This is a genomic window from Leucobacter faecis (assembly GCF_054456635.2).
The window spans coordinates 1-56,124 of sequence record NZ_JBTJEP020000019.1; the positions used below are offsets into that span (position 1 = coordinate 1).

The 56,124-nt window shown below is 63.4% G+C and carries 54 protein-coding genes, 1 rRNA gene and 3 pseudogenes (1 of these 58 only partly in view); 39 read left to right on the forward strand and 19 right to left on the reverse strand.

Features of this window, described 5'->3' with window-relative positions; translation table 11 throughout:
- The first annotated feature begins 212 nt into the window (after positions 1 to 212).
- Positions 213 to 329 (forward strand): 5S ribosomal RNA (gene rrf, locus ACXR2T_RS12965).
- Between the two features lie 195 nt (positions 330 to 524).
- Here the strand turns inward: rrf and ACXR2T_RS12970 are convergent.
- The gene (locus ACXR2T_RS12970; RefSeq protein WP_458839680.1) at positions 525 to 1,010 is read right to left on the reverse strand and encodes a DUF3515 family protein; all 486 of its coding nucleotides are present in this window, start codon (positions 1,008 to 1,010) and stop codon (positions 525 to 527) included.
- Positions 1,011 to 1,105: 95 nt separating this feature from the next.
- On the opposite strand from ACXR2T_RS12970, the gene thiL reads away from it, so the two are divergent.
- On the forward strand, positions 1,106 to 2,104 hold the full coding sequence (thiL, locus tag ACXR2T_RS12975) for a thiamine-phosphate kinase (RefSeq protein ID WP_458839682.1): 999 nt from the start codon (positions 1,106 to 1,108) through the stop codon (positions 2,102 to 2,104).
- Here thiL and ACXR2T_RS12980 read toward each other — a convergent pair.
- The gene (locus ACXR2T_RS12980) at positions 2,088 to 3,662 is read right to left on the reverse strand and encodes a PucR family transcriptional regulator (protein WP_458839678.1); all 1,575 of its coding nucleotides are present in this window, start codon (positions 3,660 to 3,662) and stop codon (positions 2,088 to 2,090) included. The genes thiL and ACXR2T_RS12980 overlap by 17 nt on opposite strands.
- A gap of 173 nt (positions 3,663 to 3,835) precedes the next feature.
- Here ACXR2T_RS12980 and gabT point away from each other — a divergent pair, with 173 nt between their 5' ends.
- The 3 genes from gabT (at position 3,836) to ACXR2T_RS12995 (ending at position 9,861) form a co-directional block, all read left to right on the forward strand.
- Positions 3,836 to 5,176 carry a 4-aminobutyrate--2-oxoglutarate transaminase gene (gene gabT, locus ACXR2T_RS12985; RefSeq protein ID WP_458816231.1) on the forward strand — a complete coding sequence of 447 codons (1,341 nt, stop codon included), beginning with the start codon at positions 3,836 to 3,838 and terminating at the stop codon, positions 5,174 to 5,176.
- 78 nt (positions 5,177 to 5,254) lie between these two features.
- On the forward strand, positions 5,255 to 6,724 hold the full coding sequence (locus ACXR2T_RS12990) for an NAD-dependent succinate-semialdehyde dehydrogenase (protein WP_458816233.1): 1,470 nt from the start codon (positions 5,255 to 5,257) through the stop codon (positions 6,722 to 6,724).
- Between the two features lie 185 nt (positions 6,725 to 6,909).
- Positions 6,910 to 9,861, forward strand: a complete 2,952-nt coding sequence (locus ACXR2T_RS12995; protein WP_458839676.1) for a variant leucine-rich repeat-containing protein — start codon at positions 6,910 to 6,912, stop codon at positions 9,859 to 9,861.
- Here ACXR2T_RS12995 and ACXR2T_RS13000 read toward each other — a convergent pair.
- Positions 9,854 to 10,447, reverse strand: a complete 594-nt coding sequence (locus tag ACXR2T_RS13000) for an RsmD family RNA methyltransferase (RefSeq protein ID WP_458839675.1) — start codon at positions 10,445 to 10,447, stop codon at positions 9,854 to 9,856. The genes ACXR2T_RS12995 and ACXR2T_RS13000 overlap by 8 nt on opposite strands.
- Positions 10,448 to 10,478: 31 nt before the next feature.
- Here ACXR2T_RS13000 and ACXR2T_RS13005 point away from each other — a divergent pair, with 31 nt between their 5' ends.
- The 10 genes from ACXR2T_RS13005 (at position 10,479) to mutM (ending at position 20,002) form a co-directional block, all read left to right on the forward strand.
- Entirely contained in the window at positions 10,479 to 12,653 is a 2,175-nt protein-coding gene (locus ACXR2T_RS13005) for an ATP-dependent DNA helicase RecG (RefSeq protein WP_458839673.1), read from the forward strand.
- Between the two features lie 139 nt (positions 12,654 to 12,792).
- Complete coding sequence (locus tag ACXR2T_RS13010; RefSeq protein WP_458839672.1) at positions 12,793 to 13,713, forward strand: ABC transporter ATP-binding protein; 921 nt, start codon at positions 12,793 to 12,795, stop codon at positions 13,711 to 13,713.
- A 10-nt stretch (positions 13,714 to 13,723) separates the two neighbouring features.
- Positions 13,724 to 14,659 (forward strand): DUF2705 family protein, encoded by a 936-nt coding sequence (locus tag ACXR2T_RS13015; RefSeq protein WP_458839670.1) that lies wholly within the window; start codon positions 13,724 to 13,726, stop codon positions 14,657 to 14,659.
- Positions 14,660 to 14,740: 81 nt separating this feature from the next.
- Positions 14,741 to 16,213, forward strand: a complete 1,473-nt coding sequence (locus ACXR2T_RS13020) for a sensor histidine kinase (RefSeq protein ID WP_458839669.1) — start codon at positions 14,741 to 14,743, stop codon at positions 16,211 to 16,213.
- Positions 16,210 to 16,902, forward strand: coding sequence for a response regulator (locus tag ACXR2T_RS13025; RefSeq protein ID WP_458839667.1), 693 nt, complete (start codon positions 16,210 to 16,212; stop codon positions 16,900 to 16,902). Before ACXR2T_RS13020 ends, ACXR2T_RS13025 begins: the two co-directional genes overlap by 4 nt.
- Before the next feature lie 63 nt (positions 16,903 to 16,965).
- Positions 16,966 to 17,460: a pantetheine-phosphate adenylyltransferase gene (gene coaD, locus ACXR2T_RS13030; protein WP_458816251.1), complete on the forward strand. Its 495-nt coding sequence runs from the start codon at positions 16,966 to 16,968 to the stop codon at positions 17,458 to 17,460.
- Entirely contained in the window at positions 17,460 to 18,029 is a 570-nt protein-coding gene (locus ACXR2T_RS13035; RefSeq protein ID WP_458839665.1) for a YceD family protein, read from the forward strand. Before coaD ends, ACXR2T_RS13035 begins: the two co-directional genes overlap by 1 nt.
- Before the next feature lie 13 nt (positions 18,030 to 18,042).
- On the forward strand, positions 18,043 to 18,246 hold the full coding sequence (gene rpmF, locus ACXR2T_RS13040; protein ID WP_017793916.1) for a 50S ribosomal protein L32: 204 nt from the start codon (positions 18,043 to 18,045) through the stop codon (positions 18,244 to 18,246).
- 10 nt (positions 18,247 to 18,256) lie between these two features.
- Positions 18,257 to 18,997, forward strand: coding sequence for a ribonuclease III (rnc, locus tag ACXR2T_RS13045; protein ID WP_458839664.1), 741 nt, complete (start codon positions 18,257 to 18,259; stop codon positions 18,995 to 18,997).
- Positions 18,998 to 19,006: 9 nt separating this feature from the next.
- Entirely contained in the window at positions 19,007 to 20,002 is a 996-nt protein-coding gene (gene mutM, locus ACXR2T_RS13050) for a bifunctional DNA-formamidopyrimidine glycosylase/DNA-(apurinic or apyrimidinic site) lyase (RefSeq protein WP_458839662.1), read from the forward strand.
- A 103-nt stretch (positions 20,003 to 20,105) separates the two neighbouring features.
- On the opposite strand, the gene ACXR2T_RS13055 is transcribed toward mutM, so the two are convergent.
- The 6 genes from ACXR2T_RS13055 to ACXR2T_RS13080 all read right to left on the reverse strand — a co-directional run bounded on the left by ACXR2T_RS13055 (position 20,106) and on the right by ACXR2T_RS13080 (position 30,277).
- Positions 20,106 to 21,194, reverse strand: a complete 1,089-nt coding sequence (locus ACXR2T_RS13055; protein WP_458839660.1) for an endonuclease NucS domain-containing protein — start codon at positions 21,192 to 21,194, stop codon at positions 20,106 to 20,108.
- Complete coding sequence (locus tag ACXR2T_RS13060) at positions 21,184 to 22,380, reverse strand: GIY-YIG nuclease family protein (protein ID WP_458839658.1); 1,197 nt, start codon at positions 22,378 to 22,380, stop codon at positions 21,184 to 21,186. The genes ACXR2T_RS13055 and ACXR2T_RS13060 overlap by 11 nt, the downstream gene beginning before the upstream one ends.
- Positions 22,377 to 24,362: a DEAD/DEAH box helicase gene (locus tag ACXR2T_RS13065; protein ID WP_458839656.1), complete on the reverse strand. Its 1,986-nt coding sequence runs from the start codon at positions 24,360 to 24,362 to the stop codon at positions 22,377 to 22,379. Before ACXR2T_RS13065 ends, ACXR2T_RS13060 begins: the two co-directional genes overlap by 4 nt.
- Entirely contained in the window at positions 24,359 to 27,079 is a 2,721-nt protein-coding gene (locus tag ACXR2T_RS13070; protein ID WP_458839654.1) for a DNA methyltransferase, read from the reverse strand. The genes ACXR2T_RS13065 and ACXR2T_RS13070 overlap by 4 nt, the downstream gene beginning before the upstream one ends.
- 794 nt (positions 27,080 to 27,873) lie before the next feature.
- Positions 27,874 to 28,899: a hypothetical protein gene (locus ACXR2T_RS13075; RefSeq protein ID WP_458839652.1), complete on the reverse strand. Its 1,026-nt coding sequence runs from the start codon at positions 28,897 to 28,899 to the stop codon at positions 27,874 to 27,876.
- 415 nt (positions 28,900 to 29,314) lie between these two features.
- Complete coding sequence (locus ACXR2T_RS13080; RefSeq protein ID WP_458839650.1) at positions 29,315 to 30,277, reverse strand: 5'-nucleotidase; 963 nt, start codon at positions 30,275 to 30,277, stop codon at positions 29,315 to 29,317.
- A gap of 250 nt (positions 30,278 to 30,527) precedes the next feature.
- Between ACXR2T_RS13080 and ACXR2T_RS13085 the strand changes: the two are divergent.
- The 14 genes and pseudogenes from ACXR2T_RS13085 to ACXR2T_RS13150 all read left to right on the forward strand — a co-directional run.
- Positions 30,528 to 30,662, forward strand: a pseudogene (locus tag ACXR2T_RS13085) (zinc finger domain-containing protein); the annotation flags it as partial.
- 75 nt (positions 30,663 to 30,737) lie between these two features.
- Positions 30,738 to 30,986, forward strand: a complete 249-nt coding sequence (locus ACXR2T_RS13090; RefSeq protein WP_458839649.1) for a type II toxin-antitoxin system Phd/YefM family antitoxin — start codon at positions 30,738 to 30,740, stop codon at positions 30,984 to 30,986.
- Complete coding sequence (locus tag ACXR2T_RS13095) at positions 30,983 to 31,237, forward strand: type II toxin-antitoxin system RelE family toxin (RefSeq protein WP_458839647.1); 255 nt, start codon at positions 30,983 to 30,985, stop codon at positions 31,235 to 31,237. The genes ACXR2T_RS13090 and ACXR2T_RS13095 overlap by 4 nt, the downstream gene beginning before the upstream one ends.
- A 695-nt stretch (positions 31,238 to 31,932) precedes the next feature.
- The gene (locus ACXR2T_RS13100) at positions 31,933 to 32,172 is read left to right on the forward strand and encodes a type II toxin-antitoxin system ParD family antitoxin (RefSeq protein WP_458839645.1); all 240 of its coding nucleotides are present in this window, start codon (positions 31,933 to 31,935) and stop codon (positions 32,170 to 32,172) included.
- Positions 32,173 to 32,664: 492 nt separating this feature from the next.
- Positions 32,665 to 33,432 (forward strand): phosphotransferase, encoded by a 768-nt coding sequence (locus tag ACXR2T_RS13105; protein ID WP_458839643.1) that lies wholly within the window; start codon positions 32,665 to 32,667, stop codon positions 33,430 to 33,432.
- A gap of 131 nt (positions 33,433 to 33,563) precedes the next feature.
- Positions 33,564 to 33,698, forward strand: a pseudogene (locus ACXR2T_RS13110) (zinc finger domain-containing protein); the annotation flags it as partial.
- Positions 33,699 to 33,770: 72 nt separating this feature from the next.
- Positions 33,771 to 34,019, forward strand: a complete 249-nt coding sequence (locus tag ACXR2T_RS13115) for a type II toxin-antitoxin system prevent-host-death family antitoxin (RefSeq protein ID WP_458839642.1) — start codon at positions 33,771 to 33,773, stop codon at positions 34,017 to 34,019.
- Between the two features lie 15 nt (positions 34,020 to 34,034).
- Positions 34,035 to 34,292, forward strand: coding sequence for a type II toxin-antitoxin system RelE family toxin (locus ACXR2T_RS13120; RefSeq protein WP_458839640.1), 258 nt, complete (start codon positions 34,035 to 34,037; stop codon positions 34,290 to 34,292).
- A gap of 210 nt (positions 34,293 to 34,502) precedes the next feature.
- Positions 34,503 to 34,880 carry a hypothetical protein gene (locus ACXR2T_RS13125; protein WP_458839638.1) on the forward strand — a complete coding sequence of 126 codons (378 nt, stop codon included), beginning with the start codon at positions 34,503 to 34,505 and terminating at the stop codon, positions 34,878 to 34,880.
- 116 nt (positions 34,881 to 34,996) lie between these two features.
- Positions 34,997 to 35,569, forward strand: a complete 573-nt coding sequence (locus tag ACXR2T_RS13130) for a hypothetical protein (protein WP_458839636.1) — start codon at positions 34,997 to 34,999, stop codon at positions 35,567 to 35,569.
- 149 nt (positions 35,570 to 35,718) lie between these two features.
- Positions 35,719 to 36,006 (forward strand): helix-turn-helix domain-containing protein, encoded by a 288-nt coding sequence (locus ACXR2T_RS13135; RefSeq protein ID WP_458839635.1) that lies wholly within the window; start codon positions 35,719 to 35,721, stop codon positions 36,004 to 36,006.
- Positions 36,003 to 37,244 (forward strand): type II toxin-antitoxin system HipA family toxin, encoded by a 1,242-nt coding sequence (locus tag ACXR2T_RS13140; RefSeq protein ID WP_458839633.1) that lies wholly within the window; start codon positions 36,003 to 36,005, stop codon positions 37,242 to 37,244. Before ACXR2T_RS13135 ends, ACXR2T_RS13140 begins: the two co-directional genes overlap by 4 nt.
- A gap of 67 nt (positions 37,245 to 37,311) precedes the next feature.
- Positions 37,312 to 37,878, forward strand: coding sequence for a DUF6434 domain-containing protein (locus ACXR2T_RS13145; RefSeq protein WP_458839632.1), 567 nt, complete (start codon positions 37,312 to 37,314; stop codon positions 37,876 to 37,878).
- Between the two features lie 120 nt (positions 37,879 to 37,998).
- Positions 37,999 to 38,442, forward strand: coding sequence for a hypothetical protein (locus ACXR2T_RS13150; RefSeq protein ID WP_458839630.1), 444 nt, complete (start codon positions 37,999 to 38,001; stop codon positions 38,440 to 38,442).
- Here the strand turns inward: ACXR2T_RS13150 and ACXR2T_RS13155 are convergent.
- Together ACXR2T_RS13155 and ACXR2T_RS13160 are read right to left on the reverse strand one after the other, a co-directional pair.
- The gene (locus tag ACXR2T_RS13155; RefSeq protein WP_458816282.1) at positions 38,439 to 38,561 is read right to left on the reverse strand and encodes a hypothetical protein; all 123 of its coding nucleotides are present in this window, start codon (positions 38,559 to 38,561) and stop codon (positions 38,439 to 38,441) included. The genes ACXR2T_RS13150 and ACXR2T_RS13155 overlap by 4 nt on opposite strands.
- A 142-nt stretch (positions 38,562 to 38,703) precedes the next feature.
- Entirely contained in the window at positions 38,704 to 39,213 is a 510-nt protein-coding gene (locus ACXR2T_RS13160; protein ID WP_458816284.1) for a hypothetical protein, read from the reverse strand.
- Positions 39,214 to 39,462: 249 nt separating this feature from the next.
- Here ACXR2T_RS13160 and ACXR2T_RS13165 point away from each other — a divergent pair, with 249 nt between their 5' ends.
- The 3 genes from ACXR2T_RS13165 to ACXR2T_RS13175 all read left to right on the forward strand — a co-directional run bounded on the left by ACXR2T_RS13165 (position 39,463) and on the right by ACXR2T_RS13175 (position 42,496).
- Positions 39,463 to 41,094, forward strand: coding sequence for an isocitrate lyase (locus ACXR2T_RS13165; RefSeq protein WP_458816286.1), 1,632 nt, complete (start codon positions 39,463 to 39,465; stop codon positions 41,092 to 41,094).
- A gap of 47 nt (positions 41,095 to 41,141) precedes the next feature.
- Positions 41,142 to 41,885: a M15 family metallopeptidase gene (locus ACXR2T_RS13170; protein WP_458816288.1), complete on the forward strand. Its 744-nt coding sequence runs from the start codon at positions 41,142 to 41,144 to the stop codon at positions 41,883 to 41,885.
- Positions 41,886 to 41,953: 68 nt separating this feature from the next.
- The gene (locus ACXR2T_RS13175) at positions 41,954 to 42,496 is read left to right on the forward strand and encodes an aspartate/tyrosine/aromatic aminotransferase (protein ID WP_458816290.1); all 543 of its coding nucleotides are present in this window, start codon (positions 41,954 to 41,956) and stop codon (positions 42,494 to 42,496) included.
- Between the two features lie 7 nt (positions 42,497 to 42,503).
- Here the strand turns inward: ACXR2T_RS13175 and ACXR2T_RS13180 are convergent, their stop codons facing one another.
- From ACXR2T_RS13180 to ACXR2T_RS13200, 5 genes are all read right to left on the reverse strand, one after another.
- A complete protein-coding gene (locus ACXR2T_RS13180; RefSeq protein WP_458816292.1) occupies positions 42,504 to 42,959 on the reverse strand; it encodes a VOC family protein in 456 nt (151 codons plus the stop codon).
- A 76-nt stretch (positions 42,960 to 43,035) separates the two neighbouring features.
- Complete coding sequence (locus ACXR2T_RS13185) at positions 43,036 to 43,755, reverse strand: DNA methyltransferase (protein WP_458816294.1); 720 nt, start codon at positions 43,753 to 43,755, stop codon at positions 43,036 to 43,038.
- Between the two features lie 19 nt (positions 43,756 to 43,774).
- Positions 43,775 to 44,563, reverse strand: a complete 789-nt coding sequence (locus ACXR2T_RS13190; RefSeq protein ID WP_458839628.1) for a formylglycine-generating enzyme family protein — start codon at positions 44,561 to 44,563, stop codon at positions 43,775 to 43,777.
- 3 nt (positions 44,564 to 44,566) lie between these two features.
- Positions 44,567 to 44,980: a DUF1801 domain-containing protein gene (locus tag ACXR2T_RS13195; RefSeq protein WP_458839626.1), complete on the reverse strand. Its 414-nt coding sequence runs from the start codon at positions 44,978 to 44,980 to the stop codon at positions 44,567 to 44,569.
- A gap of 43 nt (positions 44,981 to 45,023) precedes the next feature.
- Positions 45,024 to 45,641 (reverse strand): DUF1648 domain-containing protein, encoded by a 618-nt coding sequence (locus tag ACXR2T_RS13200; protein ID WP_458816300.1) that lies wholly within the window; start codon positions 45,639 to 45,641, stop codon positions 45,024 to 45,026.
- Positions 45,642 to 45,701: 60 nt separating this feature from the next.
- On the opposite strand from ACXR2T_RS13200, the gene ACXR2T_RS13205 reads away from it, so the two are divergent.
- From ACXR2T_RS13205 to smc, 3 genes are read left to right on the forward strand one after another with little or no spacing between them, the layout of a single operon-like run.
- Positions 45,702 to 46,109 carry a DUF4260 family protein gene (locus ACXR2T_RS13205; protein ID WP_458839624.1) on the forward strand — a complete coding sequence of 136 codons (408 nt, stop codon included), beginning with the start codon at positions 45,702 to 45,704 and terminating at the stop codon, positions 46,107 to 46,109.
- Between the two features lie 47 nt (positions 46,110 to 46,156).
- Positions 46,157 to 47,905 carry a long-chain-fatty-acid--CoA ligase gene (locus ACXR2T_RS13210; RefSeq protein ID WP_458839623.1) on the forward strand — a complete coding sequence of 583 codons (1,749 nt, stop codon included), beginning with the start codon at positions 46,157 to 46,159 and terminating at the stop codon, positions 47,903 to 47,905.
- Positions 47,906 to 47,913: 8 nt separating this feature from the next.
- Entirely contained in the window at positions 47,914 to 51,669 is a 3,756-nt protein-coding gene (gene smc, locus ACXR2T_RS13215; protein WP_458839622.1) for a chromosome segregation protein SMC, read from the forward strand.
- Here the strand turns inward: smc and ACXR2T_RS13220 are convergent.
- Together ACXR2T_RS13220 and ACXR2T_RS13225 are read right to left on the reverse strand one after the other, a co-directional pair.
- Complete coding sequence (locus tag ACXR2T_RS13220) at positions 51,645 to 52,193, reverse strand: TetR/AcrR family transcriptional regulator (RefSeq protein WP_458839620.1); 549 nt, start codon at positions 52,191 to 52,193, stop codon at positions 51,645 to 51,647. The genes smc and ACXR2T_RS13220 overlap by 25 nt on opposite strands.
- On the reverse strand, positions 52,190 to 52,582 hold the full coding sequence (locus ACXR2T_RS13225) for a DUF4260 family protein (protein WP_458816310.1): 393 nt from the start codon (positions 52,580 to 52,582) through the stop codon (positions 52,190 to 52,192). The genes ACXR2T_RS13220 and ACXR2T_RS13225 overlap by 4 nt, the downstream gene beginning before the upstream one ends.
- A gap of 176 nt (positions 52,583 to 52,758) precedes the next feature.
- On the opposite strand from ACXR2T_RS13225, the gene ACXR2T_RS13230 reads away from it, so the two are divergent.
- The 4 genes and pseudogenes from ACXR2T_RS13230 to ACXR2T_RS13245 all read left to right on the forward strand — a co-directional run bounded on the left by ACXR2T_RS13230 (position 52,759) and on the right by ACXR2T_RS13245 (position 55,801).
- Complete coding sequence (locus tag ACXR2T_RS13230; RefSeq protein ID WP_458816312.1) at positions 52,759 to 54,036, forward strand: ABC transporter substrate-binding protein; 1,278 nt, start codon at positions 52,759 to 52,761, stop codon at positions 54,034 to 54,036.
- A 147-nt stretch (positions 54,037 to 54,183) separates the two neighbouring features.
- Positions 54,184 to 54,528, forward strand: coding sequence for a helix-turn-helix transcriptional regulator (locus tag ACXR2T_RS13235; RefSeq protein WP_458839618.1), 345 nt, complete (start codon positions 54,184 to 54,186; stop codon positions 54,526 to 54,528).
- 52 nt (positions 54,529 to 54,580) lie between these two features.
- Positions 54,581 to 54,865: pseudogene (locus tag ACXR2T_RS13240) on the forward strand (HipA N-terminal domain-containing protein); the annotation flags it as partial.
- 57 nt (positions 54,866 to 54,922) lie between these two features.
- On the forward strand, positions 54,923 to 55,801 hold the full coding sequence (locus ACXR2T_RS13245) for a type II toxin-antitoxin system HipA family toxin (protein WP_458816348.1): 879 nt from the start codon (positions 54,923 to 54,925) through the stop codon (positions 55,799 to 55,801).
- A gap of 57 nt (positions 55,802 to 55,858) precedes the next feature.
- Here ACXR2T_RS13245 and ACXR2T_RS13250 read toward each other — a convergent pair whose 3' ends face one another.
- A protein-coding gene (locus ACXR2T_RS13250; protein WP_458816316.1) for an ABC transporter ATP-binding protein crosses the window boundary here: on the reverse strand, positions 55,859 to 56,124 show its end. The gene runs 559 nt beyond the window's last position; 266 of the gene's 825 nt are visible here — the last part of the coding sequence; its start codon lies off the right edge, out of view; its stop codon occupies positions 55,859 to 55,861.

Here is a 56,124-nt window from a genome sequence, read left to right on the forward strand (position 1 = left end):
TTGATAGGCCAGATGTGGAAGCATAGTAATGTGTGGAGCTGACTGGTACTAATAAGCCGATGATTTGACTTCACCCCTCCACTTTGGTGGGTGGGGATGCATAAGCATGAATGTGTGTGTAACGATGTTCGCGTCTACTTTGTGGTTCCCAACGGACGGCCACACCCAGTAACCCTCTGGTGGGGGTGGGGTGGTTGTTATGTTGATATTGTTACGGTGGTTATAGCGTCAGGGAAACGCCCGGTCACATTCCGAACCCGGAAGCTAAGACTGACTGCGCCGATGGTACTGCACTCGGGAGGGTGTGGGAGAGTAGGTCACCGCCGGACATCTTTTAGTGGGGGTTGGTTCACAATTGTGTGAGCCAGCCCCCTTTTTTATGCCCAAAAGGGCCCGCACGCTATCCTGCGCGTCGACCCACGCGTCATCCTGCGCGACGAAGGAGTCGCAGGATCCAAAGCCTACAAATGCGCCCGGGTATCACACGAAGTGACACCCGGGCCGGTATGCTTCCTAGCGCGCTGCTACTCGAGGTCGAGTGTGTCAGACACCGCGGTGCACTTACGGGTCTGCGGAAGCTGGCGTGCGACCGCGCTCAGGTCGAGCACGGCGTCGGTGCCGCTGACGGTTTCAGAGTCAACGTACACGGCGAGACCGGGGGTGCGCCCGTACGCTTCAAAACGGTAGACAGGGGCGGCCGAGTCGTTGATCACCCAGTCGACTCCGTTGACGCTCACGCACTGGTCGGTGGTGGGGCCGGTGGGCTCCTCGCCGCACACGAGTTGCACGGGGCCACCGTCGCCCCAAGCGCCCGTCGACTGTGCGTTTGTTTCGCGCTTATCGAGGCCGGCGACCTTATCTGGGAGTCGGACGATGACGTTGGCGCACGCGGGAGTGTTGGCGTCGGCGGCGGGTTCCATCGGAACAACGCTCGCGCACGAGGACAACAGCGTGGTCGCTGCGGCAGCCGCTACGGCGGCGCAGATGATCCTTGAGGCTGATCGTTTCACGACTCAAGCCTACCGATGCTGCGGCTGACCCTGCTGGGAGGGTGCGATAGGTTGTGAGAGTGAACGATACGGGAGCCCACGACACCGTAGGGCAAATGGGGGAGCAGCGCGTACTCGCACGAGTGTTGGCAAAGCTCGAGTCAGCTCGGCAGGCCACACTCGGCCCCGGTGATGACTGCGCAGTGCTGGCGAACGGCCACGACAGTGAGTCGGTCATTACCACCGACACGATGATCGAGGGCCCCGACTTTCGGCTGGCCTGGCACTCGGGCTACGAACTCGGGTGGAAGCTTGCCGCTACGAACCTCTCAGACGTTGCTGCCATGGGAGCTGAGCCTACCGCCTTGACTCTCGCGCTCGCGGTGCCGCAGACCACCCCCGTCACCCTGCTCGAAGAGATTGCCGAGGGGGCAAACGCTGCTTGTCGCGCCCTTGCCCCGGGGTGTGGCGTGGTGGGCGGTGACCTGGGTACGGCTCCCGTCATCATGGCGGCGGTGACGGCTCTCGGCCGGGTGCCCGAGGGCGCTGCGGTAACGCGATCCGGTGCTCGAGTAGGGGACACGGTGGCCTACGCCGGCGAGCTTGGGCTTGCAGGTCTGGGGCTGTCGCTGCTGTTCGCCGAAGCCACAGACGCCGATGGTGCTGCCTGCGACCGCGCGCTGCCGCGGCTTTGGGAGGAGCACGCCGAGGTATTGGCAGCTCAGCTCGCGCCTACACCGCCGATTCCGTTGGGACGCGCGGCCAGGCTGGCTGGGGCGAGCGCGATGATGGACGTCTCAGACGGGCTGTCGCTCGACGCGGCTCGGCTCGCGCGGGCGAGCCGCGTCACGCTGCATCTCGACTCCACAGCGCTGCAAGCAAGTTTCGGTGATCAGTACGGTGTCGTCGTGCCGCTCACTGCGATGCTCAACGGCGGCGAAGACCACGGTTTGCTTGCTACGTTCCCGCCGGGGCGAGCGCTGCCGTGCGGGTTTCACGCGATCGGGCTCGTCGAGGCGGCACGGCACGATCCGGAGCTGCTTGTCGACGGGGCGCCGTACGCGGCGAGCGGCTGGGATCCGTTCGCGCCGATCGCGATCAATCGCCGGGGCTGAGCCGCAGCGCCGCCCACAGCTCGGCGCGCGCGTCGGGGGAGTCGAGGTCGCGCTGCAGCAGGTTCGCGGCGGTCGCGATGCGCGCTTTGAGCGTGTGACGGTGCACGCCCAGCTCGGTCGCGGCCGCGCTGAACTGGCCGTGGTGCGCGAGCCACACGGTGAGGCCGCGCTCAATCTGGTCGTGGTGCCTCGCATCGTGATCGCGCACCGGCGCGAGCAGGCTCAGGGCGCGTTCGCGGGCTTCGGGATCGCGGCCCAGCAGGTGCAGTACGCCGTCGTGCACGGCGGGCCGATAGTCGACCGGCCCGGCCGCGTCGTGCGATAGCGCGTGCTCAAACGCCCGTTCGGCCTGCTCGCGCAGCTTCGCGGCATCGGTGAGTAAGGCGCGCTGCGAGATCCCCGCAGGCACACCGTGGGAACTAAACACGCGGCGCAGGGGGGCGAGGTGCCGCGCCTCGGTGATGATCACGGGCTCGGGTGAGGTGCCCGCGCGCACGAAGCCGCGGCTGCCTGCGTCGAGCGATCGCAGGTCTTGATCAAACGCCGGATCGGTGGCGGGCGGCGCGCCGTACCTCACGACCGCAATGGGGTTCTCGGGCAGGCGCATGGGGGTGTGGCTCGTGAGCTGCCTGGCAAGTTCGAGATCGCCCGCAAAGATGACCTGCGCGACCGCCTCGCGAATGGCGGCCTGGGCCTCATCTGCACCGCTGCGCAGCTCGAGCTGCACGGTCGCGAGCGCGCCGATGAGCGAGAACAGGGTGCGCTCGGCGCTATCGGGGGTGCCGCGATCTTGGACGATGAGCACCCCGAGCACACGCCCGCGCCGACCGAGCGTCTCGAGCCGCATGCCATCGCCGCCGCGGTCGCCAATGCGGCCCGCGCTCACCCCGCGGTCGAGTAGCCGGGTGGCTTCGGTACGAATGCGGGCGCTCAGCTCGTCGCTATGCTCTGTGCCCGGCGCGAACTCGATGATCTTGCCGAAGCGGTCGGTGATCGACACCCAGCGCCCGAGCCGCGCGGCGGCCTCGCGCACTGCAGAGGCGAGCCCGTGCCGGTGCAGGGAGGCCGCTACGACCGCGCGCTGTGACTCGAGCGCCCACAGGTCGCGCTCACGGCTGAGCGCATCGAGTAGCCGTGCTGCGGTCTGCACGATCGCGATGAACGCGGTGTCGTAGGGCACGCGAAATAATGGAAATCCGAGGGTGTCGCAGGCGTCGACGATAGAAGACGGCACGCGGTCCCAGTGCAGCCCAACCGCGACGCCGAGCGCTGTGGTGCCCGAGTCGGCGAGGCGCTGCACGTACGCGGTAGCCTCGGCGGGTTCGATCACCGAGTCGAACCTCGCGCCGGTGGTGAGCAGTACGGTGTGGGCCGGTAGAAACGGTGTGGGATCTTCGAGCTCACTCACGTGCACCCACTGCACAGGCAGGGCCTGCGTGTGCTCGGTGACCCCTGCGATGAGCACGAGCCCCAGGTGGTACTGATGCAGCAGTTCGCCGAGCTCAATTGCGGGGTGCCCGGGCGTGCCTACGGTGGTGGTCGTTGTCGGTTCTTGCACCCTGAATGCCCACCCTTTCGCCTTGTGCCAACCTGTCGAAAGATTAGCGATTCGTTCACCATTCTGGCACCTTTCGAAGGATCTCGCAGAAGCTAGTCTGAATGCAATCGGTACGGCTCGCGCAAATGGGGTGCGAGTCACGTAACCTGTGACACTTAAAGGAGACACACGACATGGTCGACATCATTGGCGGACCCTCGCTTCCCCAGGAGCGCAAGCTCGTCACCAGCATCCCCGGCCCGAAGTCGCAGGAGCTCCTCGCGCGCAAGAACGCTGCCGTGGCGGCAGGCGTGGGCGTAGCTCTGCCCGTGTCGATCGTGGCAGCCGGTGGCGGCGTCATGCTCGACGCAGATGGCAACTCGCTGATCGACCTGGGCTCGGGCATCGCGGTGACCGGTGTCGGCAACTCGGCTCCCGCCGTTGTTGAGGCTGTCACGAACCAGGTGCAGCAGTTCACGCACACCTGCTTCACGGTAACCCCCTACGAGGGCTACATTGCCGTCGCTGAGAAGCTGAACGAGCTGACCCCCGGTGACCACGAGAAGCGCTCGGCGCTGTTCAACTCGGGCGCAGAAGCAGTGGAGAACGCGATCAAGATCGCTCGCCACTACACCAAGCGTGACGCTGTTGTCGTGTTCGACCACGCCTACCACGGCCGCACCAACCTCACCATGGGCATGACCGCCAAGAACATGCCCTACAAGGATGGCTTTGGTCCCTTCGCTCCCGAGGTGTACCGCGTTCCCACGTCGTACCCGTACCGCGACGGCCTGACCGGCGCAGAGGCTGCAGCGAACACGATCTCGCAGATCGAAAAGCAGCTGGGTGGCAACAACGTTGCGGCCATCATCATCGAGCCCATCCAGGGCGAGGGTGGCTTCATCGCTCCCGCCGAGGGCTTCCTCCCCGCCATTCAGGAGTGGTCGACCGCTAACGGTGTCGTCTTCATCCTCGACGAGGTGCAGACCGGCTTCGCCCGCACGGGTGACCTCTTCGCTGCTAACCACGAGGGCGTTGTGCCCGACATGGTGACGACCGCTAAGGGCATCGCGGGTGGCCTCCCGCTGTCGGCCGTGACCGGCCGCGCCGAGATCATGGATTCGGCTCACGCAGGTGGCCTCGGTGGCACATACACGGGCAGCCCCATCTCTTGCGCCGCGGCTCTCGCCACAATCGAGACCTACGAGAAGGAAAACCTCGCGCAGCGTGCGCGCGAGATCGGTGCGATTATCACCGAGTTCTTCACCGAGCTGCAGAAGACCGACGACCGCATCGGTGACATTCGTGGCCGCGGTGCCATGATGGCTGTCGAGTTTGTCGAGTCGGGCTCGAAGGCACCCAACGCCGCCCTGACCAGCGCAATTGCGAAGCACGCTGCCGCTGAGGCCGTCATCCTGCTGACCTGCGGTACCTACGGCAACGTCGTGCGCTTCCTCCCGCCGCTGTCGATCTCTGACGAGCTGCTGCGCGAGGCGCTCTCGATCGTCGCTGATGCGATGCAGGCGAACGCCTAACTTTCTCTAGACTGGGGTGGGTGTGTGGCGCTGCCACGCACCCACCCCAGACGCAGATCTTCCCGAAAGGACAACACCATGGCATTGAAGCCCAACGAGCAGGCACTGCTCGACAGCGTTCAGGCGGGCCTCGGCATCGGCGGCACCTGGGAGCCCTCGACCTCGGGCGCGACGCTCGATGTGCAGGATCCGGCTACCGGCGAGGTCATCAAGTCGATCGCCGACGCAACGGTTGAAGACGCCGTACGCGCACTCGACGCGGCGGTCGCTGCACAGGAGTCGTGGGCAGCAACGTCGACCCGCGAGCGCTCGAACATTCTGCGCCGCGCATTCGACCTGCTGATGGAGCGCAAGGAAGACTTCGCGCTGCTCATGAGCATCGAAATGGGCAAGCCCATTGCTGAAGCTCGCGGCGAGGTCAACTACGGTGGCGAGTTCTTGCGCTGGTTCTCGGAGGAGGCCGTGCGCGTGCAGGGCGACTACCGCCAGAACCCCGAGGGCACTGGCAACATGGTGGTCTCACACCTGCCCGTCGGCCCCTGCTACTTCATCACCCCCTGGAACTTCCCGCTCGCAATGGCGACGCGCAAGATCGCTCCGGCGTTGGCGGCTGGTTGCACGGTCGTTGTGAAGCCGGCTGCGCTCACCCCGCTGACCACCATCTTCTTCGTGCAGCTGCTCGAAGAGGCGGGCCTGCCCGCAGGCGTGGTCAACGTTGTTGCTACGTCGAAGTCGAGCGCACAGTCGAGCGCTCTCTTGTCGGACTCGCGCCTGCGTAAGCTTTCGTTCACCGGCTCGACCCCCGTCGGTGTGAAGCTGCTCGAGGCTGCCGCACAGAACGTGCTGCGTACCTCGATGGAGCTCGGTGGCAACGCACCGTTCATCGTGTTCGAGGACGCAGACCTCGACCGCGCGGTCGAGGGCGCGATGCTCGCGAAGTTCCGCAACATCGGCCAGGCTTGCACCGCGGCGAACCGCATCATCGTGCACGAGTCGGTGGCCGACGAGTTTGTCAGCCGTGTCGCCGAAAAGGTGAAGGCGTTCACGATCGGTCGCGGCGCTGAAGAGGGCAACGACATCGGTGCGCTCGTCGACGAGAAGGCTGTGGCGAACACTGCCCGCCTCGTTGCTGACGCTGTTGAGACCGGCGCGACGATCGTCACCGGTGGCGAGACCATTGATGGCCCGGGCAACTTCTTCCAGCCCACCGTGGTGGATCACCTGACCCCACAGTCGGCGATCATGCGCGAAGAGATCTTCGGGCCGCTGCTCGGCGTCATTCGCTTCTCGACCGAGGACGAAGCCGTCGAGATCGCGAACAACACCGAGTACGGTCTCGTGAGCTACGTGTTTACCGAGAACATCCACCGCGGTCACCGCATGATCGAGAAGCTCGAGAGCGGCATGATGGGCCTCAACACGGGCCTCGTCTCGAACGCTGCGGCGCCGTTCGGCGGCCTCAAGCAGTCGGGCCTTGGCCGCGAGGGCGGGTTCGACGGAATTCACGAGTTCCTTTCGTCGAAGTACACGCTGCTGCCTCGCTCCTAGTGGCAGGCGGCGCGCCGCGATAGCAGCGCGCAAAGCGGTTGAAGCCGCGAGTGTGAGTGCCCCTGTGGGCAACCACACTCGCGGCTTTTTCGTTCTCGGCGCGGGGCGCCCAGTGCCCCTAGGGTTCGCATAGGATTAACGTGTGTAAATGATTGGGCTGAGCCCAACCGGTGACAGGAGTTACGATGACGCAGCCCGAGCCTCCCGCTTCACCCTGGGGCCCCGGAGCGGGCGGTGTGCCCGTCGACGCGACGGCAGAGCAGCTCGCTACACTCGCCGCTAACCGCCCCGATCTGTGGGCTCAAATTCTCGCCCACCCCAACTGCTATGACGGGTTGCGGGCATGGGTCACAGAACGCGGCGGCGCGGCGGGCTCGGGGGACACCGAAGCGACGCGCACCGTAGCTGCGGGTGACTACGAAGAGGCGACGCGCACCGTTGCCGCGAGTGACTTTGAGCGCACGACGGTCGCGGGCGATCTCGACGCTACCGTGGTGGGCAGCGCCTTTGATCCGGCACCTGATTTTCAGGCGTCGCAGCTGCCGCCGCCTGTGATGCCCGCGCCGCCTGTGATGCCCGGGGTGCCTGGGGAGTTCTCGCAGCCCATGGCGGGGAGCATGCCGCCGCCGGCGTTCAGCCAGGCGGGGTACGGCCAGCCAGCGTTTGAGCAGCCGTCGTTCGATCAAGCCGCGTTCGGTCAGCCGCCTGCCGTGGCGGGCCCGGCAGCATTCGGCGCCGGGCCTCATGTGCCAGGTGCCGCGCCGAGCCAGGGCGCGCCTGGCAAGCGCCGCGGCAAAGTGTGGCTTGCAGCGGGACTTGCTGCCGCGCTCGCGGTCTCGGGTGGCGGCGTCGCGCTGGCTCTCACCGACACGTGGCCGTTCGGTGACAATGGGGTGTTTGGCGGTGGCCCAGGCAGTGGCGCCGCGTCACGAGCAGCAGCGCTCGACGCTGGCCTCACGTTCGCTGACGGTGCACAAAAGAAGTGGACCGTCGATTCAGACGATTACGTCTTCCCAAACTCGGGTGAAGATATTGCGAGCTCGTGGTTCAGCTGGCTGCCCACACGGGCATCGATTGCGCAAGATACTCACGATGTTCCCGTCGCTACAGAGTCGGCGGTCGCCTTTATTGCCCGCGGTGAGAACACGACCCTCGTGGTGCTTGACGCGAAAACGGGTGAGACGATCGTCGAAGAAGATCTCGGCGATCAGCGGGGCAGCTGTATCGCAGACGACTTCGCCCAAGAAGAGGTCTTCTACTGCGTCACGTCTGATCTCGAAGATGCTTCTGATTCGACGCTGTGGCGCATGACGATTGATGGCAAGTACACACAGAAACCGCTCGATGAAGCTTATGATCGTGTCGCCGTGGGCAAAGACCGCATCGTGGTCGCGAGCACGAGCTGGAACGACGGCGCAGGCGTCGCTGCATACGATCGCAAGAATCTCAAGGAACTGTGGGCGAGCGGCACGAAGGGGCACGGGGCTGGCTACGGCATCGATCTGAGCGGCAAACGTACCCTTTTGCGCAGCGGCAGTGGTTGGGAGCTGTTCGACGCGCAGGGTAAGCTGCTGGCCGATGCAAGCTTTAAGAACCTCTATGAGGGCGGCGATGGTTCGTGTGACGCCATGCTCACACCGCAAGACCAGCTGCTGATCGCGGGGAGCGACTGTACCGACCTCGACGAGAGCGAGTTTTGGGAGATCGGCGATAGCCTTGCAGGCAAACACCTCACGGGTGAGAACTCAGAACTGTTGCTCGCGACCGACGAAGGGTACACCGAGCTGTTTCGACTCGCACCCAAGGGCAAGTTCGAGTCGCTCTGGGAGCAGGATCACGGCGGTGCCTACCTCGGGCAGTCGCTCGGCGATGACGCGGCGATGATGGTGCGCTCGGGTGACAAGGTGTACACCTACGACGCTGAAGACGGAACCGAGGTATCGAGCTGGACGTTTTCGGGCGACGTAGACGGCGCGCTCGGTACGAGCGGAAACTCAACTTCCTTTGGCGTGCTCGATGCCGACGGTACGACCTGGGCGGGTGGCGGCCTCTACGACCCTTACTCGGGTGCGATGCTGGCCGAGCTCAATCTCGAGGGCCACTATCCATTTTGGATCACCCGCGCGGGGCTGCTCGTGGCAGAGCGCGGTTGCGAAGACTGTTCGATGGCGGGGGGCAATACGAGTCTCCGCTATCTCTCGCTCTATGCACCGACCTCGAAGGGCAAGGGCACTAGCGCGCAACCGGCCGGGTCAGTGTCGATTCCCGATTCAATTTCGGTGGATTGCCCGGCCGACACGATTCTGCTCGCGTGGGGCGAGTTCGCTGATGGCTGGGTGCTCGTGTGCGGAGTGTCGATGAACGAGCCGACGTTCATGGCCTATCAGGCGCCGGGCTCGAAACAGGTGCTGTACTCGTTGGGTGCGAAGCAGCCGACCGGGGCCGATGCGAAGGCGGCGGTGCACTGGGATGCGGGGCTGTCGCGCTATTCTGCCGAGCTTGAGGGTGGTGATCGGGTGACCCTCGATTACGACATTGGTACGGCGGTACGCCGTGACTCGGGTGACCGTAAGACGATCGATCAACAGCGTTTTGTGCGCTACATTTTCGTGCCGTTGGGGGAGAAGGTGCGCACAGTTGGTGACGCGTCGCGGGGCGATGGCGCGTTCGATGTGCAGGCGCCTGAAGACACGGCTGAGGATCAGGTGCGGTACATGATTGAGGTGCTTGAGAAGGCATACTCAGGGCGGGCGCTCGTGAAGGATGCGTTGCCGAAGCTGCAGTACTGCACGGCGTCAGCTGGTGGCTACAGTGACACGGTGTCGGCGATGCAGACGGTGCGCGATAATCGGGCCGAGCTGCTCAGCGCGCTTGATGCGATGCCGGTCGATAAGATTCCCGAGGGCAGTGCGCTGCTCGATGACCTGTATGACGCGATCGATGCGTCACACCGCGCCAACATCGAGTATGTGGCGTGGGCTGAGCAGGCGAACGCGAACGGGTGTGCGTCGCTGTCGAGTGCGGGTGAGCGTGCGGCGGCTGAGTCTGATCCGCCGAAGGAGCGGTTTGCGTCGCGTTGGAACCGGGTGGTGGCACCGAAGTTTGGGGTGCGCACGTTCGACGGATGGTTTATCTAGCGGCGGGCTCAGCCCACCACAGCTGCGTTTCGCCGTAGTGCTTCTCGCGCACACGCGCGAGCCCGGCCGGCCACGCGGGCTCGGGCGAGCGCGACGACCGCTCCACGAGCACCGCGGCATCGATCGCGAGCAGCGGCACGAGCGCCGCAAGATTCGCCGCGAGCTCGGCCTCCCCAAGATCGTACGGCGGGTCAATGATCGCGACATCCCATGTAGGCGCCGGATCCCTGAGCCCGCGCGCCTCAAGAAATGCTTGCACTGACTGCCGGGCTACTTCGACCTCGGGCACCGCAGCCCCCGAGCGCGTGAACGCGCCCTTGATCGCGCCCCAGTTGCGCAGGGCGACGCCCGCGGCCTGGGGGTGTTTCTCGACGAGTGTCACCAGCGCGGCACCGCGACTCGCCGATTCGAGCCCCAAGGCCCCTGATCCGGCATAGAGGTCGAGCACGCGCGCGCCGTCTAGGAGACCCCAAGAATCAAGCGTCGAAAAGATGGCCTCGCGCACGCGGTCGCTCGTGGGCCTGGTGCCGGCCTTGGGCACCTCGAGCCTCAGCGAACCTGCTACCCCTGAAATGATCCTCGTCACTCGTCAAGCGTACCGCGGGTACGCTTGAGTTATGCAGCAGGTGACCCTCGAGACGCGCTTGGATCGCGTGATCGGTGACCGCTCGGCAAAAGTGCTTGAGCGCGCGTACGAGATGCACACGGTCGAAGACCTGCTGCTGCATTTTCCGCGCCGGTATTCGAAGCGCGGTGAGCTCACGCCGCTCACCGAGCTGCCGCTGGGGGAGCACATCACCGTCGTGGCCGAGGTGATTGAGGTGCGCGAGCGCCGCATGCAGCGTCGAAACGGCAGTCTCATTGAGGCGCGCATCACCGACGGTAAAGGCTTTTTGACGATCACGTTCTTTAACCAGAAGTGGCGGCTCAAAGACCTGCAAGCCCGTAGGCGCGGCATCTTCACGGGCAAAGTGAGCGAGTATCGCGGCCAGCTGCAGCTGCAACAGCCCGACTACGAGATGTTTGAACGACGCGAGGACGCGCCCGGCGCGGCAGAGCTGAGCGAGGCGGCGGCGAAGGCGTGGTCGCAGGTGCCCGTACCGCTGTACCCCGCGACCGCGCAGATGCCGAGCTGGTCGATTCAGCAGGCGATTGCGATCGTACTGGAGCAGCTTGCGCCCCTTGAAGAGCCCCTGCCGATGTATATTGTCGCGACCGAGGGGCTCATGGAGTTCGACCGCGCGCTGCGCCTCGTGCATCAACCTGAGGTTGACGAGCACTGGCAGAAAGCCCGCGACAGCCTGCTGTTTCGTGAGGCGTTCGAGCTGCAGCTTGCGCTGCTTGACCGCAGACGCCGGGTGGGGCTTGCGCCTGCCATGCCGCGCGAGGAGGGTGGGCTGCTACTCGCTCGGTTTGATGCGCAGCTGCCGTTCACGCTCACGGGCGACCAGCAGCGCGCGGGGGCCACGATTGCGGGGGAGCTTGCGGGCGTGCACCCCATGCACCGGCTGCTGCAGGGCGAGGTTGGCTCGGGCAAAACCCTGGTCGCGCTGCGCGCAATGCTGCAGGTGGCTGAAGACGGAGGCCAGAGCGCCCTCCTGTCGCCCACCGAGGTGCTGGCGTCGCAGCACTACCGGTCGATCATCGAGTCGCTCGGCCCCGACCTCTCGGCAGAGGTGGGCGTGGTGCTGCTCACCGGGCGTATGCCCGCAGCCGATCGTAAACGCTCGCTGCTCGCGCTCGCGTCGGGGCAGGCCCGCATCGCGGTGGGTACGCACGCGCTGCTCAGCGACAACGTGACGATGTACGACCTGGGGCTCGTCGTCGTTGACGAGCAGCACCGGTTTGGCGTCGACCAGCGCGAGGCGCTGCGGCTCAAGGGCAATAACCCGCACACGCTCGCCATGACGGCGACCCCGATTCCGCGCACGGTGGCGCTCACGGCGTTTGGTGACCTCGAAGTGTCGACGATCAAAGAGCTGCCGGCCGGGCGGCAGGGCATACGCACGGTGATTGTGCACGAGGAACAAACACCAGACCGCAAAACCCGCATGTGGGAGGAGGTGGACCGCGAGCTTGAGGCGGGCCGCCAGGTCTACTTCGTCTGCCCGGCCATCGACCAGGGCGAGCTCGACCCCGAGCTTGACGCCGAGATTAACGGGCCTGACGATGCGACGCCGCGTCAGCTCGCAAACGTCGTCGACACGGTCGAGCGGCTCAGGCGCTCGACCCGTTACGAGGGCCGGCGTATCGAAGGGCTCTACGGCAGCATGCCGTCAGAGGAGAAAGATCGCATCATGTTTGCCTTCGCGGCGGGCGATGTAGACATTCTGGTGTCGACGACCGTCATCGAGGTGGGCGTCAACGTGCCCAACGCGTCGATCATGGTTGTGCGCGATGCCGACAGATTTGGCATCTCGCAGCTGCACCAGCTGCGCGGCCGCGTGGGACGCGGCGAGCACGCGGGCCAGTGCATGCTGCTCACCCACGTCGAAGAAGACTCAATCGCGGCCGAACGACTTGTGGCGGTGGCGCGCACGAACGACGGTTTCGAGCTCGCCGAGGCAGATCTCGAACAGCGCCGCGAGGGCGACATTTTGGGTACCCGCCAGTCGGGCGGCAAATCGACGCTGCGCCTATTGCGCGTCACCCAGCACGGTGAACTGATCGCGCACGCGCGCGACGTCGCCGCGCACCTGCTCGACGGTGACCCGCTGCTCGAACAGTATCCGCTGCTGCACGCACGCGTCATCGCGGAGGCCGAGCACATCGAAAACCTCGCCAAGTCGTAGTACTTGCGGCCCGGCTTGCCGTGATGATGCGGTACCCAGGTACTACGCGGCCGGCACCCGCGAACGATGTGCCGCGCCCAGCGCCCCCGTAGCGTAAATGGTGAGGCTAGAAGGTCTGGCCAGAACACGGGGAACGCCCATGATCGAGGCACGCGGTCTCACCAAACAGTACGGCGCGAAGCGCGCCGTCGACGACGTCACGTTTAGCGTGAAGCCCGGCCAGGTGACGGGCTTCTTGGGCCCCAATGGCGCGGGCAAATCGACCACTATGCGGCTCATCTTGGGCCTCGACCGGCCCACCTCGGGCACGGTAACGGTCGGCGGCCAGCCCTACACGGGGCAGATGTCGCCCCTTACCCAGGTGGGAGCGCTGCTTGACGCAAAGGGCGTGCATCCGGGGCGCAGCGCCCGCAGCCACCTGCGCGCGATCGCCGCGACGCACGGCATCAGCGATGCGCGCGTAAGCGAGGTGCTCGCCCAAACCGGCATCGACCAGGTCGCAGGCAAACGCGTGGGCGGCTTTTCGCTCGGCATGGGCCAGCGGCTCGGCATCGCCGCCGCCCTGCTCGGCGACCCCGAGGTGCTCATTCTCGACGAGCCGGTGAACGGACTCGACCCCGACGGGGTGCGCTGGGTGCGCGAACTCTTGCGCCACCTCGCAAGCGAGGGCCGCACCGTGCTCCTGTCGAGCCACCTGATGAGTGAGATGGCGCAGACCGCCGACCACATCATCGTGCTCGCGCGGGGCCGCGTCATGGCCGACGCCCCGCTCGCAGACTTTCTCGACGCACAGGGCCAGCGCACCGTCACCGTGACAAGCCCCGAGGCCGCACGTCTCGCGTCGCTCGTGATGAACGAGACGCCGGGCTGCCGCATCGACCAAACGAGCGGCACCGGCTTCACTGTGCAGGGCGTCGAAAGCGCTCGCATCGGGCGCATTGCCTGCGCCACAGGCATCGAGCTGCACGAACTCTCATCGACGTCCTCCAACCTTGAAGACGCCTACCTGTCACTCACCCAAGACGCGCTCGAATACGCGACCGCGCCCGTCGCCGCCTAAGGAGCAGCTCATGACTACGACCTATCTTCTCGACGGCAGCTGGGCTCCGGATCCGCGCACCGCTCACCCCGCCGCCGCCGCCCAGCGGCCCGCGGGCCAGGCGCCCGCCGCCCACCGCGCCGCGGCGGGAGCGAAGCTGAGCTTCGCGGGCCTGCTGCGCTCGGAGCGCATCAAGCTCAGCTCGCTGCGCAGCGTGCGCTTCACCCTCGCTGCGACCCTCATCGCGGGGCTTGGGCTCAGCGGCCTGTTTTCGCTGCTGTGGGTGTCGGAGGGCATGGCGGGTGAGGGGGCGGGGGTCGCCGAGCAGACACAGTACCTGCTGATGGCTTCGAGCATCTCGGTGCCGTTCATTGCGCTCGTGTTTGGTGTGCTCGGTGTGCTCGTCATGTCGAGCGAGTACGCGAGCGGCCTGATCCTGTCGACGCTCGTGGCTGCTCCCCGCCGCGGCGCGGTATTTGCGGCGAAGGGGATCATGCTCGCCGTGCTCGCGCTCGTCACCGCGGCCGTCGTGGTCGTGGGCAGCCTGCTGCTCGCCGTAGCCTTTGACCCCGCGACTGCCACGCAGCTCTTGACAGCCCAGGTGGTCACGAGCGCGCTCGGCCTCATCGCTTACCTCACGCTGCTCGCACTCTTTGCGTACGGGTTGGCCACGCTCACCCGCAACGCCGCCGCGGGCATTGGCATCGTGGCGGGCGTAACGTTCGTGGCCCCTATCGCGCTGCAGGTGCTCATGATGACCGGCTGGGAGTGGGTGCCCACCGTGTTTGAATATCTGCCGACCAACCTCGCCAACCTGCTGTCGATGGGTGTAATGAACGCAACCGAGGCGAGTGCCATGGGCGCAACGGGTCTCGGCTACGGCGGGGCGCTTGCGGTGATGGTGGCGTGGGCCGCGGTCACCGTGATCCCGGCGGCGATCGTGTTCAAGCGACGCGACGCTCACTAGCACCCGCGGCAACGATTGATGTATTGCGGTGGTCGGCAGGCAGCGCCTGCTGGCCACCGCGCAGTGAGTAGGGTTGAAGGTATGACGAGCGTGACCGGCACCGAGTTGCGGCTACCCAAACCGCCGGGGGTGCTCAGGCGCTACCTTGCCGAGCACCCGCGCGCCGTCGACGTGTTCATCGTCGTCTGGTACGTGCTCGGCGCGACCTTTGGCGTGCTGCTCGATGCGATGCTGGCGTTTGGCAACGCGGCCGTCATGCAACAGGACGTGTCAACCGACGTCGAAGTGGGCATGACCGATGTACTCATGCCCGCGTACTTGAGTTGGCCGTGGTGGCCCTTCGCGGTGCTGCGCATCTTGATTGTTGCCGCGGCGCTGCTGTACCGGCGCAAGCTGCCGCTCACCGGGCTCGTCGCGGTCACCGTCGTGTCGTTTGGTGAACACGGGATTCAAAGCTTTGCGACCGTAGTCGCGCTGTGCTTCATGCTCTACGCGGTGCCCGTCTATCGCAGCGTAGCCGCTGGCTGGATCGGGTTCGCCGTCGCCTACGCGGGCAGCATGCTGCAGCTGTTTATGCCGCTCGGCCTCGCCCCCTCGGGTCTCTTAGAAGCCGACATGGCGGGTAACGCCGCGATGGAGCTGGTGCCGCCGTCGAGGCAAGAATTCTTGGTGCTCGCCATTATTTCGGGGCTGTGGTACGCGGCGATCGTGATGCTCGGCATTAACCTCGGTAACCGGCGCCGCTACCTCGCCGCGATCATCGACCGCGCCCACCAGCTGGCGCGTGAGCGCGACCAGCGCGCCAAACTCGCGGTCGCCGAAGAGCGCGAGCGTATCTCGCGCGAAATGCACGACATCGTGGCTCACTCGCTCTCGGTCATGATCGCACTGTCTGAGGGAGCCGCCCGCGCCGCCGCAACTTCACCCGAAGCGGCGGCGAAGGCGATGCGTAAGAGCGCCGAGACCGGCCGCAACGCGCTCGCAGAAACCCGCCGTCTCCTCGGCGCGCTCGGGTCAGATGAACAGGCAGAGCTCGCGCCGCAGCCGGGTCTCACCGACCTGCCCGAGCTGGCACAGGGTTTTCGCGCCGCCGGACTACAGGTGGGGCTGCGCATTGACGGCCAACCCTCGGGTGACCGCGGGCAAGAGCTCGCCGTGTACCGCGCGGTACAAGAAGCACTCACGAACGCGCTGCGATACGCAGGCGCGGGCGCCCGCGTCGAAGCCACGGTGCACAGCGGCCCGACCGCGACGACGGTGACGGTGCGGGATTTTGGCCCGGCGCCCGGTTCTTCTGTGCCCAGCACGAGTCTCGGTGCGGGCAAAGGCATCGCGGGCATGCGCGAGCGCGCCCGCATGCTCGGCGGCACCGCCACCGCGGGCCCAGCCCCAGGCGGCCCCGGTTGGCAACTGCGCATCACACTCCCCGCTGCCCTCGGTGCGGGCGGGGCGTCGGGCACAGCGCCGGATCGGGCTGCCGCGGCCGACGATCCGGAACAGCACCCAGCAACCCAGCAGACAGACGCCACACAGACACAGACGGAGCAGCCATGACCGCCCCCAAGATTCGCGTCATGATCATTGACGACCAAGAGCTGATTCGCACAGGGTTCTCGCTCGTGCTGGGGGCCGAGCCCGGCCTCGAAGTCGTCGCCGAGGCCGGCGACGGCGGCGAAGCGCTCGCCGTGCTCGAGCGGCTGCAGGCGGCAGGATCGGGGTGCGACGTCGCCCTGATGGACGTGCGCATGCCGGGCATGAACGGCATCGAGGCGACGGGGGAGATCGCGCGCCGCTTCGCGTCCACGCGCGTGCTCGTGCTCACCACGTTCGATCTTGACGAGTATGCGCTTGATGCGATTCGGGCGGGGGCCGCCGGGTTTCTACTCAAAGACGCGAAGCCCGAAGAGCTCGTGGCCGCAATCTACGCCATCGCGGCTGGCGACTCGGCGATGGCGCCGAGCGTCACGCGCAGGCTCATCGAGCGCATCGGGCTGGGGGGCGATGCAGTGTCGGGCACCGGGGAGCCTCGTCCGGAGGAGCCGAGCGCGGCGCTTGAATGCCTCACCGAGCGCGAGCGCGAAGTGCTTGCACTGATCGCGGCGGGGCTTAATAACGCCGAGATTAGCGGGCAACTGTTTTTGTCGGAGTCGACCGTGAAGACCCACGTGGGGCGAGTGCTGTCGAAGCTCGCGCTGCGCGACCGCGTACACGCCGTGATCTTCGCGAAAGAGCACGGACTGTGACGCAGCAGCTCACACCTGGCGCGTTTTCGGGATTCTCGGCCGGGGCCGCGCTAGGGTAGAGGTATGAGCAAGATTGCCGTCGTACCCGGTTCCTTCGATCCGGTGACGCTGGGGCACCTCGATGTGATCCGGCGCTCCGCCAAGATCTTCGATGAGGTGCATGTGCTCGTGGTGCATAACCCGGGCAAGAACGCGATGCTGCCGATCTCGGAGCGCGTCAATCTCATTCAAAAGTCGATTGCTGAGGATCCCGAGATCCCCAGCAACATTCTTGTGGCCTCGTGGTCGATGGGCCTGCTCGTTGACTACTGCACCGAAGTGGGCGCGAACGTGCTCGTGAAGGGCATCAGGTCACAGATCGACGTCGCCTACGAGACGCCGATGGTGCTCATGAACCGCAGCCTCGCAGACGTCGAGACCGTGTTCATGCTGCCCGACCCCGCACACGCCCACGTGTCAAGCACGCTCGTGCGCCAGGTGGCGGCCCTCGGCGGCGACGTCTCACCGTATGTACCGAAAGCGGTTGCCCGCTTCCTCGATAAGACAAGGCCCGCATAATGCACGCCACGCGCGTATATGAAGAAAACATTCGCGACATCGCGAACCGGCCGGGGGAGATGCGCGAACGCTCGCGCACCATCACCGTGCCCGAACAGTTTGGCGAAGCTCTCGCCGTGGTGCCCGCCGGCACCGAAATGGAGCTCGACGTGCGCCTCGAGTCGGTGCACGAGGGTATTCTCGTGTCGGCAGAAGTCGACGCGACACTGCAGGCCGAGTGCGGTCGCTGCTTGAAAGAATTCGCCACGCCGTTTCAAGTCGAGTTCCAAGAACTTTTCGCGTATACTCCTACGGAGGCCGACGAGTATGGGGTTCACGGTGATCACGTGGATCTTGAACCCCCGCTCCGAGACGCGGTAGTGCTTGCACTCCCGTTCCAGCCAGTGTGTCGCCCGGACTGCCCGGGGCTCGATCCCGAGTCCGGTGAGCTGCGCGAGGCCGAGGCTGCGGTGATGCTTGACGCAGAGATTGATCCGCGCTGGGCAGCACTGGCCCGCTTCACGGCGGGCGCGGTCGCGGCTGATGAAAAACGTGACTCAGGGGAACACCCCGAGTCTGAAAGCAAGTAGGAAAGAGAACATCATGGCTGTTCCCAAGCGGAAGATGTCGCGCTCGAACACCCGTCACCGCCGTTCGGCGTGGAAGGCCTCGGTCCCGACCCTGGTCAAGACTGTAGAAAACGGCAAGACCGTTTACAGCCTCCCGCACCGCGCTCGCGTAGTTGAGGACTCACAGGGCACCCCCCTGTTCCTCGAGTACAAGGGCCGCAAGGTCGCTGACGCGTAAGTCTTTTCGCGTGACAGGGAACGAACACTCGATCCCGCACACCGAAGCTGGAACGCCGTCGGGAACGCCTCAGGGCGGGCCCGGCGGCGTTCTTCGTTCATTCGGTGTCGCGATCGACGACGAGCTACTGCAGCTCGCATTTACACACCGCTCGTGGGCGTACGAACACGACGGTGCACCCCACAACGAGCGCCTCGAATTCTTGGGTGACTCGGTGTTGGGGCTGGCCGTGACAGACATGCTGTATCGCACCTACCCCGCTCTCACCGAGGGCGATCTCGCAAAACGCCGCGCAGCGCTCGTGTCGAGTGTCGCGCTCGCTGAGGTGGCCCTCGGCCTCGGCCTCGGCGCATTCTTGCGGCTCGGTAAAGGCGAAGAAGGCACGGGGGGCCGCGAGAAAGCCTCGATTTTGGCTGACGCGGTTGAGGCCGTGATCGGGGCGGTTTATCTGTCGACCACACCCCAGGTCGCCGCACAGTTTGTGCTCGACCTGATCGCGCCGCTCTTGGCAGACCCCGCCCGGTTTACCGAGGCACTCGACCCCAAAACCTCGCTGCAGGCGATCGCCGCTTCGCTCGGCCTGCCGCATCCGCCGTATCTTACTGCGGGCACAGGCCCCGACCACGCCAAACGCTACACCTCGACGGTGACGCTTGACGGGGTGACCGGCTTTGGCCGTGGCACGAGCAAGAAGGTCGCCGAGCTGGCGGCCGCGCGTGACGCGGTGCGCCAACTGGGCCCCCGAGGTTAAAAAGCACGCATGCCTGAGTTGCCCGAGGTTGAAGTGGTGCGGGCGGGGCTCGCCCCCGCCGTCACCGGCGCCCGCATCGCGGGCTGCGAGGTGCTCGACCCCCGGGCGCTCAAACGGCACGTGCCGCTGGCGGGTGGGTTCGCTGATGGTCGCACCGGCCACGGCGTGACACTCACCGCCGGCGAGGGCGCGGTGCGCGCCGCCGACTTTGAGCGGCGCGTCGTGGGGCTTTCGCTCGCGGCGCCTATGCGGCGCGGTAAGTTCATGTGGATTCCGGTGGGCGGCGGGCTTGTTGCTGCCGGTGCGGCCGGTGCCGAGCCGGGCCGTGCACTGCTCGTGCACCTAGGCATGAGCGGCCAAATGCTGCTGCGCGAGGTCGACGCCGCAGACGACCGGCACGTGCGGGTGCGGCTGTGGCTCGAACACCCCGCGCACGGCGAGCTGCGCCTCGACTTCTCTGACCAACGGCTCTTTGGTTCGCTCGCGCTCGACACTCTCGTGCCGGATCCCTTCACGACGGCCGCCGAGCGGCTTTCGCCGCGCGTGCCCGGCCAGGCGGTGCACATCGCCCCCGATCCGCTCGAGCCGGTGTTCGATGATGCGGCGTTTGTGGCGCGCTTGCGTGCGCGCACCCGCGGCGTTAAACAGCTGATCCTCGACCAGTCGATCGTCAGTGGCGTCGGCAACATCTACGCCGACGAGGCACTCTGGCGGGCGCGATTGCACCCCGAGACGGCGGGATCAGCGGTGAGCGTGCGCAAGGCCCGTGAGCTACTCGAAGCGTTGCGCGACGTGTTTCGCAAGGCGCTCGCAGAGGGCGGCACCAGCTTCGATGCGCAATACGTCAACGTGAACGGGCAGGCCGGTTACTTCGCGCACTCGCTGAACGCGTATAGCCGCGGGGGAGAGCCGTGCCCGCGCTGCGGCACCTTGATTCGGCGCGTGCCGTTTGGTGGGCGTTCGTCGCACTTTTGTCCGCGGTGCCAGCGCAAGCGGTCTTCTTAGTCGCGCACTGTGCTCCGAGGGCGAGGAGTGCGAAGCGGGTCTACGCAAGGTTGCGGGAGCGCTGGAGGCAAGCAGGTCGTTCAGGGCGTCCAAGCCGAGAAGGTCAGTCGTCGAGGTCGAACTCGTTCGTCACCTGCTCGATGGTGAACTTCTGACGCAGCTTCGCTGCGGTGTTCTGGTTCGCGAACATTCCGTTCTTCCACACCGCCTGCTCGCGAGGCACAGTCTTGGTCCATTCGACGGGCACCACCCACTCAGCGCTGTTGTCTTCATCGTCGCCCTCGTGGCGATAGCTGCCGACGAGCGGGAGGCTCTGCAGCGGCGTCTCGACGCCGTCGACCTCGACCAGTGCCTCGTCGAAGCGTCGGGCCTCTCCGCTCACGGTGCCGACGCCGACGTAGCCCGCTTTGGGGATGTGTACGAAGACTCGAGCGTCGATCGGCAGGTTCTTCAGGGTCCGAGAAAACCACGCCCCGCCGCCGCCCGAGACGAAGCCATACTTCTGCGCGTCCGCCCACTGGCGGGAGCCTCTGTCGTCACCGAACGCGACGTACCAGTCGCTGCCGTTCCACGACTCACGAGTTTTCGTCTGCCGAGCGGGCGCAGCGCCTGCAGCCTGCTGGCCTTCGTTTTCGACCAACCAGGTGCGGGCGAGGTACCTCGCCCCGTTGTCTTCGAAGTGGCGAAAGAAGACGACGTTGATCGGCACGGCGAAGCCTTCGTTGAGAAACCGCACGATGCGCTCGGTGGCCGCGTCGACGCTCGCCGCGACGATCGTGAATGTCTGCGTGCTGTTGACCTCCTCTGGTAGGGTCTCGTTGAAGCACTCCGCGAAAGCCTCCTCGAGCGCGACCCCGGGCTTGTATGCCTCGAAGATGCCTTGGACCTGGGCACGGCCCAGCCCCGCGACCCAAGAGCCGTAGTCCAGAACCTGGGCCGTGACGTCGCGCGGAGTCTTGTCGCGCTTGAGCTCGATGACATGAACAGCAGCAGTCTCATCGAGTGCGAGCAAGTCGATGAAGCCGCCGTACACCGTAGGGACCTGGCGACCGATGATCAGCAGCGTCTCACCGAGCATCGACGGGTCGGACTCGATGTACGTCTCGAGGTGGGACTCGAGACCGATTGAAGTCGGGACGATGCGGCTGAGCTGGCCACCCTCCGCGCGCCACAGGCCCATTTCAACTGCCACGATTGCTCCGTTCGACCAGTTTCTGCTCTACCCGGTCATACTCGTACTCGACGATCTCGCCAGACATGATCATGGAGATGGCCTGGTTGATCACGTCTCGCGGCACTATGAACCACTCGGATGGGTCGTAGTCCCGGCCCTTACTGTCGACCTGTGTCAGGTCCAGGCGGACCTCGGCGAACACCCGGTGCAACAGGTTCTCTAGCGCCGACGCCCTGAGGTTGTACACGCGGTAGTCGGCCACGATTGTGACCGGAGCCATCAGATACGTCGGCGACGTCGACGCGCCCTTCACACGCTGTTCGACGCTCGTTGTCGAGAATCCGATCTTGTGCAGGTCCTTCATGTTGGCGATCAACGGATCGGTGCTGAGTGATTGCAGCACGTAGATGTGGCCGCTCTCGATGTCTGTGTCCAAGATCTCGCTCACATCGTGCCCTGTGCGCGCGAGCACCTGCCCCTGGGCCTCGTACATGCGCGTCATCAGACTCTGTCGGTACATGGCCGACTCGGTGCCGTTCTCGAACACAACGCGCAGGCGCTGCTTCTGTGTGCGTTTGCCGCCCACAACAAGGTCGACGTCGTCACCGACCTCGGCGACGAAGCACATCACTCCGTTGAGCACGAAGAACACGCCTTCGCGAATCAGATCCATGCCGGTGAACGGCTTCAGTGTGAACGTGCCGTCCTGCATCTCAGCATGCTTCGCCTTGAACAGCGGCTCGAACTGCTCAAAGTCATTTGCCTTCACTCGCTGAGCGATCGACTCGGCCGACTCGGGGCGCTTGACCATAGGCAAGTCCGACACGTCGAGAATCCCTGACTCATCGCCTAACAGATCATCAAAGTCGTGGTTCTCGAGCAGGTCGTCGATGGAGGCCGGGGCTTCGGGTGCTTCGAGCAGGCCGAACTCATCGAGATGCTTTACAGCTTCGGCCTTCGCATCGTTGGCCAGAAACCCATCGAGGCGTGCACCGAGCTTACGCTCGGCAATCTCGCGTGTCTGTGAACTGGGCAGTCGCCCCTCTGCGCGCCGAAATTCGACAATCTCGAGAAAGGCACGCTCGAGGCGGTCCGACGAGGTGAGCTTCTTCGGCTTCTCCGGCGTATTCAGTAGCTCGTCGTGGAGGATGTCATCGAGGGTAATCACGAGATCCTCTTTAGCCGTGTAATCGATCGGTGTCATGAGGGTTCTACCATCTCGGTTTCGGCCTTCTCGGACTGACGCTGCTGTTTCAACCTCTGTAAGAACAGCAGCGCCGCGGCCAAGTTCTTCTCCGCGGGGTCTTCCGAGCGAAGGTCAGGGCGCTTTCCATTGACCTGCACCCAGGTCTTTATCTTCGGGTACAGAGCCAGAGCCTCCTCTTCAGAGAACTGGATCTTGGTCGAGGTGATCGTGTCCTGGATCAGCCGCAGCACCGATGGCGTTACCGACTTCGACAACACCTCGAACGCCCGTTGGAACGGATTGACAGAGTCGATGAGGTTGATGTTCAACTCCTCGATGTTCACGAACTTCTCGGCCATCTTGATGAAGCGCTTGTCGCCGACTTCGCGTACTTCGCCGTTCTTGACCACCGAGTCGACGACCACCTGCTGGCGTACCTCTTCGACCTGCTCCTCGGTGAGGTCTGGGTACTTCTCTCTAATGATCTTCGGGATCAGAACTTTGTTCGTCGTCTCGGCGTCGACGGAGCCTGCGGCGGCCTTGGCGAACGTGTCGTCCTGCAAGATCGTGGCCTTCAGATCGTTCAGGTCCGTCTCGACGATCTGCTTCACGCGATTGCTGGAGGGCTCCTTGAAGCCCTTGATCTTCAGCTCGCCCTTCTTTGCGGGTTCATCGTCGTCGAACTTCTTTGTTTTGAAGTTGAAGTTCGGTGCGAGCACCTGCTCCATGAGCAGCGACGCCGTGATCGCCTTCAGCATGTTGTTCACCGATACCTTGACTTCGCCCTGCGAGGCGTCTGGCTCGGCGATGAGATTCGTAAACTGCGCGTGCGATTTGCCCGGGCTGTCACGCGTCACGCGGCCGATGATCTGGATCACCTCTGTGAGGGAGGCTCGGTATCCGACGGTGAGCGCATGCTCCGCGAACGGCCAGTCGAAGCCCTCTTTCGCCATGCCCAGCGCGATGATGATGTCGACCCCGTCGCGCTCCTTCGACGCGATGTGCGACAGGTAGTGCAGCGTGTCGCCGCGCTTCTGCAGGTTGGTATCGTCGACGAGGTCAGCGACGCGCACGATCGCTTCAGTATCTTTGCGGCGTACACTGATGATCCCCGTGTCGGGATCGGTCGACACGACGTGCCCGATCGCGTCGATGATTCGGCCGACTTCTTCGATCTTGTCCTTCGTGGACTCGCCGGAGTTAACGCTCGGAATGTGCACGATCGTCTTCTTCTCGAGATCGAGCACCTCGTGAATGGCGTCGGTGTATCGCCCCTGGTAGAAGTGGTGCCCGATGCCCAGGGAGCGTAGGTGCTCGTAGCCGTTGAGCTGGTCGTAATAGTTGAACGTGACTGGCGTGAACTTCGCCTCGTCTTCGGGCGACAGCACCGGCACCGAGTCTCCACGAAAGTAGGAGCCCGTCATTGCGACGATGTGCACGTCTGAGCCGTTCATTACGTCGCGCAGTAGCGCACCCAGGCGTGACGATTCCGTGTCGGCCGAGACATGGTGGAACTCATCGATTGCCAGCACCGTGCCGTTGAAAGATTCGGGGGCCAGCTTCTCGAACGCGAACCGCAGCGTCGCGTGCGTGCAGACAAGGACCGCGTCAGGTCCCTCGAGGAAGTTGATAAATGCGTCGACTTTGCCCGCTGATGAGCCCGCGTCGCACAGATTGTGCTCGTCCTTGATCTCCCAGTCCGCCCAGAAACCATACTTGGTTAGGTCGGTAGGTGCGAACGAAGCTCCGATCGAGCGCTCTGGCACCGCGACGATGACCTTCTTGCGGCCCTGGTTGTAGAGCTTGTCGAGTGCCACGAACATCAGCGCGCGCGACTTGCCTGACGCCGGCGGGGCTTTAACTAGCAGATGCTGGGCGTCGCGCCGCTCGAAGACGCGCTTCTGCATCTCTCGCATGCCCCGCTTATCGGTGTTGACCGAGGCCCTCGTCTGCGCGTAGGTAACATCGACGAGGTTCACGGGCTTGTTGATCGCGTTCACTTTATAGTCCTCCGGGTCTTCTTCGTCGGGGCCTTCGCGGCCTCCTCAGCAGTCATGCGCTCATACATGGCGAACAGGTCTGACAGACGCTTTTCGTCCGTCTCGTACGGCTTCTTCGAGTAGATCGAATCGACCAGTGCGTCGACCGCAGCATGCGCCTCGCGCAAGTCCTGCGGCATCTTGTCTGGGTCGTAAAGGTCAGCCAGCGTCTGCTCACAGTGGTATTCACGCACATCGAGCACTCGCAGGGCGGCGATTGTTAGTTTCTCTTTCATTGCCTCTGACAACGGTGGCACGGGGAAGTTGTTGTAGACAATCATGTTCGAGTAGCTGTAGTCGGTCTTTAGTCGTCCGCTAATTGCCCGCATCCAGCCCATATGCATCGCCGAATTCAGTAAGCTGAATACCCATAGCTCTGCATCATATATTGCGTAAGCGCGGTCCGAAATAATCATCGCTGAATCTAGATAACCCATTGGAACATAAGAGCGTCGCTCAGATGATACTCGAGGGAAAATGATTGATTCTGTTGGCTTATATGCGGTCTGCAAGAACCTGTTGGGCTTTGCCGCATGAGCTTGCACACCGATTTCAGCTCGACTCTTACGCCAAATCGTCACCGCTTCGAACCGTGCTGCGATTGGTGGGATGAGCATCGCGTCATTGAGCTCAGAGTCCGAGACCCATATGCAATAACGCGGGATGTCCTTGATGAACTCGGCGGAGCCAATGTATCGCTTAAGATAACGAGCTGAACGGGGGTCTGCTCGTAACGCCTGCACATACTCCGGCTCATCGAGAAGTAGATTTCCGCCATCTTTCGGCATTGACCCGAGTGTCATTTGTGGCAAGGCTGGGGAGAGTGGGGTGGACCTGCGGTTGATCCAAATGTTGGGGGCATCGGCGAGGTATCCGTTGATATTCTTCGCTTCGATCTGGAGACCATCTGTGAAGATGAATTTCCCGCCTGTTCTTTCTGAACGGAGGCTAATTACCGCAACGGTAACACCGGCATTGTGTTTTGCGTTGTTTGCCCATTTGAAAGAGGTGTGAGCGTACCCGATTTCTACTCCTTGAGAGAAGACTGCCGGAAACATTAGGCCAACGTGCTGACCCTGTGCGACTGAGTTTGTCGTGACGAACGCCAATTCTGCTTGAGTGCCCGCGATGTAGTCGGCCCCCTTGACGAACCACAACGCGATGTAGTCCAAGTCCTTTGAGTAAGGCCGACCCTTAAACACGTAGGGATAGTCCGCCTTCATTTCGCTGGACTGTGTCTTGCCGCCTTTGTATGGTGGATTCCCAATCAAGTAGATCTCAGCTTCGCCATCGTTCGGGCAGACAACGTTCCAGTCCACCCGTGTCGCGTTCCCGGCACTGATCTGTCCCGTCTCTTTCAGTGGGATCAGAGGGATCTCGACGCGGAACTTCTCACGAAACTCGCGGTTCATCTGGTGCTTCGCGATCCAGAGCGAGAGGATCGCGACCTCGACGGCGAAATCGTCGATCTCGATGCCGTAGAAGTTCTCGATGCTGATCTTCGAGTCTGCCCACAACACCTGGTGGGAAGAACTCAGCTCGGCGAGGCGCTCGAGGACCGCATGCTCGAGCTTGCGCAGCTCCTTGTACGCGATAACGAGAAAGTTTCCTGATCCACAGGCGGGGTCGAATACCTTGATCTCAGCGATGCGGTCCAACAGTCGAATGAGCCGGCGCTCGCTGTTCTGCGCTTCATTTATCTCATCCCTCAATGCTTCGAGGAACAGAGGCTCGATAGTCTTGAGGATGTTCGGCACCGAGGTGTAGTGCTGACCCAGGTCACTTCGCTTGCCCGGTGTGACGATCGCCTGAAACATCGAGCCGAAAATGTCTGGGTTGATGTCGCGCCAAATCAGTGTGCCTGACGCGATGAGTTCTTCACGTGCTTGCTTGGTGAAACGTGGCACGACCTGATCGCCTTCGGCAGTGAACAACCGACCGTTCACGTACGGGAAGTCGACAAGATGCTTGGGCTTGTCGGCAGGGTCGGCGGTGTCCAGAGCTTTGAACAGCTCGGCCAAGAACTCCGACAGGTCCGAGCCATCGGGTTGGGTCTGCGAGCCGACCGCGTTGGTGAACTGGTTGTCGCCGAAGACCCCGGTGTCCTCAGCAAAGAAGCAGAACAACAGTCGCGTAAAGAAGATGTTGAGTGAGTGGCGGCCGCGTTCGTCGTCAAAGATCCCCGGGTTTGCCTGTAGCAGCTCGTCGAAGAGCTTGCCCATGCGCTCAGCGGCTTTAATGTCGGCATGCGATTCGGCGACGTACTGCGCCTTCTCCATGCCTGCCCAGGGTAGGAAGAACGTGAAGTGCTGGTCGATCTCCCGAATTGGGAAGCCAATCGTCTCGCGCGTTTTGATGTCGTGGGCGACCACATCGACGTAGTCGGTAACGATGACGAAGCGCGTGCTGAAGCGAACCGCAGCTGGCGAAGACTTGAGCTCCTCGGCGACTTCAAGCGGGTCACTTGTCGTCTCCTTGAAGTAGACGACACTCTTCTGGGCGACCTCGGTCTCGGGATCAACAGCGATGTTCAGTGATCCGTTGCGCAGCCGCGTCACGTTGCCCTGCGGCTTCCCGTAGGCGAGCAGTAGATCGAAGATAAACTCCCGGCCGTACGTCGCCCTACCGGCCAGTGGAGCGACGCGCTCCTCGACTGCTTTGAGGCTGAGTCTTGCCATATGGATGTCCTACTCTCACACGTGCTGCATCGAAGAAAACAGCAAGTCATCGCGCGCTTTTGAATCTTCAACGAAGCGGCGCATCACGTCGTGATCATCCTATCGGCGGGGTGCGACATCAACCGCGAGCGCCACCGACGCGGCAGCGGTTAAGCAGATTTCTACAAATCTCGACGTGGAGGTCTGCTTGACCGCTATATCAATGGGGTTCACGCCGAGTGACGACGCTCGAGGGATCCAGAGTAGACGTCAGCTGCCGATCGCAGCGCCAGGAAATGCAGTGCCGACGATGAACGTCATTCTTGAACTTCCTCGAACGGATAAATCACAGGGAGTAGGCCGTGCTCGGGTCATGGGAATGCTTGGGTGCTCCCAAGTCATCTGTGCCAGCACCGGGATCCGGATAGCAACCGCCGCCGCACTCGGAGTAGATCCTGGAGCCGTCGCTGGTGGTGGACACGCGGACCGGCAGGCCATTTAGGCATGGAACGTCGTTGTTGTACTCCATGTACTCAGCCTCTCTGAAGTCTTCGCGAAGTGACAGAGAAATTTGTCTGCCAACTGAGGTGCATTGTCAGAGGTGCCTGCAATGCTTGCAGCAAGACCCTGCTCAACGAAGTGAATAACCCCTGGAACCGTTTCACTCGCTGGTGGAGTGGCGAGCAATCTCGCCGCCGAGGGCGCGATAGATCTTACGTTCCAGTTCTTCGGCTGGATCGCCGACGCATGATGGGAGTCGAGAAGCTGTATGTGCCGGTCGAGGTGGTCGCAGACTTAACGAGCGCCAGCATTCCTCAACTCATACGTTCGGCCAGCTGTCCAAAGAAGTCTGCGAGCATCCGGTCGGCAACGTTGTTCATGAGCTCCGCCCCACCGAACCGGTACACCTCGTATCCAGACAGCCTGAGACGGCGGTCCTCGGAGACCATCTCGCTGTACAGCTTTGGACTTGCGATGTCGCCTTCGGCGTAGTGCTGCTTCCCGTCGACCTCGAGCACGACACGATGCCTGTTCGAGAACAAGATGAGAAAGTCCATCCGCTGGCGAGCCAGAGGGCCACCGTCCTGGCCCGCAGCTTTGCGGACAAGCTGCGTGGCTGGATCGAAATGCAGGTAGACCTGTGGGATCAATGCCGGAATGTCAAAGTTTTCGTCTCTATATCGAGCCGCGTAAGCATCGAAGACTCGGAGCTCGACAGGGTTGTTACCCAGGCTTGCCCGCAGTCGCTTGTGGAGATCGAGGCCGACCTCGCGGGCGGTCACGTCGTTGTCTATGCCTTGCCGTTCCCGCCACCATTCAATCAGGTTGCGGTAGGTCAAGCCGTCGGCTGGGATTGGCTGGTCGAAGATCAGGCAGAACTCCGCGTTGCGGACAATCTCGATGTCATTATTGACGGCATCCCGCAGCACCAGTTCAGGCTTTGGACCGTTAGCTGCAAAGATCAGGTTCTTGGCAGGTGTGCCTACTCCGCCGCCACGACCGTATGCGGCCAACAGCGCCGTCAGATTTTCGAGCAGGACGCCAGCCACGTCCAGCTCGGTGACGATGCGCCGTGCCAGGGCGACGAGTCGCGGCAGCTCCCAGCCCTTGGTATAGGCCTTGATCACGTCGCGCTTGCTGTACTCGCTGTGGTCAGCCTGTACATCCGTCTCTGGCCACGGGAGCTTGAGTTCTTCAGCAAGGACGTCTTCAAGGTCGCGACGCGTGTAGGAATCGATGAAGGCTTGCTCGATGGCGGCCCGAAAGGCACGCGATGACGCCTTGACCGGTGCGCGGGGCACGTCAGTAAGTAGTCCCTCAAAAAAGTTGAAGCCGCTCACGCCCCCGATGCTATAGGCGACCCCAGACAGGCCAGCTGCGTCCGAAGCGTGCTCGGCAGTGGTGCGAAGCAGCCAGTAAGTTCTCTCCCGGCTGGCCGACACCGTCGGTGATGCATCGGACAAGACCTACGTCGTTCGTGATAACTAGTTCCGGGGGTCCGGGAAAGTCCCTACGTGCTACTCGTCGCAGAGAAGGGCGGCATGGATCACTATGTTTCTCGTTGTTCGATATGGGTGTGTCACGCTGTTCGGACAGAGTGCCCAGCCGGAATATGCGAGCTACAGCCAGCCGCCTCACGTCGCCAGACCTGACCCAGGTTCGATAACCAGCGTGACATAAAGTCCGCCATGTCGGACTTTAGGCCAGGTGAAAAAAGTCGCTGCGTCCACCGCCGGGCTAGGAGTACGGGTGCGTTCACGTGAGAGGTGTAGCAGGCTGCGTTGCAAGGTTCTTAACTCCGAACGGGACATGGACGCTTGGAACAACGGCGCTCGTCCCTTCCAGATGAGTCATCTGATCGTCGAAGAAGATGTGTGGCTTGAGAATGGCCAACACATCAGACTTTTCCCACCCTCCGAGGAAGAACGCATCGTTCACGCGCAGCCCCCAGGATTTCAACGTGCGTATCGCGCGCGTGTGAGCCGGAGCGTTGCGCGCAGTCACCAACGCGACGAACAAATGTCGTTGGTAATCGTCGTTTGCTGCGACTTGCTCGTCCTCGAGGTCCTGGATCCGGTTGATTGCACCGAGTAGATCTCTTAGCGGGCCGGGTCGCAGTGGGATCGCTTCATTGCGAACTTCGTGATCACGGAAGCCATCGATGCCATCGGACACGTAGATTTGCTCTGCTGAGTCGTCTGCCAGTACTGCATCGAAGTCGAAGGCAATGCGTAGATCGAGGTCGTCAGGGTTGTCTAAGGCCAGGTGTTCGGCCGCTCCGACAACTTGCCCAGCGGGATAGCCGCGTCTGAGGGCTTCCTTCACGTCATCCGGGTTCGCGGACAAGAAGAGCTTCATTTTGAAGGCTGGCATGAACTTGAAAGGTGATCGACCTTGCATGAAGACAGCCCTGGTCATGGGCAACCCATGAGTCTCAATCGAGCGCATGACCCTTGCCCCTGTTTCGGGATCGTTTCGAGAAAGCACGACCACTTCAACGAGCGGAGGATCATCAGGCTTCAGTTTGTTCAGGGACAGGAGTCGTTTAATGAAGGCGAACGCGATTCCCGGCGAGAGCTGCGACTCGTAGTTCTCCTCTTGGAAGTTCCGGTACGCGTCCTCGCCCTGCTCTTCGAACACAGCATGGGACTCGGTCAGGTCAAACAAAGCGCTCGATGCAATACCGATAACGAGGGTCTCGTCGCCATTAACAGACATACGATGATCGTAGTGGGTTTGGCATGCGTGCCGTGACAGGGGGATATGGCGCCTGCCGTGAGCGTTTTCGATTGGCGGGTGTGTGCGGTTTGGCCCTTCGCCGCTGAGAAGTGCGATCTGCACAGTGGACGCTCGCACCAGTCCGACTGCATGGCGTTCGATCGTCCTGTATCGGGCTGTCGTGCGCCCCTCGGGATAAGACGTCGACAGGCGTTACCGAATATATCAATGTTCAAGACGAGGATAAGAAGGTTACTTCGCTCACTCGCTGAACGCGTATGGCCGCGGCGGAGAGCCGTGCCCGCGCTGCGGCACCTGGATTTGGCGCGTGCCGTTTGGTGGGCGTTCGTCGCACTTTTGCCCGCGGTGCCAGCGGCGTCGGTGATTGTTGTCAATGAATGTTGATCGGTACCTGCGATACGACATGTACATTTCGGGCCGCTAAACGTACAATTGGCGCATGGTTACTCTTACCTCGTCAGATGCGCGCAAGAATTTTGCTGAGACGGTGCGTCGTTCCCAAACCGAACCCGTTGTTATCGAACGGCGCGGGCGGCGGGAGGCAATCATGCTTGCACCCGAGGAATTCGATCGCCTCGTGGAAGCGGCAGAGGAACTTGACGACATCGCAGCCTTCGACGCGGCGATCTCCGAAGAGGGCGAAAACATTCCCTGGGGCGAGTTGAAAGCTGAGCTGGGCTGGGAGTGAGCTACCGCATCGAGGTCCGTCCGGCTGCGGCTCGTGCGCTGAGAGCGATCCATCCGGGTGACCGTAAGCGAATTCAGGGTGCCATTGCATTGCTTAGTCGTGATCCTCGGACACCCGGTGCGAAGACCTTGCGCGGGCGCGACGGCATGCGCGTGAGAGTCGGCGATTATCGAATCATCTACACCGTGCGTGATGACATCTTGGTTATTGTCGCGGTGGACCTGGGGCATCGTAGTGAGGTCTATCGTTGATTCGGCGTACGTGCACAGCGCCGCCAGGAGACTGCTGCTCAGCGTGAGCCTGGAGAGATCTTCATCTAACGACACTCGCCTCCCTTGAAAGGCAAAATGGAGTCGAGTATTTCGGCAAGTACCAAATATTGATACCGAGGGAGCATGGCCGCGAACAAGTCGACAAGTCTTGATGAGTGGCGAATAGCCGTATCGAGTAGCGCCAGTCCACGTATCGCGTAGCGCGATTCCGACGACCGAGTAGCGCACGTGCGCGCTCTCGGCCGCCGGGCTGCTCTACTCCCAGTAGCCGGGGCCTGGTGAGCGTGGTCGCTGCGTTCGCGGCGCATGTCCGACTCGCCCAACGTGCGGTTCTTATTCAACGACGCCACCACTTTCCCGCGGTCGGGCTCGAGGTAGCTGGCACACACCCGTGGTCAGCCGTCAGGAATCAACGCCGTGACCAGAGCATCAGCTCACCGATCTACTTTTTCGAAGTCGCCGTGGTCTGACGAGAGCACCCGGCCGCCACCACAACCGCGCAGCAACTGCGCCTATCGAGCAGCAGACTCATGATCTTTTGGTAGTCCGTCTTCAACGCGACCACGCCTTCCAGAACTGGCTGGTGTACGTGGCGGCTGCCACGCCCGTCAACCAGCCGACCACGGGACCGGACCGCGGCGCTACGGGATACCCGGAGTTGCGCTACGCGATACGTGGACTGGCGCTACGGGATACGGCTATTCGCCAATGAGCACTTCACGTCTTTTCTTGCGCGCGAGGTAGCAACTGGGCGCTTTCGATCTACAAGTGAAGTTGTGCGTGCGGGGTTGCGCTTACTCGAAGATCAAGAGACACAGTTGTCGGCTCTTCGCGCCGCCTTGATTACTGGCGAGAATAGCGGTCAGGTCGAGCCCTTTGGCTTTGATGCGTTCATCGCCTCGAAGACATCGTGAATCGGTTATATCGAACGAGAAGCCGCAATCGATGTGATCCGGATACTCCATCAGCGAATGGACCCCACTCGGCACCTGTAGTGGGCTGACCTAACGGGCGTCCCGCTCGTGGGCGTGGCAGGCACCCTATTTCTTCGCGTTGATTACAGTCGGTAATGGATCGCTCAATATTATTGGGACGCTTCTCCCGTGTGTCTTCGCCGCCGTCGTGCCGTTGATCCGTGCGGTGCTTGTCGTCATAGCCGTGTGAGAACACTGAGCGACAGAAGGCCCGAAGCGCTGCCGACCTCCGCGGCGACGTCAAGTGTGTCAATGTGCACGCAAAGCCTATGCCTATAACTCTCGCCATATCGGGACGTTGTGCGTGAAGTTCTCGTCAGAGAATGCGCGCGCGACGATGATTCCTGTTGAGGGCATTGGCGATGCTCTCACGAACATCAAAGCGTCGTGTCGATACATTGAGCTTCTAATTGATTGGGGCGACAACAGGTCATGATCGAGCCAGGTATGCATGCTGGTGTACCACCCGCCAACACGGCCGTGCCTGAAGGATTGCTCAGCGCGCTGCACGCGATGGGGCTAGGCGCTGCACCGCTGCGCCCAATGTGGTTGAACGAGGCGGGAGGGATCACGTTTGCGGTCTCGAACGCTCGAGAAGCCGACAAGGCCGATTTTTACGTGAAATGGAATCCGACTGGCTCAGGTGAATCGCTCTTCGACGAGGCCGTGCGGCTGCGGTGGCTGCAGGGAAGGCACCCTGTGCCGCAGGTCGTTGAGTTGATCGTGGACGATGCGCAGGAGGTGTTGGTTACCAAAGCACTGCCAGGCGAATCTGCGGTCCAACCGCACTGGCGTGGTGAACCAGAGACAGTGCTGCGGGCGCTCGGACAGGGGCTTCGCAGGCTCCACGATGTGGCCATAGAAAGCTGCCCGTTTAGCTGGGGCGTCAGAGAACGAACTCGTGGAGCATTTCTGGAGCCCTCCACTGTGGGCGCTGTTCCGGGCATCGACAAACTTGTCCTGTGCCAGGGGGATCCGTGTGCACCGAACACGCTGGTTGCAGGGGATGGCTCATTTCTCGCCCACGTTGACCTAGCGCGTCTTGGAGTGGCTGACCGCTGGGCTGACCTCGCGGTCATGTCGATGTCTCTCGAGTGGAACTATAGCGACTACGACGAGTCGATCTTTTGGGATGCGTATGGGGTGGAACCTGATGCTGTGCGCATCGGCTTTTATCGCAACCTGTGGAACGCCGAGTAGGCGGAGAAGTATCTTGCGGCAGAGCCCCGAACTCTCTTAGCGCGATTAAGGTCTTGTGTACATTCACGCCGCACTCGAAATGCAAAATGGCGTCGGTTCCGGTGCATCAATGCTAAAGACGTGCATGGGTCGGTTATTTCGCGCACTCGATAAACGCGTATGGCCGCGGGTGAGAGCCGTGCCCGCGCTGCGGCACTGCGACCACGCGTGTGCCGTTTGGTAGGCGTTCTTCTCACTTCTGCCCGCGGTGCCGGCGCAAGCGATGAAACCTGTCGGGATCTCAGGAAACTGTTCTAGCGCCCATGGTGTGCAACTTGTACAAGTGGTAATCTTGGGGTATGACTTCCGTGACGCTTTCCCAGTTCCGTAATCAGCAGAGCGACTACATCGCTGCTGCTCAGCGTGAGCCTGTCGAGATTTTGTCGCGCGGGGCGCGGCGAAGGGCTGTGGTTGTTTCGCCTGACTTTTATGATCGTGCAATAGCTGCTCTCGAAGACCAAGCAGATATTCGTGCAGCTGCTGACGCTCGCCGTGATCCCGAAGCTCATGTTCCCTTTGATGAGCTCATGGAAGAACTCACCATGTAGAGTGCGGTCATCGTCATGACCTACTCGATCTCCGTCTCAAAAGAAGCGGCGAAGGTCTTTAGGCGCTTGCGTCCCCAAGACGCGGCACGGCTCAAAGTTGCGATATCGGCACTTGCAGAGAATCCCCGTCCGCCAGGAAGTGTGCAACTCGTCGGCGGGGCAGGCGAGATGAGGATCCGTGTCGGAGATTACCGGGTGGTGTACGAAGTGATTGAAGATGAGCTTGTTGTACTTGTGCTCCGCCTCGGACATCGACGCGAGATTTACCGTTGACCCAGATTTGATGCGTTCATTGCCTCGAAGAGAGCGATTGAGTGGGTAGCCGCTCATCTCGCGCGGGGTGCGGGACTGACCACAGACACAGTGACTACAAGCGTTAGGCTGTCGGCGGCTACCCGATCTCCTATGCCGAACGAGGTAGCGTAATCGATGCGTTTTGTCTTCTCCAGCAGCGGATGGATCCCACTCGGATAGGTTGTGTCCATGAAAGCCCGTACACGAATCAGCGCGATCGTTTTGTCTTTGGTCGCCTTCGTCTCATTGGTGCTCTGCGTGCCGGCGGCCACAAAGGGTGGCTTCTTTGTGCTCTACGGGCTGCGGCTCAAGGTCAATGATCAGGTGCGGGTGGGCGACGAGTTTGAAGCCCAGGTAGGGCTGGTCATCGCGGTGCTTCTGCTGCTGGTCGCAGCCTTGTGTCTGCTCTTCGCGGCACGGCTGGTACGCCTGCACCTGACGCGCTGGGACTGGCTTTGGCTGGCTTCGGCCCTGCTCGGAGGCCTTGCCCTGGGGCTCAATGCGGGCCAGGTACACAACTGCCTGATCTACTTCCCCGTAGAAGTGTGCCGCCCCGACCTGTACTAGGGGGATCAGGGAAATCGAATCATGAACCCACCGAGTTGCGCTGCGAACTCGGCGTCAATCTCAGCACACACGCGGAAGCCGCAAAAGCCGCGTGCAGCCAACGCTACGATGAGGGCATGGTCGACCTTCATCAAGTGGAGCCGGGGCTTCCTGACGGGCACCCCTGGAAAACCAGTTCACGCTGGCACATGGCCTGGCGCACGTTCGGCGGCGTGTCACTCGTGGGCATGGCAGGCACCCTATTCTTCTCGTTGATTACAGCAGGTAACGGGTCGCTCAATATTATTGAGACGCTTTTCCCGTACGTCTTCGCTGCCGTCGTGCCGTTGATTTGTGCGATGTTGGTGGTTGTGCTGGGCCCCTGGCTCAAGCGTTACTACCCGTTTTCGCAGTCCCTCCTCATGGGTGGGTTCGCTGTACTAGCGGTCTTCGTTGCGTCTGCCATCGCCTCCGTCTGGGAGTCGATCAACCAGGGCCCATGCCCGGCAGACACAATGTGCGCGTCGCCCCTTGACGGGATGTTCTGGGTAGGCATTCTTTATGGCCTTCCCGTGTTTCTGAGCGCATGCGTTGGGTTCGGTATATCGATCTGGTCGCTTACACGTCGCGGCCGCAAGGTCTTCTTGCCGCTGTGGGGCGCCCTGCTCGCTGCACTAGCAACGGTGCTTGTCGTCATGGCTATGAAGTAAGGATCACCGAACCGCAGAGAGTCCGAAGCGCTGCCGCTGCCCGCGGCGACGTCAAATATGTTCACGTACATGCACACGTATATGCCTAGAACTCTCGTCACAACATCACGTTAAGCGTGATATTCTCCTCAGAGAGACGGGGTGATCACATGAGCGGTTATCGGATCGACCGTGAGCTTACGGAATTCGGCGGGTACGTGCGTGGTTGGCGTATGGTGCTTGGACTCACCGCGCAGCAGGTTGCAGAACGCGCTGGCATCACCCGAGACACCCTGCGCAAGATCGAGGCTGGAGACGCGGGGGTGGGGTTCGGTAACGTCGCGCAGGTGCTGCGTGCCCTCGGCGTGTTGGATCAGGCCGTCGAGGCGGTCGACCCTCTCAGCAGTGACATTGGTCGATTGCGCGCCGGAAACCTCGCGAAGAAGCGCGCGCGATGACCAGTGCTGAGGTCTTCGTTGACTGTGCTGGAGGGCCAGTCTTGGTTGGCCATGCACACTTCACTAGACAGCGCGGCCAGATCTCCACCACCTTTCTATATGACCTGGACTACCTGGCATCAGGCGGGGGCAGTATCGACCCGGCTCTGCCGCTTGTCACGGGCGCACAGCACCAGACCGGGCTGGTGCGCGCCTTCGCTGACAGCGCGCCGGACCGCTGGGGCCGAAACCTCATTGAGAAGGGTGAACGCGTTCGTGCACGTCAGGAAGGCCGGGCGCCGCGTCGGCTGGATGAGCTCGACTTTCTCCTGGGCGTCAGCGATGACACGCGCCAAGGGGCTCTGCGGTATCGACTTGCAGGCGCCACGGCGTTCGTGGGCGAGCCTTCTCATGTGCCACGGTTAGTCTCGCTCCCCGAGCTGCTGCGTGCCTCTGATGAGCTTGCAGCGGACGAGGACCCTGCCGCCGCTGTGAAGCAGCTGCTAGATACGGGCACGACCGGGTTGGGTGGGGCGCGCCCTAAGGCTTCGGTGCGCCTCGAAGACGGTGCGTTGGCGATCACAAAGTTTCCGCACGGTAGTGACCAGTGGGATGTCATGGCGTGGGAGGCGACGGCGTTGGATTTGTTGGAAGCCGCGGGGATCGAGGCACCTGATCGGCGGCTCACCCGAGTGGGGGAGCGCAGCGTGCTCATCCTGCGGCGCTTCGACCGTGGGTCCGATGGGCACCGCGTCGGTTACATCAGTGCGATGACGGCTCTCGGTGCCTTTGATGGTGACCACCGCGACTATGCCGAGATCGCGGGAGCCATGAGGGATCTCTCACGCTCTCCAAAGAACGACCATCACGAGCTCTTCGACCGCGTGGTCGCCAGCGTTGCCTTGGGAAACACCGACGACCATCTGCGCAACCACGGGTTCCTCGCCGACCGAGGGTTCTGGACGCTCAGCCCGGTGTTCGATGTCAACCCGCATCCCGATCCCTGGCGCATGCGCTCCACCTCGGTAATGGGCGCCGATGCGCTTCCTGATGAAGCCGAGGCTCTGCTCTCACTAGCAGAAGAGTGCAGCCTGACGGTCGAACAGGCTCGCGAGCGGCTTCGCGCTGTCGCCGAGACGCTCACATCCTGGAAGGAATGTGCTCGTTCAAATGGGATCCGTGAACGTGAGATCACGACGATGGCTGAATCGATCGAAACCCGACTGGACGCTGTGAATACTGTGGCAGGCAAAGGTTGATCGGGCGAGTGCTACCTAGCGGCCCCGAGAGTGCGCCCACGAACGCCGCCCGCGCTAGAGTTGGCCTGTGACTTCTGCGCCCAGCGAACGCCCGCCACTCAGTGTTGATCTCTCTGAGCAGGAGTTCTTGCGATGGTATTGGCTCAAGGCCGAGCTTGAGGCTTTTGCACGCGAGCTCGGCATTCGCGCCTCGGGCAGCAAAGACCTGCTCACCGCCCGAGTCTGCGCCTCACTGTCTCAGCGAGCATTCGTAGAACCCACACCTGCGCGCACCTCTCATGGCGCGCAGCTCGTCGGCCCGCTTCTTCCCACGACCGTCATTCCTGCGGGCCAGCGGTCGAGCCAGGTTGTGCGCGCGTGGATGCGAGCGCAAGTAGGCTCCGGCTTCCATTTCGATGCGGCAATGCGCGAGTTCTTCGCGCAGGCAGACGGCACACAAACCATGCAAGACGCGGTCGACCACTTCCACGCGACGCGCGACGGGCACGCCGCGAAACCGATCGATCGACAGTTCGAGTACAACCGGTTCACCCGTGCCTGGCACCGGGAGCACCCCGCGGGCACGCGCGACGAGCTGCTGGCAGCTTGGCGCGCATACCGCAACGCCCCGATCGAAGATCGCGGTCGCGCGTAAAGCGAACTGTGGTCTCGGGGCACCGATCCGGATCTACGCCCCGGCGATCGAGCTGATTGACGCAGCAGGAGGAAGCAACGGACACCTGGCACACCTGTGCCAAATGTTAGGATCGCTGTGATGAGTAGCCCGAAGTCACGCGCGCCCGCCAAGCAGGCGATTGCGGTTGAACTGGTGATGGCATGTGTCGTAGCGGGGCTGAGCGCGGTAGCTGCCCCGCCGTCAGGCGTAGTCATGCACTGGGGTGCTGACGGAGTCGCGGGGTGGTCGATGAGTCCCGCCGGGTACGCGGTCGTAGCAGGCGTGGCAACCTTGCTGCTGGGGCATTTCATTACGCTTCTCGTTGCTCACAAGTGGGGGCTTGCGTTCACGTGGCTTGCCCCGCTCGCGACGGGTGTGTTCTGGGTGGCCTATGGCGCTTTGCAGCGTGTCTGGCTCGGGATCGAGTCCTTCGGCGCAGCGGCAGTTTTTGCCGTGCTCTGTTATTTCTTGCTGCTGTGGTTGGTATCTGTGTATCCCGATCGCGGCTCAGTGCGCCGATCCGGATCTACGCCCCGGCACTAAGCAGCTGCCGCGATGATCGCGGCAAGCTCGGCAGGGAGGCTCCACATTGGCCAGTGGCCCGTCGGTAGGTCGATGTAGTTGGCGTCGTGATAGTGCGCGACGTCGGCGATAGCTTGCATTGGGGCCAAAAGTGGGGATTATGAGGCTCCATTACCCTCGTTTGTGGCCCCGCGAGGTGAAGTGGGAGTACGTATGCGCGGGGGTAGCGCAAGCGTGAGCGTCGGGATCGCAACCACTTCGGTTCCACTGCGACTCGCGCGCCTACCGATGCGCCGAAATCGCCCGTTGGATCTCCTCTGCGGCCGCTTGGTCGCGCACCACCATTTGCGTGCGGCGTCCGCCGATGTCGGTGACGGTGACTGACGCAGCGCCACCCAAATTGAGCCGCGTACGCGCGCCGTGATCTTCCCTCGTCACAAACCAGCTGACGCTCCCTTCAGCAAGGCCGTCGTCTGCTGCGACCGCGACGCCTGCGACCTCGTCGCGCGACAGGCAGCGCGTGAAGAACGGGCCACGAAAACACACGCCTTCGTCGTTCACCGTCACACTGGTGCGGGCGAACACAACGAGCGCGGCCACGATGAGCACCCAAGAGACCGTGAAAATCCACGCAAACAGCGACCCTGTGGCATACGAGATCAGCATCACTGCGGCGAGCGCGATGCCGAGCCCGACGAGCGGGCCGGTGAGCGCGGCGCGGCGCGGGCGTTCCGTGTGCGTAAATGTCGTGTGGTGGTGGGCTGCAGAGTGTTCAGTGGGCTCAGAGTTCATGCACGGGTCTCCCTCAATCGTTCACATCGACTGCTGCTGTGAGTCTACTGGGCCGAAACTCGGTAATGCGTGCTCAGGGCGACAAGTTCTGTCGCGCGAAAATACGCGCAAATTTCACCTGAAGGAACCAGCGAATCGCGTCAGTACAGCGGGCAAAGTGAGAAGTAGGCAGAACAGGCAGGCAGTACGCGGCCAGATCCAAGGAAGCCGAAGCCGAGAAAGCCGTGACCAACGTACAAGGGAGTAATCATGACTGCTTTTCAGAACGACAGCGCTTTTCAGAACGACAGTGCATTTCAAAACGACATGGACCAGGCTGAGACGCTCAAGCAGCAGAACGGGCGTGGCTGGAACCGCATCAGCGCCGAGGCGGTTGCCCGCATGCGTGCACAGAACCGGTTTCGAACGGGTCTTGAGATTGCGCAGTACACCGCCGACATCATGCGCCGTGACATGGCAGAGTACGACGTTGACCCGGCTGCTTACACGCAGTCGCTCGGGGTGTGGCACGGGTTCTACGCCCAGCAGAAGATGATCTCGATCAAGAAGCACATGAAGACGACGGGTAAGCGCTACCTGTACCTTTCGGGGTGGATGGTCGCGGCGTTGCGGTCGAAGTTTGGCCCGCTGCCCGACCAGTCGATGCACGAGAAGACCACGGTACCCGAGGTCATTGAGGAGCTGTACACCTTCTTGCGGCAGGCCGACGCTCGCGAGCTCGACCTGCTATTCACGCAGCTTGATGATGCGCGCGCGGCGGGTGATGACACCTCGGCCGAGTTCATTCAGTCGCAGATCGATAACTTTGAGACACACATCGTGCCGATCATCGCCGACATCGATGCTGGTTTTGGTAACCCCGAGGCGACCTACCTGCTCGCGAAGAAGATGATCGAGGCGGGCGCCTGCGCGATTCAGATCGAGAATCAGGTGTCAGACGAGAAGCAGTGCGGCCACCAAGACGGCAAGGTGACGGTGCCGCACGAGGACTTCATCGCGAAGCTGAACGCGGTGCGCTACGCGTTTCTCGAACTCGGTATCGATAATGGGATCATCGTGGCCCGTACCGACTCGCTCGGCGCTGGCCTCACCCAAAAGATCGCCGTGAGCCAGACACCGGGCGACCTGGGTGACCTGTACAACTCGTACCTCGATGTCGAAGAGATCCCCGCCGAAGGCCTCGAGAACGGTGACGTGGTGATCAAGCGCGACGGCAAGCTCGTGCGGCCCAAGCGCCTCGCCAGCAACCTGTTCCAATTTCGCCCCGGCACGGGCCCCGATCGGGCGGTGCTTGACTGCATCACCTCCCTGCAAAACGGTGCCGACATGCTGTGGATCGAGACCGAGAAGCCGCACATCGAGCAGATCGCGAGCCTCGTTGACAGGATCCGCGAGGTTGTGCCGAACGCGAAGCTGGTCTACAACAACAGCCCCTCGTTCAACTGGACCCTCAACTTCCGGCAGCAGGCTTTCGATCAGCTCGCCGAGGCGGGGCGCGATGTGACCGCGTACGATCGCGACCAGCTGATGGCCGTCGAATACGACGGCACTGAGATCGCCGAGATCGCTGATGACAAGATCCGGAGCTTTCAGCGTGACAGTGCGGCACGCGCCGGCATTTTTCACCATCTCATCACGCTGCCCACGTACCACACGGCCGCGCTGTCGACCGACGAGCTCGCGCGCGGGTACTTCGGCGACGAGGGCATGCTCACGTATGTGCGTGATGTGCAGCGGCGCGAGATTCGCGAGGGCATCGCGACGGTGAAGCACCAGAACATGGCAGGCAGTGACATCGGCGACAACCACAAGGAGTACTTCGCGGGTGAGGCGGCGCTCAAGGCGGGCGGCAAGGACAACACGATGAACCAGTTTGGTTAAGCACGAAGGCATCGCTCGCGACGAGGTCTGGTCGTAAGCTGTGTGACATGCGCACGAAGATACTGATTGCTCTGCTTGCGGGGAGCAGCCTGCTCACGGGCTGCTCCCCGCAAGCTGCGTCTGTGGTCTCAGAGACCCAGCAAGCGAAGCCGGATCACAGCGTCCAGGCCGACACCCGCGCGGCTCTGCCCGAGGGGTTCGTGTATGTGGGCGAGGCCGTGCCGGGGGTGCAGATCGATGCGCGGTACGGCACCCCCAATAACTTCACCGGGGCGATCGTTGACGGCTACCGTGACGGCACCGTCGCTGTTCTGCGTGATGAAGCGGCGGCCGCGCTCGCCGGTGCGCAGCAGGAGCTGGCAGAGGCAGGCCTCGGGCTGCTTGTGTGGGATGCGTTTAGGCCGACACGGGCGGTCGCAGACTTTGTGGCCTGGTCAAAGACCGACGACGAGTCCACGAAGGCCGAGTATTACCCGCAGCTTGAGAAGGCCGGCCTGTTTGAACTCGGGTACATTGCTACGCAGTCACGGCACTCCCTCGGCGGTACCGTCGACCTCACTGTCATCGACACGGCCACGGGTGAGCTTCTCGACATGGGCGGCAGCTTCGACCTCTTCAGCGAGCAGTCACACTATGCCGCCAACGGTTTGACCGACGAGCAGCGCGCGAACCGGCTGATACTGAACACGGTCATGCAGAACCAGGGGTTTGAGCCGTTCGACCTCGAGTGGTGGCACTTCAGCTACCCGCTCGACGAAAGCGTGAAACCGGCAGATTTTCGGGTCGAGTAGGCGCATAGTCGAGTAGGCGCAATGCAGCGACGGATGCAGCGACGGATGGAGCGACGGAGGCAATAATCATGCAGGTCAACACAGAGCACGCTGAATCAATGCACGCGACCGACGTGCTCATCGAGCTGGCCTGGCGGCCGCTCACGGCGGCGCAGGCACTCGCGCCGCTACTCACATCCGAGCGGCTGAACGCCCACCCGCATCACGACAACTCGATCGCATGGCTGCTGTGGCATGCGGGCCGCGAGATCGATGCGCAGCTCGCTGAGCTCACGGGAGGCGCGCAGGTGTGGGTGTCGCGCGGGTTCGATGCGCGGTTTGGGCTCGCGGTGGGTGAGCACGAGCACGGCTACGGCCACTCCTCGGCCGAGGCCCGGGCGATCGTCGTGCATGATTCAAGTCTGCTGCTCGAGTACCTCACTGCCGCAGTTAGCTCGCAGGTCGATTACTTGAACGGTTTGCAGGATAACGATTTGTCGCGGGTCGTCGATGACCGGTGGGAGGCGCCGGTGACGCTCGCCGCTCGCATGGTGAGCGTCTCGGTTGACGCGGCAGAGCACGTGGCACAGGCCGCTTACACTGCGGGCATGCGGGCCGCGGCCTTCGAATAGGGGATTGTCACAACCGTTCGGCGAGCGCGACGATGATCCCCTCTGGTCCTCGCACGTAGGCCATACGCCAAACACCCTCGTAGTCTCCGACGCCGCCGACAAGATGGAACCCATCAGCCGCGAGTCTGGCGATCTGCGCGCGTACGTCACTCACTTCGAACGCTACGCTGCGAATACCCGGGTCCGTCGCCATTGGGGCGGCCGACTCTGCCTCCGGTTCAAGTCCCGGCTCTGGAGCGGGGCGTACGAAACGTGATAGCTCCACCGTGGCGCCGCCCTCGGGTAGACGCAACATGACGATCTCAGAGCGGGCACCATCGATACCGGTCACGGTGTCGATGAAGTCGCCTTCGACGAAGGTGCGGCCCTCTACCTCTAAGCCCAAACTTTCAAAGAAGGCAGTCGCAGCATCGAGGTCGCGCACAGTGATACCAACGTGGTCGAACCGAATTTTTCGTGACATGGGCTACGCCTCCAGCAGTTGTGCCCGACGAATTACCTCAGAGTGTACGCCTCATCAGCCATCCTGCGAAGGGGCGTCACCCAGCGGGCCGCTGAAACACGAGCAGCGCGTCAGCGACGAGGTCGTGCGGGTACCGATCCCACACGACCTGTGTCTCACCCAACGGTGTCAGATGCTCACTGAGCACGCGCGCGCAGTCCCGGATCAGGGGAGTGACCTCCCCCTCGTGCAGAATATCGGCGACGTTCCACACCACGAAGCCGCCCGGCGAAACGAGCCGCGCACACTGCGCCGCGACAAGGCCAAGTTCACCCAGGTAGCGCGCATAGTCGCCGCCATCTCGCTCGTACGCCGTCAGCGGGTCTGCCTCGTGATGCGACGCCGTCATGTACGGCGGTGAGGTGAGCACAAGGGTGGGCCGCGCGGCGGCGGTCTGTGATCCGGCGCGAAGCACGAGCCGCAAGAGCTCGCGCGCATCACCCTCAATCACCCGCGCCCCAGGCAAGCGCTCATGCAACAGCGCGACACGTTCGGGCAACAGCTCGATACCGAGCGCCTCCCGGCCCAGTGCCGTGGCACGCTCAAGCGTGGTGCCAAACCCCGCAAACGGGTCAAACACCGTGTCCCCCGGGCCGGTGCACCGCTCGATCACATGGTCGACGAGCGACGCCAGCATGTGCACGTCTTCATCAGCCCCGGGCGGCCGCTCGGCCACGAACGCATCGTGTGTCGCCGCGAGCCGCGCATCGAGCGGAGAAAGCAGCGGCGGCGGCGGAGAAGAAGCGTGGTTCAGCAAGCGTGCGCCCGGGTAATCATCACGGGCAGTCTACCGCGAGCGGCGTCCAGCCCACCGGCAGCGGCCCGGCAATCGCCGCCCGTTCACGGTCGGCCCGCTCCGACCAGCCCTGGGCGAATCCAGAACCTACGTCGCCAGAACCTACGTCGCCACGTACCGGGCCCCGCACGACCCGAAGCCCGACATCTTCAACCCGGGCATCTGGGGCATTGCCGCGCCGCACCCCCACCCGGCAGCTCCACGCGGGGTCAGCCCAACCGCCACCCTTGAACACGCGGTAGTCGCCGTAGCGGGCAGGGTCCAGCCGATCCCAGCACCACTCCCACACATTGCCAAGGGCGTCATAGACACCGAACGCGTTGGGAAGTTTTAACCCCACGGGTTGCGGGCCAGCCACCCCGTCGAGCGCGCACCAGCCGACCTCGGCGAGCGCCCCATAGCGGGGGCCAGCGGTGCCGCCTCGCGCAGCCCACACCCACTCCGCCTCTGTCGGCAGTCGAAACCCATTAGCTCCAGGGGTCCAGTGAACAGCGCGCCCCTGTATGCGGTAGGCCGATTCAAGCCCGGCCCGCGCGGACGCCACGTTGCACCACGACACCACATCAAACCAACTCATGCCCCGTGCGGGCAGACCGGCGCTCGCCGCAAGAACACCGGCGCTCGCAGCAACCTCGCCAGCGACGAACTCAGCCTCGGTAATCACCGTGTGGCTGATCGCAAATGCAGCGAGCTGCACGGAACGCTCCGATTTTCGTCGTGCATCAGTGAGTGTCACAACACCACCGGGCACGTGGGTGAACCGCTCCATGGGCTAACCTCCCGGGCTTTCAGCAGAGCGCTCCAGCAGCTCTCGTAGCGCGGTACGGTCCACGCTCGTGAGGCGCGTCAAATACAGGCACGCCTTGCTCGTCTTGGACGCACCGAGCCGCGCGACAAGCTCTGGCCAGCGCGTGGCAAAGTCGCTCACCAGGTAGATCGTGTGCTGCCGATTATTTGACGCAAAAGCGAAGCGCGGCGCGGTGCCGCGATGACCACTCTCGTAGCGATACTCGTACTCACCAAAGCCAATGATACGGCCAGCCCACACGACTGGATCCTCACCGCTCAACGCAGTGAACAGCGCGAGAAGCTCGCGTGCCTCTGTTTGGCGCGGGCCGGAGATGCCGTCAATCAGCTGTAGGGGTGGAACGTTAGAGGGCGACATTGCGGGCTTCTTCGTGGCCATGTGTTACATCATCGCACGCTCACGCCCGAGGCGGGCTCGTGATCTATCCCTTCCGCGGCCGCACAATACCCCACACGATCGAGGCGAGCAGTACGATGACGCCGGGCACCGTGAGCACCACGAGATTGACAGGCAGCACGGCGCCGAGAATGACCCCGGCAAAGCTCAACGCGATGCCGAGGGTTACGCCCACCATCATCTGCTCGCCCACGCGGTATAGCTGCTGCGCGTTACCCTCTGAGATGTCAGCCGGATAGTTGTAGACGCGGGGGTGGTGCGAAAGCCAGGCGAGCCCCAGCGTCATCACTACTGCGAGCGCGATCAAGATAAAGATTGACCAGCGCGGCCCCCAGCCGTCGGCCTCGCCCACCAGATTGAAATGCACCGCAATCGTGTCGGGCATGAACGGATATCGCACGAGCGCAACAAACACGACAACCCCGGTAAGCGCGAGCGCCGCGACACGCAGCCGCGCCGTCCAGCGGCCCGTGACATACGTGCGGGCGGGGCGCTCGCCGTAGGCGCCACCCGAAGACCCTGCGCTCATCATCGTTTCGCGCCTGGGCGGAGCGAGCAGCTCGCGACGAATCTGCGCGCGCCGGGCCTCCTCAGCTTGCGCAGCTCTCTCACCGTCGGGCATCTCGGACTCCTCGTGTTCCATGCTTCCAGGGTACTGACGCTCACACGCGCCACCAAAGCGCGTCCCAGTAACATTGAGACCATGGGATTTCCTCGCGTGACCTGGGGCATGAGTGCCGCTGTCTGGTTTGTTGTGCTCGTGCTGTGCTGCTTCTGGTGGGGCGGGCAGGCAATCACCATCGCCGCCGTGGTCATCGCCCTGCCGTACGCCACGCTCGTGGGATCCTTCACCGAGCGCGGCCGCATGAAGCCCGAGCGAGTGCGACTGCACAATGCTGCCTTTGGTATTGGGGCGCCCATGGCGCTGCTCGCGATCGGCATCGTAACGCTGCTCGTCACCGGCGGTTTCGAGAAGGGCACGTGGAGCGTAGGCGTCGCGGGCCTCGCCTGGTTCGTAAATATCGCGGCCTACCGTGCGTTTGGGTTTGGCCCGCGCGACGAAGACGGCATGCTGCCCAAAGCTGCCCCCACCTTCAAATCTGGCTTCTAGCGGCCAGGCGGGCGCAAACTTTCGCTCACGCTTCTATTCTTGTAACCATGCAGATGAATGAAACGCGTGCCTGGAACCGGTTCTACGCCCCGGGTACGCCGGTCGACATCGAACCCGTCGTGGGTTCACTCAGCGACCTGCTCGACGAGCGCGTCGCGCAGTGGGGTGACCGCGACGCGGTGAGCTTCTTTGGCGCCACCACGACCTACCGTGCGCTGGGCGACCGCGTCGCCCGCGTCGCCGAGGGACTCAAAAAACTCGGAGTGGAATCAGGCGACAGGGTAGCGCTCATCATGCCCAACGCCCCGCAGCACCTGGTCGCGTTCTACGCCGTGCTGCGCCTGGGCGCCGTGGTCGTCGAGCACAACCCGCTCTACACGCGCGCCGAGCTCGAAACCCAGTTTCGTGATCACGGCGCCACCGTCGTCATCACCTGGGACAAGCTCGCAGACCTAGTACAGTCGCTACCGCGCGAGCTCGGCATCACGACCGTCGTGGCGGTCGACATTACCCGCGCTATGCCGTTCGCGACCAGGCTCGCACTGAAACTGCCGATCCAGAAGGCACGTGAATCGCGCGCAAAGCTCACGGCGCCCGCCCCCGGCACGGTATCGTTTGCGGCGCTCGAAAAGAGCGCGCCGCTCGCCACATCGCACCCGCGGCCCGGCAAAGACGACCTCGCGTGCCTGCAGTACACCTCGGGCACGACCGGCACCCCGAAGGGCGCCATGATTACGCACGCGAACCTATGGGCAAACGCCCGCCAGGGCGCGGCATGGATGCCCGATTTCACGCGCGGCGGGGGCAGCATTTACGGGCTGCTGCCCATGTTTCACTCGTTCGGCCTGCTGCTCTCGGTAATCTACTCGGTCGAGACCGGATCGCGCGCGGTGCTGTTTCCCACCTTCGACCCCGAGCTCGTCAAAAAGGCGGCCCAGAAGTTTCCGCCCACGTTCGTGCCCGCGGTTCCTCCCATGTTTGACCGGCTCGCACGGGTCGCCCGCGACGGCGCGCTCGATCTTTCAGGCGTCGTCTACGCGATCTCGGGCGCCATGACGCTCACTCCCGCGATCGTGAAGCGCTGGGAAGAGCTCGCGGGCAGCATGCTCAACGAGGGCTACGGCCTCACTGAGACGAGCCCGGTCGCGCTCGCCAATCCCTTCAATGACGCGCGCCGGATCGGTGCGATCGGGCTCCCGTTCCCGTCGACCGACATTCGCGTCGTCGACCCGAACGAACCCACCCGCGAGGTAGCGCAGGGTGAGCCCGGCGAGCTGCTGATTCACGGCCCGCAGGTGTTTCAGGGGTACTGGAACCGCCCCGAAGAGACGGCCCAGACCCTACTCGAGGGCGGCTGGCTGCGCACGGGGGATCTCGTGGTGCAAGACGAAGACGGGTTCGTGACGGTCGTAGACCGCAAGAAGGAGCTCATCATCACCGGTGGCTTCAACGTCTCGCCGAGTGAAGTGGAGGCCGCGATCTGCCGCGTGCCGGGCGTCGCCGAGTGCGCCGTCGTGGGGGTGCCCCGCGGCAGCGGCGCAGAGGTCGTCACCGTCGCCGTGATTCTCGACGAGGGCGCAAGTTTTGACGAGGCGGCGGCGCGCGAGATCGCCCGCGAGTCGCTCGCCGAGTACAAGCGCCCCTCGAGCTACCTGGTGTGGGAGGAGCTGCCCAAGTCGCTCATTGGTAAGGTGCTGCGCCGCAAAGTGCGTGACACCCTGATCGCCGACCGGAGCGCAGTGCGTGCCGCCGCCGAAGTCGACGACAGCGGCGTACAGAACACCGAAACAGCGTAGGGGAGCGAGTGCACCTCAAGAGTCTCACGATCAAGGGCTTCAAGTCGTTCGCGCGCCCCACCACGTTTCAGTTTGAGCCGGGCGTCACCGCGATCGTCGGCCCCAACGGGTCGGGTAAATCGAACGTGGTCGACGCGCTCGCCTGGGTGATGGGCGAGCAGGGCGCGAAGACGCTGCGCGGCGGCAAGATGGAGGACGTGATCTTCGCGGGCACCGCCTCGCGCGGCCCGCTCGGCCGCGCCGAGGTGAAGCTCACGATCGACAACTCAGACGGCGCGCTACCGATCGAGTACAGCGAGGTGACGATCAGCCGCACCCTGTTTCGCAGCGGCGCCAGCGAGTACGCGATTAACGGTGAGGGGTGCCGGCTGCTCGATGTGCAAGAGCTCTTGAGCGACTCGGGGCTCGGCCGTGAGATGCACGTGATCGTCGGCCAGGGGCAGCTCGACGCGGTGCTGCGCGCGACCCCCGAAGACCGGCGCGGCTTTATCGAAGAGGCCGCCGGAATTCTCAAGCACCGGCGCCGCAAGGAGCGCACGCTGCGCAAGCTCGACGCGATGGAGGTGAACCTCACGCGGCTGCAGGATCTCGCGGGCGAGATCCGGCGCCAGCTGAAGCCGCTGGGCCGGCAAGCCGAGGTCGCGCGCGCCGCCCAGAGCATCGCGGCCGAGGTGCGCGATGCGAAGGCGAGGCTGCTCGCCGACGATGTCGCCCGGCTGCGCGGCGAGCTGGGCGAGCTCGCGCACAACGAGCACGAGCGGCACGCCGAGCGCCTCGTGCTCGAGGCGCAGCACGATCAGAAGCAGCAGCGCATGGCGCAGCTTGAGCAGGCGCAGCTCGGTGACGCGCTCGACGACGCGCGCCGCGTCACGATCGCGCTCGAGGGTGTGCAGCAGCAACTGCGCGGGCTCTTCACCCAGGCTCAGCAGCGGCTCACGTTCTTGGCGTCGCAGGCTGAAGCTCCGGATCAATCAGGGCGCATCTCGCGCAGCGCCGTCGATGAGGCGGCCGCAGAGAGTGCGCGCCTGGCGCAACTCGTGCCCGTGGCAGAGCAGGCGTGGCGCGCCGCTCAGTCGGTGTCGCTGAAAGCAAAGGCGGCGCTTGACGCGCTCGACGAGCAACTGCACGAACAGAGCGCGCTCGTGTCGCAGCACGACCTGGCGCTGTCACAGCTGCGCGGGCGCGTCGACGCCGCGCAGCAGCGCCAGCAGGCGCTCGCGCAGGAGCTCACCCGGCGCACCCACGCGCTCGCACAGGCAAACGAGCGGGCGCTCGCGGCGCAGCGGGAGCTCGACGCATTTGCGCATGGCGCTGGCGCTGGCGCTGGCGCTGACGCTGGCGCTGACGCTGTCGAGGGCGAAACGCCTCGGCTCCCCAGCGCCGACGAACTCGAACAGGCACATCGGGCGGCGCAAGAGGCGCAGGCTTCGGCCGAGCGGCTGCGCGATGAAGCACGTGATGCGTTGCACGCGCTCGAGCAGCGCCGCTCAGGCCTCGAAGCGCGCGTGGGCGCACTCGCAGGGCTCTTGTCAGCCCGCGACGCATCGAGCGAGCTTCTCTCGGTCGAGCTCGCCGGCATCGACGGCCGCGTCTCAGATCACGTGCGCGTGCGCGCCGGGTTTGAAGCCGCGGTGGGCGCTGCGCTCGGGGCTCACGTCGACGCACTCCTGGCAGGATCGCGCGAGGACGCGGTGGCCACGATCGAGCGTGCCCGCACGGCCGACCTGGGCACGGTGCGCACGGTCGTGGGCGGTGCTGAAATCGAGACTGCTGTACTCGACACCGCTCTACTCGATACCGCCGCGACGGCTGCCGGCGCGACCCCGCTCACCGGCGTACTCGAAGCCGCCCCAGTGGGGGTGCGCGCCCTGCTGGTCGGCAGCTACGCCGCGACCGACCTTGCTCATGCCGAGGCTGTGGTGCGGGCGCTCGCAACGAGGCAGGGCCCGGGCTCCGGCTTCACTGTCGTCACCCCCGCGGGTGAAGTGCTGACTCGCCACACACTCTCGGGCGGTGCGGGGGTCACTACCACGAGCATCGAGACAGCTGCAGAACTTGATAAAGCTCGTACTGAGCTCGAAGCGGTGCAGGGGCAGGCGCAGGCTCAGACTGAGACACTCGCCGCGCTGCGCGAAGCTGCGCAGCGGGCCAAGAAAGATCTCCACGCCGCCTACAGCCGCATGCGCGAGGCAGATGCCCGTGCGGCGGAGCACGCGAAAGAGCGTAACCAGCTTGCCGTGCGCGCCGAGGTGACCCACGCCGAGGCTGAGCGCACCGCGCAGCAGGCAGAACAGGTGCAGGCCGATGCTGCGCAGGCGGCCGAAGCTCTCGAAGAAGCCGAGCGCACCCTCGAGGACGCCGCGAGCACCCCGCGCCCGCTCCTCGACGTTACCGCTCGTGACGCCCAATCGGCTGAGCTCGAGAGTGCCCGTGCCAGCGAGCTCGAACACCGGCTCGCGCTCGAAACCGCGCGTGAGCGTGTGCGCGCGGCCCAGGCCCGCGAACGCGACCTGACGATTCAGCTGGAGGCAGAGCGCCGCGCGGCCGATGAATCGGCGAGGCGCGAGGTGCTGCGCCGCCGTCAGGTGGAGCGCGCTGAGCGCGTCGCCCGCGCCCTGCCCGCCGTGATCGAAGCGTGCGACCTGTCGCTCGCCGAAGCCCGCACCGAGCAGCAGCAAGCCGAGGCTGCACGCGCGAGCCGCAGCAGCGAGCTTGTGCAGCTGCGCACCGAAGAGACGGCGCTGCGCACCAAGCTCGCGAGCCTGACCGAGCACGCTCACAGCGCCGAGCTGAAGAGTTACGAGCGTAAGCTGCACCTCGCGTCGCTGCTCGAGCGCGCGTCGAACGAGCTGGGCCTCGCGGAGGGGGTGCTGCTCGCAGAGTACGGGCCCGATCAGTTGATTCCTACGGCGCTCGAAAGCGACGCTGAACTCGAAGGCAACACTGAGGAGCAGGAGCCCGCGGAGCCCGCAGCGTTCGCGAGTCAGCTTGAGGCAGATCTCGCCCGCGAGCTGGGGGTCAGCGCGCCCGGCGCGGGCAGCCCGGGCGGTGCGGGGGAGGCGCAGCCGAGATCCGGAGCTGAAACCCAGATCGCTGGGGCGCCGTACGTGCGCGCGGAGCAGGAGCAGCGGCTCGCGGCCGCAGAGAAGAAACTCGCGCGCCTCGGGCGCATTAACCCGCTCGCGCTCGAGGAGTTCGCGGCGCTCGAGCAGCGGCACCGGTTCTTGTCAGATCAGCTGCATGATCTCACCAAGACGCGCGCCGACCTGCTCGCGATCATCAGCGACCTGGACGAAAAGATGCAGGGCATTTTTGCCGCGGCGTTCGAGGATACGCGGGCGGCGTTTGGTGAGGTGTTTCCGATCCTGTTTCCGGGAGGCGCCGGTGAGATTGCGCTCACCGACCCCGAGGATCTGCTCACGACCGGCATCGATATTGCGGTGCGGCCCGCGGGCAAGAAGGTGGAACGTATGTCGCTGTTGTCGGGCGGTGAAAGGTCGCTCGCAGCGGTTGCGTGGCTGATGGCGATCTTTCAGGCCAGGCCGAGCCCGTTCTACATCGTCGACGAGGTCGAGGCGGCGCTCGATGATGCGAACCTGGGGCGGCTGTTGCAGGTGTTTGAGCGGCTACGTGAGAACTCGCAGCTGATCATCATCACGCATCAGAAGCGCACGATGGAGATCGCCGACGCGCTCTACGGGGTGTCGATGCGGCAAGACGGCATTTCGCAGGTGGTGGGTCAGCGCGTAAACGCCGAGGTGTAGACGGCCCAGGCAGCGTCGAGGTCGGTGCCGGGTGGAAATCGGCCGGCGAGTTCGAGCGACACGAGCCCGTGGGCGGCTGCCCAAGCCGCGCGTGCGCGATCGTGTGACGCATGGGACTCGCCGAAAAACTTGAGCAGTGCGCTCATCGCCGCCGCTTCGGCTCCGGCCTCGAGGAGGTCGCGGTCGAGGGAGCGCTCGGTCATGAGCCGGTAGAGCTGCGGGTGTGCAGCTGCGTATGCACGATAGGCCTGCGCGAACTTGGCGATCAGGTCTGGCTCTGGTTCGCCGCCTGGTTCGCCGGCTGTTTCGCGGGTTGTGGCGTCATCAAGCGCGGCCGCCAGGTGAAAGAACGCGCGCGAGATGAGGGCGTGCTCGAGATCGGCGAGGCCCGCAAAGTGCTTGTACAGGCTCGGTGTACGAATGCCCGCAGCGCGCGCGACCGCCCCGAGACTGAACTCTTCGAGCCCCTGCGATTCGAGCACTTTTTCGGCCTGTGCGAGCAGGGCCTCACGCCGCGGGCTCACGCCGGGACCTCGCTTCTATGTACGGTTCGGCGTATCGTCCCGTCAGCCTCGCGTGGCCCGTACCCGCATGCGCGGTCAACCGCAATGTGGGTGAGCCATGCCAGGCCCACAAGTAGCAGCCATCGCTGCGGTGTCAACAGGGCTAACACTGCGCCGGCAGTGAGGGTGGCGCTGGCCAGGCTGGCGGAGTGCATCAGGTTGTAGAAGCGAACGCGTTCTGGGCGCAGGCGGCCACCACCCGCGAACGCGCCGATGAGCGCCAGGTCGGGCGCAACCGCGGCCACCGCAATGATGCCGGCGGTGCCCCAGCCGAGGTGGACGCACAGTGACACGCTGGCGATGAGCAGCGCGACGGCAAGAGCGACCCAAAGGAGGCGAGAAGAATTCATAAGGCTAATGCTATTAGCCTTGCATTCTTTCTGCAATTGATGTTGTGCGACGGGTGGAATCTAACGAATTCATCTCTGACGGCGAGGCGTGTTCACGTAATTGATGCGCCGCCCAGTAGGCTCATCGACAAGCTCCGCAGCTTTGGGAGCGTTTCAATGATGAAAGGCAGTTGCCAATGAAGGTTTACTCCAACAAAGCAGCCGGTGCCCTTGCCCTGATGGCGGGTGCCGCGCTCATGCTCTCTGCGTGCTCGAGCGGTGGTGCTCCTGCAGACAAGGGTGACGCTGGGACAGACACGACCGCCGCAGAGTCGGTCGACGCGCTGCGCATCGGAACGCTGCTGCCGCAGACCGGCTCGCTCGAGCACCTGATCTACGGCCCGCAGGCCGCAGTGAAGCTCGCCGTGTCAGAGATCAACGACGCCGGCGGCGTGCTTGGTAACCCCGTCGAAGTGGTTGTCGAGGCCAACGAGCACGACCCCACTGATCCCACGATCATGGACAAGAGCATCAACGAGATCATCAAGGCCGACCCGGCGTTTGTGCTCGGAGCCATGGGTACCGGTAACACGAACGCCGCGATGCCGAAGGTCACCGAGGCGGGCATTTTGATGGGTTCCCCGTCGAACACGGGCATCGCGCTCGCAGGCATTAACGACCTGTACTTTCGCACCATCGCCTCCGACATTATTCAGGGCCGTGCACTCGGCAACCTGATTCTGCAGGACGGCAACGCGAAGGTGGCGGTGCTCACGCAGAACAACGACTACGGCAAGGGCCTGCGCGACAACCTGCAGACGACGCTCGAAGAAGCGGGCGGCGAGGTCACCTACGGTGCGACCGGTGCGGGCGAAGAGTTCCCCGAAGCGCAGACCACGTTCTCGTCTGAGGTGACCGCGGCGCTTGCCACCAAGCCCGACGCTGTTGCCATGGTCAGCTACGTTGAAGCCAAGCAGGCGATCCCAGAGCTCGCGGCGCAGGGCTTCGACCTGTCGAAGCTGTACCTAGTCGACGGCAACACGGTGCCGTACCCCGAGTTCGACGACGGTCTGCTCGAGGGTGCACAGGGCACCACCCCCGGCCGTACCGTCGACGAGGCGTTCGAGAAGGCACTCGTCGCGGCCTCGTCAGACGCGTCGAAGAGCCTCAACTTCGCGCCCGAGTCGTACGACGCAGTGATGCTCGTCGCGCTCGCCGCGCAGAAGGGCGGCTCGGCCGACACCGACACGATCGTGGCGAACCTGCACGCTGTCTCGGGCACCGACGGTGGCGAAGAGTGCGACACGTTCAAGGCGTGCTCTGACCTGCTGGCCGACGGTAAGGACATCCACTACCTCGGTAAGGCTGGCGGTGGCCCGCTGAACGACGACAATGAACCGTCGACCGCGCTGATCGGCATCTACAAGTACAACGATAAGAACGAGCCCGAAGCGGTGGGCGAGATCGAGGGCTAATCTCACAGCCCCTCGGGTAACACCAACATGGCGAAGAGCCTCCACGGTAAAAGTAATTCATGCCGTGGAGGCTCTTCGCGTTTGCACTTTTACAGGATGACCCTCATTACTATCCTGTTATCATAAGTTAACAGGAAGGTATTGAGGATGGCGCGAGAAAAGGTTGAAGTGCGTGGAAGTGCCCAAGATGTCCTTGAAGTGCTCGGCCAGCAGGTCAGGATTGCGCGAGTCGAGCGAGGATGGACGCAGAAGCACTTGGGAGCAGTCTGCGGTGCATCGGAACGCACGATTTCTATGATTGAGCGGGGACATCCGTCCGTCGCAGTTGGCAACGTGATCAACGCAGCGCTGGCTGCTGGCGTGCCGCTATTTCAAGAGGAGGACCCCGTAGAGCTGGCCCGAATGCGGTTTCGGGGCGAAGAAAAGATCGCGCTCATTCCCAAACGAGTAGCCGCACAATCAGAGGTGTCCCGTGACCTTCGAGACTTCTAATCTATTTGTTTGGACATGGCTCCCAGGTGAAGTATCTCCAGTCCCAGCGGGGGTGCTGTCTCCTGGGGCGAGCGGGGACCTGCGGTTCGCGTACGGCACCAGGTATCTGGAGCGTCCAAATGCGATTAGCTTAGCCCCCACTTTGCCACTGGGAGATCGTACTTACGAGCCGACCGGCACCATGTCGCTGCCAAGTGCCATCCGGGATGCCGCCCCAGACGCTTGGGGGCGACGAGTCATATTGAACCGCCTGACGGGAAGCCGGGGCGACGCTGCAGAGACGGCGGACCTATCTGAATTCACGTATCTGATTGAGTCAGATTCAGATCGGATTGGCGCTCTGGATTTTCAGCGATCACCGGCTACATATGTTCCGCGCGGTGGCGGTGCTCCGTTGACCGACTTGCAGCGTGTAGCTGAGCTGGTGTCTCAGGGTGAGTCGCTCCCACCAGCCTTGCACGATGCAATTTTGTCGGGTACAGGTATCGGCGGTGCTCGTCCTAAATCACTCGTTGCCGTTGCCGGCACACCATCTCTGGTGAAATTTAGTGTCACGACAGACGTGTTCCCCGCCGTCGAAGCTGAAGCATTGGCGTCGAAACTTGCCCACTATGCCGGGGTGTCCACGGCTCCAGTGCAGGCGCGAAACATTCAGGGTCGCTACGCGCTGATTTCAGAAAGATTTGATCGTGTCCAAGGTGCTCGACGTCTTGTCGTGTCCGCGCTCACGATCAGTGGCAAAGACGAACTCTCAGCACGCTTTGGCACTTATCCTGAACTGGTGGAAAAGGTTGCCAGGCTCGCGTCCCAACCCGAGTTGGTCGGCCCAGAGCTCTTTAAACGCGTAGCTTTCAATATGGCAATCTCCAACAACGACGATCACCTTCGTAATCATGCAGCATTTTGGGACGGCTCAACACTGGAGTTGACCCCGGCGTATGATCTTGCCCCCGCTGCGCGCCGCGAGGGGGCCGAGGTGACTCAGACGCTGGCATATGGAAAAGACGGAGAGAAGCTGGCGAGTCTGGCTGCTTTGATAAGGCAGTCGGCCTTCTACGGGCTAAGTCGACCGGCAGCTTCAAACATTGTAGACGAGCTCAGAGTTGCAATAGCGAATAATTTTAGCGACGCGGCCGACGAAATGCGTATACCCGCCGCGACTCTGGCCATTGTCCGAAGCTCATTTCTGCACGAAACTGTCACACGAGACCTGCCTCGGGCCATCGCGTTTCAGCCCGTAACGCGCCCTTCACCCAGGGCAGACCCGCTTTAGCTAACAGCTCCAAGGCGAAGTCGCTGTATCTGCCTCCGGCTCGGCCGCCTAGGCCGCCTAGGCCGGCTCAGCCGGCTTCGCGGCGGCCGCCTTCTGCTCCACGTCTTGTGCGAGTGTGCCGAGATACAGTTCGATCACGCGCGGGTCGTTCGCGAGTTCGCGCCCCGGCCCCTCGTAGGCGTTCGTGCCGTGGTCGAGCACGTAGGCGCGGTCACAGATCTGCAGGCAGCGGCGTGCATTCTGCTCCACCATAATGATCGTCACGCCGGTCTTGTTGATCTGCCGCGTGCGAATAAACGTCTCGTCCTGGCGTACGGGGGAGA

Coding starts and splice junctions, on each gene's coding strand:
- ACXR2T_RS13120 (WP_458839640.1), top strand. CDS start 34,035: ATGACCTACTCGATCTCCGTCTCAAAAGAAGCGGCGAAGGTCTTTAGG.
- ACXR2T_RS13025 (WP_458839667.1), top strand. CDS start 16,210: ATGACCGCCCCCAAGATTCGCGTCATGATCATTGACGACCAAGAGCTG.
- mutM (WP_458839662.1), top strand. CDS start 19,007: ATGCCTGAGTTGCCCGAGGTTGAAGTGGTGCGGGCGGGGCTCGCCCCC.
- ACXR2T_RS13200 (WP_458816300.1), bottom strand. CDS start 45,641: ATGGAACACGAGGAGTCCGAGATGCCCGACGGTGAGAGAGCTGCGCAA.
- ACXR2T_RS13005 (WP_458839673.1), top strand. CDS start 10,479: ATGCAGCAGGTGACCCTCGAGACGCGCTTGGATCGCGTGATCGGTGAC.
- ACXR2T_RS13165 (WP_458816286.1), top strand. CDS start 39,463: ATGACTGCTTTTCAGAACGACAGCGCTTTTCAGAACGACAGTGCATTT.
- ACXR2T_RS13070 (WP_458839654.1), bottom strand. CDS start 27,079: ATGGCAAGACTCAGCCTCAAAGCAGTCGAGGAGCGCGTCGCTCCACTG.
- rpmF (WP_017793916.1), top strand. CDS start 18,043: ATGGCTGTTCCCAAGCGGAAGATGTCGCGCTCGAACACCCGTCACCGC.
- ACXR2T_RS13150 (WP_458839630.1), top strand. CDS start 37,999: ATGAGTAGCCCGAAGTCACGCGCGCCCGCCAAGCAGGCGATTGCGGTT.
- ACXR2T_RS13135 (WP_458839635.1), top strand. CDS start 35,719: ATGAGCGGTTATCGGATCGACCGTGAGCTTACGGAATTCGGCGGGTAC.
- ACXR2T_RS12990 (WP_458816233.1), top strand. CDS start 5,255: ATGGCATTGAAGCCCAACGAGCAGGCACTGCTCGACAGCGTTCAGGCG.
- ACXR2T_RS13010 (WP_458839672.1), top strand. CDS start 12,793: ATGATCGAGGCACGCGGTCTCACCAAACAGTACGGCGCGAAGCGCGCC.
- ACXR2T_RS13130 (WP_458839636.1), top strand. CDS start 34,997: ATGGTCGACCTTCATCAAGTGGAGCCGGGGCTTCCTGACGGGCACCCC.
- ACXR2T_RS13210 (WP_458839623.1), top strand. CDS start 46,157: ATGCAGATGAATGAAACGCGTGCCTGGAACCGGTTCTACGCCCCGGGT.
- ACXR2T_RS13115 (WP_458839642.1), top strand. CDS start 33,771: ATGACTTCCGTGACGCTTTCCCAGTTCCGTAATCAGCAGAGCGACTAC.
- ACXR2T_RS13090 (WP_458839649.1), top strand. CDS start 30,738: ATGGTTACTCTTACCTCGTCAGATGCGCGCAAGAATTTTGCTGAGACG.
- ACXR2T_RS13105 (WP_458839643.1), top strand. CDS start 32,665: ATGATCGAGCCAGGTATGCATGCTGGTGTACCACCCGCCAACACGGCC.
- ACXR2T_RS13060 (WP_458839658.1), bottom strand. CDS start 22,380: ATGACACCGATCGATTACACGGCTAAAGAGGATCTCGTGATTACCCTC.
- ACXR2T_RS13160 (WP_458816284.1), bottom strand. CDS start 39,213: ATGAACTCTGAGCCCACTGAACACTCTGCAGCCCACCACCACACGACA.
- ACXR2T_RS13205 (WP_458839624.1), top strand. CDS start 45,702: ATGGGATTTCCTCGCGTGACCTGGGGCATGAGTGCCGCTGTCTGGTTT.
- ACXR2T_RS13180 (WP_458816292.1), bottom strand. CDS start 42,959: ATGTCACGAAAAATTCGGTTCGACCACGTTGGTATCACTGTGCGCGAC.
- ACXR2T_RS13080 (WP_458839650.1), bottom strand. CDS start 30,277: ATGTCTGTTAATGGCGACGAGACCCTCGTTATCGGTATTGCATCGAGC.
- ACXR2T_RS13155 (WP_458816282.1), bottom strand. CDS start 38,561: ATGCAAGCTATCGCCGACGTCGCGCACTATCACGACGCCAACTACATC.
- ACXR2T_RS13140 (WP_458839633.1), top strand. CDS start 36,003: ATGACCAGTGCTGAGGTCTTCGTTGACTGTGCTGGAGGGCCAGTCTTG.
- ACXR2T_RS13175 (WP_458816290.1), top strand. CDS start 41,954: ATGCAGGTCAACACAGAGCACGCTGAATCAATGCACGCGACCGACGTG.
- ACXR2T_RS13170 (WP_458816288.1), top strand. CDS start 41,142: ATGCGCACGAAGATACTGATTGCTCTGCTTGCGGGGAGCAGCCTGCTC.
- ACXR2T_RS13225 (WP_458816310.1), bottom strand. CDS start 52,582: ATGAATTCTTCTCGCCTCCTTTGGGTCGCTCTTGCCGTCGCGCTGCTC.
- ACXR2T_RS12995 (WP_458839676.1), top strand. CDS start 6,910: ATGACGCAGCCCGAGCCTCCCGCTTCACCCTGGGGCCCCGGAGCGGGC.
- ACXR2T_RS13190 (WP_458839628.1), bottom strand. CDS start 44,563: ATGGAGCGGTTCACCCACGTGCCCGGTGGTGTTGTGACACTCACTGAT.
- ACXR2T_RS13020 (WP_458839669.1), top strand. CDS start 14,741: ATGACGAGCGTGACCGGCACCGAGTTGCGGCTACCCAAACCGCCGGGG.
- ACXR2T_RS13230 (WP_458816312.1), top strand. CDS start 52,759: ATGAAGGTTTACTCCAACAAAGCAGCCGGTGCCCTTGCCCTGATGGCG.
- ACXR2T_RS13195 (WP_458839626.1), bottom strand. CDS start 44,980: ATGGCCACGAAGAAGCCCGCAATGTCGCCCTCTAACGTTCCACCCCTA.
- gabT (WP_458816231.1), top strand. CDS start 3,836: ATGGTCGACATCATTGGCGGACCCTCGCTTCCCCAGGAGCGCAAGCTC.
- ACXR2T_RS13015 (WP_458839670.1), top strand. CDS start 13,724: ATGACTACGACCTATCTTCTCGACGGCAGCTGGGCTCCGGATCCGCGC.
- thiL (WP_458839682.1), top strand. CDS start 1,106: ATGGGGGAGCAGCGCGTACTCGCACGAGTGTTGGCAAAGCTCGAGTCA.
- ACXR2T_RS13235 (WP_458839618.1), top strand. CDS start 54,184: ATGGCGCGAGAAAAGGTTGAAGTGCGTGGAAGTGCCCAAGATGTCCTT.
- ACXR2T_RS13125 (WP_458839638.1), top strand. CDS start 34,503: ATGAAAGCCCGTACACGAATCAGCGCGATCGTTTTGTCTTTGGTCGCC.
- coaD (WP_458816251.1), top strand. CDS start 16,966: ATGAGCAAGATTGCCGTCGTACCCGGTTCCTTCGATCCGGTGACGCTG.
- ACXR2T_RS13035 (WP_458839665.1), top strand. CDS start 17,460: ATGCACGCCACGCGCGTATATGAAGAAAACATTCGCGACATCGCGAAC.